General features: G+C 74.1%; 54 protein-coding genes, 1 tRNA gene and 1 pseudogene (1 of these 56 cut by a window edge). 33 read left to right on the top strand and 23 right to left on the bottom strand.

All coding sequences use genetic code 11. The features are described 5' to 3' along the window. Both ABZ885_RS00565 and ABZ885_RS00560 read left to right on the top strand, forming a co-directional pair. Positions 1-111, top strand: the final stretch of a protein-coding gene (locus ABZ885_RS00565) for a hypothetical protein (protein ID WP_360181388.1). It extends 435 nt beyond the left edge of the window; only the last 111 of its 546 coding nucleotides appear in the window; its start codon lies off the left edge, out of view; it ends in the stop codon at positions 109-111. A 186-nt stretch (positions 112-297) separates the two neighbouring features. Further along, positions 298-1,425 (top strand): NADH:flavin oxidoreductase, encoded by a 1,128-nt coding sequence (locus tag ABZ885_RS00560; protein WP_360181385.1) that lies wholly within the window; start codon positions 298-300, stop codon positions 1,423-1,425. Positions 1,426-1,485: 60 nt separating this feature from the next. Here the strand turns inward: ABZ885_RS00560 and ABZ885_RS00555 are convergent, their stop codons facing one another. Both ABZ885_RS00555 and ABZ885_RS00550 read right to left on the bottom strand, forming a co-directional pair. Next, positions 1,486-2,349 carry a PhzF family phenazine biosynthesis protein gene (locus tag ABZ885_RS00555; RefSeq protein ID WP_360181382.1) on the bottom strand — a complete coding sequence of 288 codons (864 nt, stop codon included), beginning with the start codon at positions 2,347-2,349 and terminating at the stop codon, positions 1,486-1,488. Then, the gene (locus tag ABZ885_RS00550; RefSeq protein ID WP_360181379.1) at positions 2,346-2,918 is read right to left on the bottom strand and encodes a carboxymuconolactone decarboxylase family protein; all 573 of its coding nucleotides are present in this window, start codon (positions 2,916-2,918) and stop codon (positions 2,346-2,348) included. The genes ABZ885_RS00555 and ABZ885_RS00550 overlap by 4 nt, the downstream gene beginning before the upstream one ends. 188 nt (positions 2,919-3,106) lie before the next feature. Between ABZ885_RS00550 and ABZ885_RS00545 the strand changes: the two genes are divergently transcribed. Beyond that, the gene (locus tag ABZ885_RS00545; RefSeq protein ID WP_360181435.1) at positions 3,107-3,394 is read left to right on the top strand and encodes a helix-turn-helix domain-containing protein; all 288 of its coding nucleotides are present in this window, start codon (positions 3,107-3,109) and stop codon (positions 3,392-3,394) included. Between the two features lie 68 nt (positions 3,395-3,462). Here ABZ885_RS00545 and ABZ885_RS00540 read toward each other — a convergent pair whose 3' ends face one another. Next, positions 3,463-4,884, bottom strand: coding sequence for a PLP-dependent aminotransferase family protein (locus tag ABZ885_RS00540; RefSeq protein ID WP_360181376.1), 1,422 nt, complete (start codon positions 4,882-4,884; stop codon positions 3,463-3,465). Between ABZ885_RS00540 and ABZ885_RS00535 the strand changes: the two genes are divergently transcribed. Next, positions 4,883-6,127, top strand: coding sequence for an aminotransferase class V-fold PLP-dependent enzyme (locus ABZ885_RS00535; RefSeq protein WP_360181373.1), 1,245 nt, complete (start codon positions 4,883-4,885; stop codon positions 6,125-6,127). The genes ABZ885_RS00540 and ABZ885_RS00535 overlap by 2 nt on opposite strands. After that, positions 6,124-7,413, top strand: a complete 1,290-nt coding sequence (locus ABZ885_RS00530; RefSeq protein ID WP_360181370.1) for an MFS transporter — start codon at positions 6,124-6,126, stop codon at positions 7,411-7,413. The genes ABZ885_RS00535 and ABZ885_RS00530 overlap by 4 nt, the downstream gene beginning before the upstream one ends. 68 nt (positions 7,414-7,481) lie before the next feature. Here ABZ885_RS00530 and ABZ885_RS00525 read toward each other — a convergent pair whose 3' ends face one another. The 3 genes from ABZ885_RS00525 to ABZ885_RS00515 all read right to left on the bottom strand — a co-directional run bounded on the left by ABZ885_RS00525 (position 7,482) and on the right by ABZ885_RS00515 (position 9,963). Next, the gene (locus tag ABZ885_RS00525) at positions 7,482-7,910 is read right to left on the bottom strand and encodes a DUF2871 domain-containing protein (protein WP_360181367.1); all 429 of its coding nucleotides are present in this window, start codon (positions 7,908-7,910) and stop codon (positions 7,482-7,484) included. 126 nt (positions 7,911-8,036) lie between these two features. After that, complete coding sequence (locus tag ABZ885_RS00520; protein WP_360181364.1) at positions 8,037-8,981, bottom strand: AraC family transcriptional regulator; 945 nt, start codon at positions 8,979-8,981, stop codon at positions 8,037-8,039. A 55-nt stretch (positions 8,982-9,036) separates the two neighbouring features. Beyond that, complete coding sequence (locus ABZ885_RS00515; protein WP_360181361.1) at positions 9,037-9,963, bottom strand: NADP-dependent oxidoreductase; 927 nt, start codon at positions 9,961-9,963, stop codon at positions 9,037-9,039. A gap of 251 nt (positions 9,964-10,214) precedes the next feature. Here ABZ885_RS00515 and ABZ885_RS00510 point away from each other — a divergent pair, with 251 nt between their 5' ends. Further along, the gene (locus ABZ885_RS00510) at positions 10,215-10,745 is read left to right on the top strand and encodes a carboxymuconolactone decarboxylase family protein (protein ID WP_360181358.1); all 531 of its coding nucleotides are present in this window, start codon (positions 10,215-10,217) and stop codon (positions 10,743-10,745) included. Between the two features lie 60 nt (positions 10,746-10,805). Here the strand turns inward: ABZ885_RS00510 and ABZ885_RS00505 are convergent, their stop codons facing one another. Together ABZ885_RS00505 and ABZ885_RS00500 are read right to left on the bottom strand one after the other, a co-directional pair. Further along, positions 10,806-11,792: a hypothetical protein gene (locus ABZ885_RS00505; protein WP_360181355.1), complete on the bottom strand. Its 987-nt coding sequence runs from the start codon at positions 11,790-11,792 to the stop codon at positions 10,806-10,808. Further along, positions 11,789-12,181 carry a PadR family transcriptional regulator gene (locus tag ABZ885_RS00500; protein ID WP_360181352.1) on the bottom strand — a complete coding sequence of 131 codons (393 nt, stop codon included), beginning with the start codon at positions 12,179-12,181 and terminating at the stop codon, positions 11,789-11,791. Before ABZ885_RS00500 ends, ABZ885_RS00505 begins: the two co-directional genes overlap by 4 nt. 204 nt (positions 12,182-12,385) lie before the next feature. On the opposite strand from ABZ885_RS00500, the gene ABZ885_RS00495 reads away from it, so the two are divergent. Continuing rightward, positions 12,386-13,081, top strand: a complete 696-nt coding sequence (locus ABZ885_RS00495) for a winged helix-turn-helix domain-containing protein (RefSeq protein WP_360181349.1) — start codon at positions 12,386-12,388, stop codon at positions 13,079-13,081. A gap of 83 nt (positions 13,082-13,164) precedes the next feature. On the opposite strand, the gene ABZ885_RS00490 is transcribed toward ABZ885_RS00495, so the two are convergent. The 4 genes from ABZ885_RS00490 to ABZ885_RS00475 all read right to left on the bottom strand — a co-directional run bounded on the left by ABZ885_RS00490 (position 13,165) and on the right by ABZ885_RS00475 (position 17,935). Further along, positions 13,165-13,671, bottom strand: a complete 507-nt coding sequence (locus tag ABZ885_RS00490) for a DinB family protein (protein ID WP_360181346.1) — start codon at positions 13,669-13,671, stop codon at positions 13,165-13,167. Next, positions 13,671-14,474: a VOC family protein gene (locus tag ABZ885_RS00485; protein ID WP_360181343.1), complete on the bottom strand. Its 804-nt coding sequence runs from the start codon at positions 14,472-14,474 to the stop codon at positions 13,671-13,673. The genes ABZ885_RS00490 and ABZ885_RS00485 overlap by 1 nt, the downstream gene beginning before the upstream one ends. Positions 14,475-14,673: 199 nt before the next feature. Then, positions 14,674-17,310 (bottom strand): terpene synthase family protein, encoded by a 2,637-nt coding sequence (locus tag ABZ885_RS00480; RefSeq protein WP_360181340.1) that lies wholly within the window; start codon positions 17,308-17,310, stop codon positions 14,674-14,676. Between the two features lie 283 nt (positions 17,311-17,593). Then, on the bottom strand, positions 17,594-17,935 hold the full coding sequence (locus ABZ885_RS00475) for a DoxX family protein (protein WP_360181337.1): 342 nt from the start codon (positions 17,933-17,935) through the stop codon (positions 17,594-17,596). Between the two features lie 318 nt (positions 17,936-18,253). On the opposite strand from ABZ885_RS00475, the gene ABZ885_RS00470 reads away from it, so the two are divergent. Further along, positions 18,254-18,844, top strand: a complete 591-nt coding sequence (locus ABZ885_RS00470) for an HhH-GPD-type base excision DNA repair protein (protein WP_360181334.1) — start codon at positions 18,254-18,256, stop codon at positions 18,842-18,844. A gap of 109 nt (positions 18,845-18,953) precedes the next feature. Here ABZ885_RS00470 and ABZ885_RS00465 read toward each other — a convergent pair whose 3' ends face one another. Further along, positions 18,954-19,343: a DUF4345 domain-containing protein gene (locus ABZ885_RS00465; protein ID WP_360181331.1), complete on the bottom strand. Its 390-nt coding sequence runs from the start codon at positions 19,341-19,343 to the stop codon at positions 18,954-18,956. Positions 19,344-19,427: 84 nt separating this feature from the next. Between ABZ885_RS00465 and ABZ885_RS00460 the strand changes: the two genes are divergently transcribed. Then, on the top strand, positions 19,428-20,036 hold the full coding sequence (locus ABZ885_RS00460) for a TetR/AcrR family transcriptional regulator (protein WP_360181328.1): 609 nt from the start codon (positions 19,428-19,430) through the stop codon (positions 20,034-20,036). Positions 20,037-20,040: 4 nt separating this feature from the next. Here the strand turns inward: ABZ885_RS00460 and ABZ885_RS00455 are convergent, their stop codons facing one another. Both ABZ885_RS00455 and ABZ885_RS00450 read right to left on the bottom strand, forming a co-directional pair. After that, positions 20,041-20,253 (bottom strand): KTSC domain-containing protein, encoded by a 213-nt coding sequence (locus tag ABZ885_RS00455; RefSeq protein ID WP_360181325.1) that lies wholly within the window; start codon positions 20,251-20,253, stop codon positions 20,041-20,043. Positions 20,254-20,339: 86 nt separating this feature from the next. Continuing rightward, a complete protein-coding gene (locus ABZ885_RS00450; RefSeq protein ID WP_360181322.1) occupies positions 20,340-21,833 on the bottom strand; it encodes an MFS transporter in 1,494 nt (497 codons plus the stop codon). Positions 21,834-21,926: 93 nt separating this feature from the next. On the opposite strand from ABZ885_RS00450, the gene ABZ885_RS00445 reads away from it, so the two are divergent. Both ABZ885_RS00445 and ABZ885_RS00440 read left to right on the top strand, forming a co-directional pair. Continuing rightward, complete coding sequence (locus tag ABZ885_RS00445) at positions 21,927-22,898, top strand: YafY family protein (RefSeq protein ID WP_360181319.1); 972 nt, start codon at positions 21,927-21,929, stop codon at positions 22,896-22,898. Between the two features lie 59 nt (positions 22,899-22,957). Continuing rightward, complete coding sequence (locus tag ABZ885_RS00440) at positions 22,958-23,389, top strand: GNAT family N-acetyltransferase (protein ID WP_360181316.1); 432 nt, start codon at positions 22,958-22,960, stop codon at positions 23,387-23,389. Positions 23,390-23,464: 75 nt separating this feature from the next. Here ABZ885_RS00440 and ABZ885_RS00435 read toward each other — a convergent pair whose 3' ends face one another. Next, positions 23,465-23,983, bottom strand: coding sequence for a YbhB/YbcL family Raf kinase inhibitor-like protein (locus ABZ885_RS00435; protein WP_360181313.1), 519 nt, complete (start codon positions 23,981-23,983; stop codon positions 23,465-23,467). A 106-nt stretch (positions 23,984-24,089) separates the two neighbouring features. On the opposite strand from ABZ885_RS00435, the gene ABZ885_RS00430 reads away from it, so the two are divergent. Together ABZ885_RS00430 and ABZ885_RS00425 are read left to right on the top strand one after the other, a co-directional pair. Beyond that, positions 24,090-24,812, top strand: a complete 723-nt coding sequence (locus ABZ885_RS00430; protein WP_360181309.1) for a rhomboid family intramembrane serine protease — start codon at positions 24,090-24,092, stop codon at positions 24,810-24,812. 120 nt (positions 24,813-24,932) lie between these two features. Then, positions 24,933-26,099, top strand: a complete 1,167-nt coding sequence (locus ABZ885_RS00425) for a hypothetical protein (RefSeq protein ID WP_360181306.1) — start codon at positions 24,933-24,935, stop codon at positions 26,097-26,099. A gap of 179 nt (positions 26,100-26,278) precedes the next feature. Here the strand turns inward: ABZ885_RS00425 and ABZ885_RS00420 are convergent, their stop codons facing one another. Then, on the bottom strand, positions 26,279-27,925 hold the full coding sequence (locus tag ABZ885_RS00420; RefSeq protein WP_360181303.1) for a helicase HerA-like domain-containing protein: 1,647 nt from the start codon (positions 27,923-27,925) through the stop codon (positions 26,279-26,281). Between the two features lie 156 nt (positions 27,926-28,081). Between ABZ885_RS00420 and ABZ885_RS00415 the strand changes: the two genes are divergently transcribed. Together ABZ885_RS00415 and ABZ885_RS00410 are read left to right on the top strand one after the other, a co-directional pair. Next, positions 28,082-28,378 carry a type II toxin-antitoxin system VapB family antitoxin gene (locus ABZ885_RS00415; RefSeq protein WP_030061387.1) on the top strand — a complete coding sequence of 99 codons (297 nt, stop codon included), beginning with the start codon at positions 28,082-28,084 and terminating at the stop codon, positions 28,376-28,378. Between the two features lie 251 nt (positions 28,379-28,629). Beyond that, positions 28,630-29,292 carry a LytR C-terminal domain-containing protein gene (locus tag ABZ885_RS00410; protein ID WP_360181432.1) on the top strand — a complete coding sequence of 221 codons (663 nt, stop codon included), beginning with the start codon at positions 28,630-28,632 and terminating at the stop codon, positions 29,290-29,292. Positions 29,293-29,373: 81 nt separating this feature from the next. On the opposite strand, the gene upp is transcribed toward ABZ885_RS00410, so the two are convergent. After that, the gene (gene upp, locus ABZ885_RS00405) at positions 29,374-30,009 is read right to left on the bottom strand and encodes a uracil phosphoribosyltransferase (protein WP_360181300.1); all 636 of its coding nucleotides are present in this window, start codon (positions 30,007-30,009) and stop codon (positions 29,374-29,376) included. Between the two features lie 162 nt (positions 30,010-30,171). Between upp and ABZ885_RS00400 the strand changes: the two genes are divergently transcribed. The 8 genes from ABZ885_RS00400 to ABZ885_RS00365 all read left to right on the top strand — a co-directional run bounded on the left by ABZ885_RS00400 (position 30,172) and on the right by ABZ885_RS00365 (position 35,197). After that, a complete protein-coding gene (locus tag ABZ885_RS00400; protein WP_360181297.1) occupies positions 30,172-30,408 on the top strand; it encodes a hypothetical protein in 237 nt (78 codons plus the stop codon). Between the two features lie 211 nt (positions 30,409-30,619). Next, a complete protein-coding gene (locus ABZ885_RS00395) occupies positions 30,620-31,168 on the top strand; it encodes a tRNA adenosine deaminase-associated protein (RefSeq protein ID WP_360181294.1) in 549 nt (182 codons plus the stop codon). Positions 31,169-31,344: 176 nt separating this feature from the next. Continuing rightward, a complete protein-coding gene (gene tadA, locus ABZ885_RS00390) occupies positions 31,345-31,776 on the top strand; it encodes a tRNA adenosine(34) deaminase TadA (RefSeq protein WP_360181429.1) in 432 nt (143 codons plus the stop codon). Positions 31,777-31,843: 67 nt separating this feature from the next. After that, a tRNA-Ser gene (locus tag ABZ885_RS00385) sits at positions 31,844-31,933 on the top strand. A gap of 453 nt (positions 31,934-32,386) precedes the next feature. Beyond that, positions 32,387-32,551 carry a hypothetical protein gene (locus ABZ885_RS00380; protein WP_360181291.1) on the top strand — a complete coding sequence of 55 codons (165 nt, stop codon included), beginning with the start codon at positions 32,387-32,389 and terminating at the stop codon, positions 32,549-32,551. Positions 32,552-32,613: 62 nt separating this feature from the next. Then, positions 32,614-32,907, top strand: coding sequence for a Dabb family protein (locus ABZ885_RS00375; protein ID WP_360181288.1), 294 nt, complete (start codon positions 32,614-32,616; stop codon positions 32,905-32,907). A 267-nt stretch (positions 32,908-33,174) separates the two neighbouring features. After that, the gene (locus ABZ885_RS00370) at positions 33,175-34,143 is read left to right on the top strand and encodes an RNA polymerase sigma factor SigF (protein ID WP_360181285.1); all 969 of its coding nucleotides are present in this window, start codon (positions 33,175-33,177) and stop codon (positions 34,141-34,143) included. 166 nt (positions 34,144-34,309) lie between these two features. After that, on the top strand, positions 34,310-35,197 hold the full coding sequence (locus ABZ885_RS00365) for an RNA polymerase sigma factor SigF (RefSeq protein WP_360181282.1): 888 nt from the start codon (positions 34,310-34,312) through the stop codon (positions 35,195-35,197). Between the two features lie 48 nt (positions 35,198-35,245). Here the strand turns inward: ABZ885_RS00365 and ABZ885_RS00360 are convergent, their stop codons facing one another. Further along, the gene (locus ABZ885_RS00360; RefSeq protein WP_360181279.1) at positions 35,246-36,235 is read right to left on the bottom strand and encodes a tyrosine-protein phosphatase; all 990 of its coding nucleotides are present in this window, start codon (positions 36,233-36,235) and stop codon (positions 35,246-35,248) included. Positions 36,236-36,648: 413 nt separating this feature from the next. Between ABZ885_RS00360 and ABZ885_RS00355 the strand changes: the two genes are divergently transcribed. The 8 genes and pseudogenes from ABZ885_RS00355 to ABZ885_RS00320 all read left to right on the top strand — a co-directional run bounded on the left by ABZ885_RS00355 (position 36,649) and on the right by ABZ885_RS00320 (position 46,841). Next, complete coding sequence (locus ABZ885_RS00355) at positions 36,649-39,009, top strand: hypothetical protein (protein WP_360181276.1); 2,361 nt, start codon at positions 36,649-36,651, stop codon at positions 39,007-39,009. Between the two features lie 109 nt (positions 39,010-39,118). After that, positions 39,119-40,624, top strand: coding sequence for a GT4 family glycosyltransferase PelF (gene pelF / locus ABZ885_RS00350; RefSeq protein ID WP_360181273.1), 1,506 nt, complete (start codon positions 39,119-39,121; stop codon positions 40,622-40,624). Further along, positions 40,621-42,150 carry a hypothetical protein gene (locus ABZ885_RS00345; RefSeq protein ID WP_360181270.1) on the top strand — a complete coding sequence of 510 codons (1,530 nt, stop codon included), beginning with the start codon at positions 40,621-40,623 and terminating at the stop codon, positions 42,148-42,150. Before pelF ends, ABZ885_RS00345 begins: the two co-directional genes overlap by 4 nt. A gap of 88 nt (positions 42,151-42,238) precedes the next feature. Further along, a complete protein-coding gene (locus ABZ885_RS00340; protein WP_360181267.1) occupies positions 42,239-43,231 on the top strand; it encodes an SDR family NAD(P)-dependent oxidoreductase in 993 nt (330 codons plus the stop codon). 80 nt (positions 43,232-43,311) lie between these two features. Continuing rightward, a pseudogene (locus ABZ885_RS00335) lies at positions 43,312-43,989 on the top strand (sugar phosphate nucleotidyltransferase); the annotation flags it as partial. A 173-nt stretch (positions 43,990-44,162) separates the two neighbouring features. Further along, the gene (locus tag ABZ885_RS00330; RefSeq protein ID WP_360181264.1) at positions 44,163-45,068 is read left to right on the top strand and encodes an NAD(P)-dependent oxidoreductase; all 906 of its coding nucleotides are present in this window, start codon (positions 44,163-44,165) and stop codon (positions 45,066-45,068) included. Then, positions 45,065-45,760 (top strand): spherulation-specific family 4 protein, encoded by a 696-nt coding sequence (locus ABZ885_RS00325; RefSeq protein ID WP_360181261.1) that lies wholly within the window; start codon positions 45,065-45,067, stop codon positions 45,758-45,760. The genes ABZ885_RS00330 and ABZ885_RS00325 overlap by 4 nt, the downstream gene beginning before the upstream one ends. Positions 45,761-45,959: 199 nt before the next feature. After that, positions 45,960-46,841, top strand: a complete 882-nt coding sequence (locus tag ABZ885_RS00320) for an endo alpha-1,4 polygalactosaminidase (RefSeq protein WP_360181426.1) — start codon at positions 45,960-45,962, stop codon at positions 46,839-46,841. 121 nt (positions 46,842-46,962) lie between these two features. On the opposite strand, the gene ABZ885_RS00315 is transcribed toward ABZ885_RS00320, so the two are convergent. From ABZ885_RS00315 to ABZ885_RS00300, 4 genes are all read right to left on the bottom strand, one after another. Further along, positions 46,963-47,163: a hypothetical protein gene (locus ABZ885_RS00315; RefSeq protein WP_360181258.1), complete on the bottom strand. Its 201-nt coding sequence runs from the start codon at positions 47,161-47,163 to the stop codon at positions 46,963-46,965. A 201-nt stretch (positions 47,164-47,364) separates the two neighbouring features. Then, complete coding sequence (locus ABZ885_RS00310) at positions 47,365-48,399, bottom strand: C40 family peptidase (protein ID WP_360181255.1); 1,035 nt, start codon at positions 48,397-48,399, stop codon at positions 47,365-47,367. Further along, a complete protein-coding gene (locus ABZ885_RS00305) occupies positions 48,396-49,673 on the bottom strand; it encodes an SPFH domain-containing protein (RefSeq protein WP_360181252.1) in 1,278 nt (425 codons plus the stop codon). Before ABZ885_RS00305 ends, ABZ885_RS00310 begins: the two co-directional genes overlap by 4 nt. A 186-nt stretch (positions 49,674-49,859) precedes the next feature. Further along, positions 49,860-52,892 (bottom strand): Ig-like domain-containing protein, encoded by a 3,033-nt coding sequence (locus tag ABZ885_RS00300; protein ID WP_360181249.1) that lies wholly within the window; start codon positions 52,890-52,892, stop codon positions 49,860-49,862. A gap of 329 nt (positions 52,893-53,221) precedes the next feature. Between ABZ885_RS00300 and ABZ885_RS00295 the strand changes: the two genes are divergently transcribed. Next, a complete protein-coding gene (locus ABZ885_RS00295) occupies positions 53,222-53,638 on the top strand; it encodes a globin domain-containing protein (protein ID WP_360181246.1) in 417 nt (138 codons plus the stop codon). Positions 53,639-53,647: 9 nt separating this feature from the next. Next, entirely contained in the window at positions 53,648-54,850 is a 1,203-nt protein-coding gene (locus ABZ885_RS00290) for a globin domain-containing protein (protein ID WP_360181243.1), read from the top strand. Positions 54,851-54,946 lie beyond the last annotated feature (96 nt).

Below are 54,946 nucleotides of genomic sequence, written 5' to 3'. Positions count from 1 at the left end.
CACGCCGGCAACGCCCACTCGACGCCCGCCACGCTCGTCCAGGTCGCCGGCTTCGCCGTCCCGATGCTGTTCACCGTCAAGTACGTGGCCGCCGTCCAGGCCAAGGCCTGACCGCAGGGCGCGCCGGATCCCCGGCGGACGAGGAAGGCCCCGACCGCGCGAACGGTCGGGGCCTCCTCGTGTCCGGGATCACAGTGCCGCCCGGCCCGGGAGTGAAATGCCGCGGCCGCCGGAACGGTTGACCCCTGCAGCGTTCGATGCATGTGCATGTACCGCCTGACACCCCGAGGAATACGCATGACCGTGAATGGATCCGCCACCTCCCGCGCCGCCGAGGTCCTCGCCCGGCCCGTCGCACTCAACGGCCTGACCGTCCCCAACCGCATCGTGATGGCGCCGATGACGCGGATGTTCTCCCCGGGCGGCGTCCCCGGCGAGGACGTGCAGTCGTACTACGCCCGCCGCGCCGCCGCGGGGGTGGGCCTGATCGTCACCGAGGGGACGTACGTCGGCCACGAGTCGGCCGGGCAGAGCGACCGGGTGCCGCGGTTCCACGGCGAGGAGCAGCTGGCGGGGTGGGCGAAGGTCGCCGAGGCCGTCCACACGGCGGGCGGCACCATCGTGCCGCAGCTGTGGCACATCGGCATGGTCCGGCAGCAGGGGCAGCCGCCCTACGCCGACGCCCCCGCCATGGGCCCCTCCGGCATCCGCGTCGACGGCACCGAGGGCACCGGCAGGGCGATGACCCGGCGCGACCTGGACGACGTCATCGGCGCCTTCGCCGAGGCCGCCGCCGCGGCCGAGCGGATCGGCTTCGACGGCATCGAGCTGCACGGCGCCCACGGCTACCTCGTCGACCAGTTCCTCTGGGCGGGCACCAACCGCCGCACCGACGCGTACGGCGGCGACGCCGTGGCCCGGACGAAGTTCGCGGCCGAGATCGTGGCCGCGGTCCGCGAGGCGGTCTCCCCCGAGTTCCCGGTGATCTTCCGCTACTCGCAGTGGAAGCAGGAGGCCTACGACGCCCGGCTCGCCGAGTCCCCGGAGGAGCTGGAGGCGATCCTGGCCCCGCTCGCCGCGGCCGGCGTCGACGCCTTCCACGCCTCCACCCGCCGCTACTGGCTCCCGGAGTTCGAGGACTCGGAGCTGAACCTGGCCGGCTGGACCAAGAAGCTCACCGGCAGGCCCACCATCACCGTCGGGTCGGTCGGCCTCGACGGCGACTTCCTCCACGCCTTCGCGGGCGAGGGCGCCCCGGTCCAGGGCCTCGACGACCTCCTCGACCGCCTGGAGCGCGACGAGTTCGACCTGGTGGCCGTCGGCCGCGCCCTGCTCCAGGACCCGGAGTGGGCGGCGAAGGTCCTCGGCAACCGGCTCGACGAGCTGAAGCCGTACGACGCGGCGGCCGTGAAGACCCTGAGCTAGGACCCGTGAAGACCCTGAGCTAGGACGCCGCTCCGAGGGCGCGCGGCCCGGGCCCGTCGTTCAGCGGGGCCCGGGCCGGACGCGCGCCGTGGCGGCGAGTTCGACCAGGAGGCCGGACGGCGCCGTCCGGGCCCGGGTGGTGATGGCGGACGGGGCGGCCAGCGCGTCGCCCAGGCCGACGGTGAGCCGGGCCGTGCCCTGCCGGGCGAACAGGTGGGCGGCCAGGCAGGCGGTGCCGTTGGCGTTGGCGATGTCCTCGGGGACGCCGATCGACGGGGCGAACATCCGGGCCGCGACCCGGCCGCCGTCCGTCGGCGGGGTGTGGACGTAGCAGCCGAGCAGGCCCAGGTGGTCGCAGGCGGCACGAAGGCGTTCCGGCGTCGGGGCCAGGGCGGCGAGAGCGGACGCGGTCGCAACCGGGACGAGCAGCCGCGGGCGCCCCAGGGTGGCCACGCGGGCCCCGGGGGCGGGCGCGGTGGCGGGGAGCCCCAGCACGGGCAGGAGCAGGGCGAGTTCGTCCGCCGCCGGCTCGCGCAGGCCGACCGGGCCGGTCGTGAAGGCGACGCGGAACAGGGACGACGCCCCGCGGACGGCACGGCCGGCGAGGTCGTGGCCCGCGGCCCGCAGGGTGGCCCGGTGCTCGCGGCCCCCGGCGCGTTCGGCGAGGTGGGCCAGGGCGGCCACGGTGCCGTGCCCGCACGCGGGCAGTTCGCCCGCCGCGGTGAAGAACCGCACGGCCGTCGCGGCCGGGCCGCCCGCGAGGAAGACCGCGTGGGAGGTGCCGGCCAGGGCGGGCACGGCCCGGCGCTCGTCGTCGGTCAGGGGCGCACCGGCCGCCTCGTCCACCACGGCGGTCGGACTGCCGCCCCCGCCCCCGCGCAGGCAGGCGTCCACCACGGTGAACGCCACCGTCCGGCGGCTCACCGGCGGCCGGGCAGCACGTCGGCGAAGCGCGGCGCACCGGGTTCGGGCGGCACCCGCGCGGCCCGGGCGGCGAAGCTGACCGCGTGGTACCAGCCGCAGAGCAGCAGCAGGTCGAGCAGCCGGGCCTCGTCGAACTCCGCCGCCAGCCGGTCCCACAGCGCGTCGTCCAGGTCGGAGTGCTCGTGCAGCGCGTCGACGGCGCGGATGAGCAGCCGCTCGCGCCCGGACGTCCAGCACGCGTCGTCGGGGCCGCCGTGGACGAGCGAGGCCGTCTGTTCGCGGGTGAGCCCGACCCGTTCGGCGAACACCAGCACGTGCACCCCCCACTCGTACTCGCAGCCGCACCGCGCGCACGTGCGGTCGATGACGATCTCGCGCTCCCGCATGGTCAGGCTCAGCTCTCCGCCCAGCTCGTAGCGGCCCCACCCGTGCATGGCCTCGGTCATCGGCAGGTTCTGGGCGAAGGTCCGGAACAGTGCGATCGGCGGTGCCCCCGCGGGCATCATGCGGGCGAGCAGGGCGGCGGCCCGATCGGTGTACGGCGGTTCCAGCGGCGCTATCCGCGACATCGGTCCTCCCGTTGCCGCTCCGGAGCCGCGGCTCCGGTGTGCCCGGAGCCGTGCTTCCGAAGCCTGCGTTTCTGAATCCGAAACAGTACTCGGATGCTAGTGTTTCGGATAACGAAACACAAGGGGAGACCATGCCGACACCGCGCCCTGGAACGCCGGTCCGCGGCTCGACCACCGGCCGGCCGCTGATGGCCGCCATGGACCTCTTCGGCCGCCGCTGGGCGCTGCGCATCCTCTGGGAGCTGCGCGCCGGGCCGCTCGGCGCGCGCGCCCTGCTCGCCCGCTGCGAAGGGCTGTCGTCCAGCGTCCTCTACCAGCGGCTCCGCGAGCTCACCGCGAACGGCATCGTCGTCTCCGCGGCCGACGGCTACGCGCTCACCCCGCTGGGTGCGTCCCTCGGCCAGGCCCTGCGCCCCTTCGACGCGTGGGCGACCACCTGGGCACGGGAGCTGGAGTCCGGGCAGCCGGAGGCGTGAGCACCGCGGCGGCCCGGGACCTCTCGCGGCCCGCCTCACGCGCCGGACGTCACCTCACGCGCCGGACGTCAGCCGAGGGAGCGCACCGCGGCGGCCAGGCGGCGCGCCGCATCCGGGAGGTCGCCGGGTTCGGCGGCCGCGGCGAAGCCGAGCCGCAGATGGGCACCCGGCGGCTCGGCCGGGAAGTAGCGGCGGCCGGGGTCGACGGCGACGCCCTGCGCCCGGGCGGCCTCGGCGACGGCGGTGTCGGCGAGGCCGGGCGGCAGCCGCAGCCAGAGGTGCAGCCCGCCGGCCGGGACGCGGGCGGGCGTCCACCCGGGGAGCTCGCGGGCCAGCGCGTCGGCCAGCACCGCGCAGCGGTCGCGCAGCGCGGCGGACAGGGCGCGCAGGTGGCGGTCCCAGGCGGGCGTGCTGAGCAGTTCGACGGCGGCCTCCTGGAGGGGCCGGGCGATGAAGAAGTCGTCCACCCGGCGCATCGCCTGGAGGCGCCGCATCACCGGGCCGCGGGCGACCACCGCGCCGATCCGCAGGCTGGGCGAGGCCGGCTTGGTCAGCGAGGTCAGGTGGACGACGGTGCCGTCGCGGTCGTCGGCCGCCAGCGGGCGCGGCACCGGGTGGCCGTGGCCGAGGTGGCGGGCGAAGTCGTCCTCGATCAGGAACGCCCCGGCGGCGCGGGTGACGTCGACGAGCTGGCGGCGGCGCTCGGGCGCGAGCACGGTGCCGGTGGGGTTCTGGAAGGTCGGCTGGCAGTAGAGGAGTCTGGCCCCGGTCATCGCGAAGGCGTCGGCGAGCAGTTCGGGCCGGATGCCGTCCTCGTCCACCGGGAGCGGCACCGGGCGCAGGCCGGCCGCGCGGGCGGCCGCCAGGGCCCCGGGGTAGGTCGGCGACTCCACCAGGACGGGACTGCCGGGGGCGGCGATCGCCCGGAACAGCAGCGACAGCGCGCCCTGGCCGCCACCGGTGACCAGCACGTCCTCCGGGCCGGCCCCGCCGCCGACCTGGCGGGCGAAGATCGCCCGCAGCGGCGCCAGGCCGGCCGCCGGGGCGCGGTGCCAGGCGTCGGGCCGGCGGGCGGCCCGGGCCAGCGCGGCGCCGAGCGCCCGGGTGGGCTGGAGGTTCTCGTGCAGGTAGCCGCCGGAGAGCGCGATCGCCCCGCCCGGCAGGGGCGTTGACGAACCCTCGGTTCCGTCGGCGTCGTCGGCGTCGACTCCCAGGTCGCGGCCGGCCAGGGCGACCGCCTGCCAGGAGGTGTCCGCCGCCTCGTCGGCACGGGCCGGCCGGCGAGTGGCCACGTACGTGCCGCTGCCGGGGCGGGTGACCACCACGCCCTCGGCGGCCAGCAGGGCGATCGCCCGGGAGACCGTCACCGGCCCGACCCCGTGCCGGGCGATCAGGTCCCGGCTGCTGGGGAGCCGGTCGCCGGGGACGAGCCCGGCGACCTCCGTGCGGAGGATCGCCACCAGCGCCTCAGTACTGCTACCGTCATACATGAAGACTCAGGATAGCGCTTCTGCGCCAGCACCGGAACCGCTCCTCGACCTCGCCGCCCTGCGGGCCGACACCCCCGGCTGTGCGTCGGTGATCCACTTCAACAACGCCGGCTGCGGCCTGCTCGCCCGCCCGGTCCTGCGCACGATGGTCAACCACCTCAACCTGGAGGCGGAGATCGGCGGTTACGAGGCCTCCGCGGCCCGGGCGGCCGAGGTCGCCGACTTCCACGCCGCGGTCGCCGAGCTGCTGAACACCCGGCCCGGCAACATCGCCTTCGCCGGCAGCGCCACCCACGCCTACTCCAAGGCCCTGTCCGCGATCGACTTCCGCCCCGGCGACGTCGTCCTGACCACCCGCAACGACTTCGTCTCCAACCAGATCGCCTTCCTCGCGCTCCGCCGCCGCCACGGCGTCGAGATCGTGCACGCCCCCGACCACGCGGACGGCAGCGGCGTCGACGTGGCCGCGATGGCCGCCCTGATGCGCGCCCGCCGCCCGCGCCTGGTCGCCGCGACCCATGTGCCGACCAACTCCGGCCTGGTCCAGCCGGTGGCCGAGATCGGCCGGCACTGCCGCGAGCTCGGCCTGCTCTACCTGGTCGACGCCTGCCAGTCGGTCGGCCAGTACGCGGTCGACGTCGAGGAGATCGGCTGCGACCTGCTCACCGCGACCTGCCGCAAGTTCCTGCGCGGACCGCGCGGTTCGGGCTTCCTCTACGTCTCCGACCGGGTCCTGCAAGGGGGTTACGAGCCGCTGTTCATCGACATGCACGGCGCCCGCTGGGTCGCGCCCGGCCACTACCGGCCGGTCGGCACCGCCGCCCGGTTCGAGGAGTGGGAGTTCCCGTACGCGACCGTGCTCGGCAGCGCGGCCGCCGTCCGCTACGCCCTGCGGGTCGGGATCCGGCCCGTCGCCCGGCGCACGCCCGCCCTGGCCGCGCGGCTGCGTGCCGGGCTGGCCGGACTGCCCGGCGTCCGGGTGCTGGACGGCGGCCCCGCCCCGGCCGCGCTGGTCACCGTCGCGGTCGACGGCTGGCAGCCGGAGCCGTTCAAGGCGGCGATGGACGCGCGCGGCATCAACTCGGCGCTAAGCTACCGGGAGTTCGCCCAGTTCGACTTCGCCGACAAGGAGGTGGAGTGGTGCCTGCGGCTGTCCCCGCACTACTACAACACCGAGGACGAGGTGGACACGGTCGCCGCCGCGGTCGCCGAGCTCTCCCGGAGCGCCCGGAGCGCCCGATGAGCCTCGCCCCGGCCGGGCCCGCCCCCGCAGCCCCGCCGCCCCCTCAGCCGGAGCCGGCCGAAAGCCTCTGGCACAACCGGGACTTCCTCGCCTTCTGGTTCGGCGAGACGGTCTCGCTGCTCGGCACCCAGGTCACCAACCTCGCCCTGCCGCTCACCGCGATCCGCGCCTTCCACGCCACCGACGAACAGGTCGGGCTGCTGCGCTTCCTGCAGCTCGTCCCGTACCTCGGGCTGGCACTGCTGATCGGCGTCTGGACCGACCGGGCCCGGCGCCGGCCGGTGATGCTGGGCGCCAATCTCGTCCGGCTCGCCCTGGTCGGCCTCGTCCCGCTGCTGTACTGGTGGGACGCCCTCGACCTGACCGTGCTGCTGGTGATCGCCTGCGCGGTCGGCACGGCCTCGGTGGTGTTCGACGTCAGCTGGATGTCCTACGTCCCGGTGCTGGTCCGCCGGCCCGAGCACTACGTCGAGGCGAGCGCCCGGATGGGCACCAGCTCCTCCGCCGCCGACGTCGCCGGGCCCGGCCTGGCGGGCCTCCTGGTGTCGGCGCTCACCGCACCGGTGGCCCTGGTCGTGGACGCCTGCTCGTACGCGGCCTCCGTCGTGTCGCTGCTGCTGATCCGCACGCCCGAGCCGCCTCCCGAACCGGCCGCGGACCGCCACCTGCTGCGCGAACTCCGGGACGGGCTGGGCTGGGTCCTGCGCGACGGGGTGCTGCGGGCGCTGGCGCTGACCGGCTTCTGCTGCAACTTCTCCATGATCACCGTCTGGACCATGTTCCTGCTCTACGGCAGCAACGACCTCCACCTGGGACCGACCGCGATCGGCGGGGTCTTCGCGACGGCCTCGGTGGGCGGGCTGCTCGGCGCGCTGGTCTCCCGCCGGGTCATCGCCCGGTTCCCGCTCGGCCGGGTCTACCTGGTCGCCCAGTCGGCGCTGCTGCTCGGCCCGTCCCTGATCCCGCTCGCCGCCGGGCCGCGCCCGGTCGTGCTCGCGCTGTTCGTGCTCTCCTTCTTCACCACCTACCTGGGCCTGGGCGTGGCGGGCGTCGTCATCGTCAGCCTGCGGCAGAGCCTGACCCCGCAGCCGATGATGGGCCGGATGACGGCGGCCTTCCGCACCCTGCTGTTCGGCGGCGGCGCGCTCGGCGGCCTGAGCGCCGGCCTGCTCGCGGGCCGCATCGGTGCCCACGGCGCGCTCGCCGTCGCCGCGGCCGGCTCCGCCGCCGTCGTCCTCGGCCTGCTCGTCTCGCCGGTCGTCCGTCTGAAGGCCCTGCCCGTCTGACGGCCCACCCCGCCGGAACCGGTCCGGCCGTGGCCCGGGCCGGCGGGGCCCCGGCCGCGGCCGGCGGGTCAGGACTTCGCGGTGTCGCCCGTCTGCGCCGCGGTGAGGCGCTTCCCGAGGAGGACGAACAGCAGGATGAGGCCGACGGTGAGCACGATGTGGCCGAGGCCGGCTATCCAGGAGACGGCCTCGGGGACGTGGTGGCCGAGCACGGTCTGGGTGCCGCGGAAGAGCATCGCCCCGACGGTGATCGCGATGCCCGCGTTGTAGAACCAGAAGAAGGAGGTGAACTGCCTCGACCCGGACAGGCCGAACTGCTTGTCGAGGGCGAGGACGATCAGGAAGCCCAGCATCCCGAGCGCGAGCAGGTGGGTGTGCACGACGGACAGCTGGGTCTCGCCGTGGAAGTCGTTGTGCTTGGTGAGCTCCCGGTAGTACAGGCCGGACACCACGCCCAGGATCATGTAGACGTGTGCCGCGTGGTAGGACTTGCGCATGCTCTTCACTCCCCGTTGTCCGAAGGCCGTTCGGCGCCGGGGATCACCGTAGGGCGTGAACGGCCGTACGGGATAGGGCTGTTCACCGGCCCCTGCCGGGCCTGACCGAGGCCGGCCCGGCTCCGGTCAGGCGGCTTGGCCCGCGCGGGTCCCGCGCCGGTAGCCGCCGGGCGCCTGGCCGTACTCGCGCTTGAAGGCCTTGGCGAAGGCGTACTCGGAGCCGTAGCCCGCCCGGGACGCGATCGCGGTCAGCGGGGCCTCCGACTCGCGCAGCAGGCGGGCGGCCGTGGTGAGCCGCCAGCGGGTCAGGTACGCCATCGGCGGTTCGCCGACCAGGGTGGTGAACCGGCGGGCGAAGGCCGCCCGGGAGAGGCCCACCCGCCCGGCCAGGGACTCCACCGTCCACGGGTCCGACGGGGCTCCGTGGATGGCCGCCAGCGCGGGGGCGACCGCGCAGTCGCCGAGTGCGGCGGCCCAGCCGACCGCGGCCGTCGCGGGCTGGTCCTCCAGCCACGCCCTCAGGATGTAGAGCAGCAGCGAGTCGATCAGCGCCGGGACGATGCCGGTCGAACCGAGCCGCGGGTTCTCCAGTTCGGCGCCGAGGAGTTGGACGGCCGCGGTGAGCTCGGGGTGCCGGCCCTGCCCGGTGGAGAGGTGGATGATCTCGGGCAGCTGCCGGACCAGCGGGTGCGGACGGCCCTGGTCCAGGTGGTAGTTGCCGCAGAGCAGGCTGGTCCGGGGGCCGTCGCCGCCCAGGGTGACCGTGCCGATCGGCGTGCTCGGCCGGTACTGGGAGGGCCGCTCCGGCTCGGCCGGGGTGCCGGGGTGGTCGGCGAGGATGTGGCCGCGGCCGTCCCGCAGGAAGATCACGTCGCCGGGGCTCAGGGCGATCGCCTCCTGCCTCGAGGCACCCTCCAGCGGGATCAGCCAGCACGTCCCGTGCAGCACCACGTGGAAGCCGGCCCCGGCGACCGGGGGGAGGCGCAGGCCCCAGGGGGCGCGGCCCTCGGTGCGGACGGACGTCGGATGCCCGGTCCGCATCGATCCCAGCGCCTCGGTCAGGATGTCCAACGCCTTCCCCCGTTCTCCGGATCCCGCCACCAGCTTAGGCACTTGACGCCGCCGCTCAGGCGACGGTGAGGACGACCTTGCCCTGCACCCGGCCGGACCCGAGCAGCTCGTGGGCCTTGCCGGCGTCGGCGAGCGGGAAGGTCCCGGCGATGTGCGGGCGGATCCGGCCGGCCTCGACCAGGGCCGCGATCGCCTCCAGCGAGGCGTAGTCGGGCTCGACCGAGACGCCCGCGAAGTGCCGCCCGGCCGCCTCGATCTCGGCGGCGAGCGCCGTGTTCCAGTGCTCCATGATGCTCACCAGGGTGCCGCCGGGCCGCAGCACCGACAGGGCGCGGGTGCCCTCGGAGGAGGAGTCGAAGACGACGTCCACGTCGCGCACCACCTCGGTGTAGTCGGTGGTCCGGTAGTCGATGAGCTCGTCGGCGCCCAGGTCGCGCAGGAACGCGTGCTTGGGCTCGCTGGCGAGGGCGGTCACGTGGGCGCCGCGCGCCTTCGCGATCTGCACCGCGAAGTGGCCGACGCCGCCCGCCGCGCGGTGGATCAGCACCCGCTGGCCCTCGGACAGCCGGGCCGCGTCCACCAGGCCCTGCCAGGCGGTGAGGGCGGCCAGCGGGATCGCGGCGGCCTCCACGTGGTCGAGCGTCGCGGGCTTCCGGGCCACCTGGCGGGACGGCACCGCGACGTAGTCGGCGTAGCCGGTGGCGGCGCGCGGGAAGAAGGGCATCCCGAACACCTCGTCGCCCGGCTTGAACCTGGCCCCCGGACCGGCCTCCTCGACCACGCCGGAGATGTCCCAGCCGACCCCGTACGGCGGCTCGCCGAGCAGCGGGTAGGCGCCCGAACGGACGGCCAGGTCGACCGGGTTGACGCCGCTGGCGTGTACCCGGACGAGCACCTCGCCGCCGCGCGGGGCGGGCCGCTCGGCCTCGACGACCTCGAGGACCTCGGGGCCGCCGAAGGACTTCTGGATGACTGCGCGCATGGGAGTTCGTTCCTTCCGGCTCGGCCGGCCCCCGGTCGGGGCGGCTCCTGATGTCCTCAACCCTAGGAAGGCCGGACGAGCCGATGAATATCCTCAAGTCTTCGGAAGATGTCCCATCGTCTCGCCGCTCGAGCGTCTCGGCCGGACCGCCGCCGGACGGCACACCACCATGCCCGGCAGGCCGAATTGACCCACGGAAACAGCCTGCAAGTGAACTACTTTGACGGTCTATCACCCCGTAGATTGGGGTCATGACGAACACCGCCGCAGTCACCGCGACCACCGCCACCGCGACCACCGCCACCGCCGGCCACAGCAGCCACGCCGCCCCGCGGATCAACTTCGCCAAGGCCGCCCCGAAGGCCTTCAAGGCGCTGATCGGCTTCGACGCCGCCGCGCGCGAGGGCCTCGACCCGGCCCTGGTCGAGCTGGTCCAGATCCGGGCCTCCCAGCTCAACGGCTGCGCGTACTGCCTGCACATGCACACCTCCGACGCCCGCAAGGCCGGCGAGAGCGAGGAGCGCCTGCACATGGTCGCCGTCTGGAAGGACGCCGGCCACTTCTTCACCGAGCAGGAACGCGCCGCGCTCGCCCTCACCGAGGCCGTCACCCTGATCGGGCAGGCCGGTGTCCCCGACGACGTCTACGCCCGTGCCGCCGCCCTGTTCCCGGACGAGGAGCTGGCCCGGCTGCTGGCCCTGATCTTCACCATCAACACCTGGAACCGCATCGCCCTCAGCACCGCGAAGGTCCCCGGCACGGACGAGCGCACGGCCCGGTGAACCGCCGTGCCCCGTCCGGCCGCCGGGATCCGGCGGCCGGACGGGTGTGATGACCGCCGGTCAGGCCGGCCCGGCCGGAGCGAGCCGGCGTCGGGCGACGCCCAGCACCGTGGCGAACGCCAGCAGGCCGAGCACGACCGCGAGGTTGCGCACCAGGTCGTGTCCGTCGAACGGCGGGCGCCAGTAGTACGGCGGGGCGAGCATCACGGTCCAGGGCAGGACGGCCAGCGCGATCCCGGCGGCGCGGACGCGGTCTGCGCCGGGCCGGCCGAGGTGGAGCAGGAGGGCGAGGCTCAGCACCACGGCCGGCCAGGCGGTGGACGCGTCCAGCAGGGTGCGGTTGGCGTCGGAGAAGACGTGGTCGACAGCCGGGCCGTCGTCCGGCCAGGGCCAGAGCACCGCGGTCGCCCCCATCGGCAGGGCGAGCGCGAGCGCCGTGGCCGCCGTCCCGGCGCGGCCGGACCGGGAGAGGTCGACGCCGTCCGGCGGCGCCAGCACCAGCGGGACGGCGAGCAGCAGCCAGAAGCCCGCCAGCGGCAGGTACTGGAAGAAGGCCCACCCGGGGTGGACGAAGAAGGCCGCGGCAGCACCGGTCCGGATCACCGCACCGAGCAGCACGAGCGCGCGGGCCGCGCCCCACCGGCCGAGGACGGCGCACAGCAGGGCGAGGATCCACGGGCCGGTCTGCGCCGCACCCACGACGGCCCGGACGGCGGGGTGACCCTCCTCGCCGAACTGGTCGGGCAGGAACAGCCCGAGCAGCAGGTGGACCGCGGCCAGGCCCGCCCCGCCCGCCAGCAGGAACGGCGCGGCGCCGGCCAGGAAGCGGCCGGCCGGATCACGCGAGCTGAGCCGGGTGCGCAGCCGGAGGGCGTGCGAGGCGAGCGAGGCCCACTCGCGCCGGACGGTCCGGCGGTCGGCGCCGTGCACGGACTCGGCGAACACCGCGACGATCTCCGCGCCGTGTGCGGCCCGGTACCCGGCGGGGTAGAGGCCGAGCAGCGGGAGCCGGGTGGACAGGGCGGCGGCCTGCGACGACGTGCTCACGCGACACCTCCGCCCAGCCCGAATCCGATCCTCGGCGCCCCGAGCGCCGGCCGGGCGCCCGGCTTGAACCCGCCGAGCGCGAGCCGGCGTTCGGCCTCGGTCACGCCGGCGCGCAGTCGCGCCGTCTCCTCGGCCAACGCGTCCCGCCCCTCGTCGGTGAGGGCGAAGGTGCGCCGCATGCGGCCGGCCACGACCTCCTCGTGGTCGATCCGGATCAGCCCCTGCTGGAGGAGGCGGTCGAGCGCCGTGTAGAGGGTGCCGGTGAGCAGCTTGGTCCGGCCGCCGGAGATGGCCAGGACCTCCTGGACGATCGCGTACCCGTGCCGCGGGGCGTCGGCCAGCGCGGTGAGCACGAGCCTTGTCGGCTCCTGTAGTTGACGGTTAGCCATGCCGCGAGCATAGGTCAACCGTGAACATATGTCGATGGTCAACCTATAGGGCCTGCCTGCGGGCCGGCGCCGCCTCGACGTCCTCGTAGTGCGCCGACGTCACCACGCCGCGCTCCCGGGCAACAGTGCTCATGCCGGTCGCGATCACGCTAGGCCCGGGACGCTTCGGTCCCGGCCGAACCATGGCCGGGCCACCATGGACGCATGTCACTCGCCCAGCTCGCCGGTCTGCTCGCCGACCCCACCCGTGCCGCCTTCTGCACCGCCCTGCTCGACGGCCGGGCCTGGACCGCCGGCGAGTTGGCCCGGCACGCGGGCGTCGCGCCGTCCACCACGAGCGAGCACCTCTCCCGGCTGATCGCCGGCGGCCTGCTGGCCGAGGAGCGGCAGGGGCGGCACCGGTACGTCCGGCTGGCCGGCCCGGCGGCCGCGGCCCTGATCGAGGACCTCGCCGCGTTCCCGGGGGCCGCCCAGCCCGCTGAGCCGCCCCGCAGCCTGCGCGAGTCCACCCGGATGAGCGCCGAGGCCCGTGCCCGGACCTGCTACGACCACCTGGCCGGCCGCCTGGGCGTGGCGGTCACCGACGCCGTCCTGGCCCGCGGCCTGGTCGCGGACCGGGCCGGGCTCGCCGTCACCGACGACGGGCTGGCGTGGCTGGCCGGGCTCGGCGTCGAGCTGCCGGCCGGGGCCGGGCGCGGCGGCGGGCGGCCGCTGGTGCGCAGCTGCCTGGACTGGACGGAGCGCCGCACCCACCTCGGCGGGGCGCTCGGCGCCGCACTCTGCCGGACGGCGCTGGACCGGGCCTGGGTGGAGCGGATCGGCTCCGGCCGCGCCCTGCGGGTGACGGCGGACGGCGACCGGGCGCTGTACGAGCTGCTCGGCGTGGAGCCGGCCGCCTGAGACCGGAGCACCACCGGCCCGCGCGAGGCCCCTGCCACCCGGCCACAGACGCCCCGCCCGGACGCCCGGCCACGCCGCGCCGCTCAGCCCATCGTCCTGGCCCCGTCCAGCGACTCCCGGATGATGTCCGCGTGCCCCGCGTGCTGCGCGGTCTCCGCGATGACGTGCAGCAGCACCCGCCGCACCGACCAGCTCGCACCCGGTTCGAACCACGGTGCCTGCGGCAGCGGGTGCGCCCGGTCGAGGTCCGGCAGGGTCGTGACCAGCTCGTCGGTCGCGCGCGCCACCCGCTCGTACGCGGTGAGCAGCGTGGCCAGCGTCTCGCCGTCCGCCATCCGGAACTGGCCCTCCCAGTCGTACGGCTCGCGCTCCATCGCCTCCGCGCCGCCGGCCGCGAACCGCATCCAGCGCGACTCGGTGCCGGTGACGTGCTTGATCAGGCCGCCCAGGCACAGTTCGCTCACGGTGGTGCGCCGGGCGGCCTGCTCGTCGGTGAGGTCGCGGACGGTGTAGCGCAGGAAGCCGCGGTGCTTGTCCAGCGTCTCCAGCAGGTCGGCCCGCTCCCGGCTCTCCCCGCTCTCCCCGCCCATCAGGCGTCCGTCATCACCGGCATGTCACCGGCGGTCGTCCCGAGGTCGATGACGCCGAAGGCCGCGCCCTGCGGGTCGCCGACGGCCGCGAACCGGCCGAACGGGCTGTCCATCGGGCCGAAGTACAGCTTGCCGCCGCGCTCGGCGACCTTGGCGACGGTCGCGTCGCAGTCGTCCACGGCGAAGTACACACTCAGGTAGGACGGCGCCTCGGGCGGCAGGTCCTCCGGGCCCATGCCCATCCGGCCGAGCACGGGCTGCCCGCCGGCCCGGAAGATCTTGTAGTCGACCTCGTCCGTCTCCATCTTCTGCGTGCTGTACGGGAAGACGGCGGGGAAGAAGGCGTCCGCCTTGCCGGGCTCCCGGGTGAGCACCTCGGCCCAGGTGTACGCGCCGGTCGCACCCTGCTTCTCGAAGCCCTCGTGGGCGTCCGCCTGCCAGACCCCGAAGGCGACCCCGCCCGGGTCCCTGGCCAGCACCATGGTGCCGAAGTCGCCGACCTTCGTCGGCCCCATCACCACCTCGCCGCCGTTGGCCCGGATCCGGTCGGCGGTGGCGGCGGCGTCCGGCGAGGCGAGGTACAGCCACCAGGAGGAGCGCTCCTCCTCGTCCTGGCCGGGCATCGACGGCACCACGGCCGCCACCGCCTTGCCGTCCGAGTACGCCTGGGTGTAGTTCCCGAACTCCGACGAGGCCTCGCCGAAGGTCCAGCCGAGCACGTCGCCGTAGAACGCCTTCGCGCCCTCCACGTCCCTGAACATCGCATCGGCCCAGCAGGGTGTGCCTTCGGGTAGCGCGGCCATGGTTCTGCCCTTTCGTGACGGTTTGCCCCGGTTTCCCACCCCGGTTCGCCACCCTAGCCAGTCCCGCACCCACCCGCGCCCCGAGCGGCCCGCCGGCCCCGGACAGGCCTGAGCCGACCCCGCCTGCCCGGCGGCCCCGGGCACGCGACGGCCCGCCGGCGGCTGCACCGGCGGGCCGTCGCAGGACCGGAACCGGCCGTCAGCCGGCCACCTCCGGCAGCGCCCCGGTGAACGGCGCCCGAGCGCCGGCCGTCCCCAGGCCGGTCGGCCCGGACGGCACCAGCCCCGGCCGCGGGGCCTCCTCCGCCGCGCCCGCGACCGCCCCCGCCGGGGCCGCCGCCACACCGATCCGCGCCGCCGACGTCCCCAGGCCGGTCGGGCCCCAGGACGCCGTCCCGGCCGGCGCCGTCCCCGCCGGTTCCCGGACCTCGACGGCCTCGCCCGCCGCCCTCTCCACGGACGCCGCCGAAACGCCGCTCTCCACCGGAACGCTCTCCATCGGAACACTCTCCTTCGCAACAGTCCCTGCCGAATGCGGAACGGCCCCCACCGAGAACTCCTCGAACCCGAAGTGCCGCTTCAGGTCCTCCTCGGTGTACCGCTTGCAGCCCCGGTGCCAGAGCAGGATCCCGGCGAGCCAGTTCTCCAGCTCCCCGACGTAGCCGTCCAGAATCGCCCGGCCCTCCGGGGCCAGCCCGAAGTCCTCGTACAGCACCGGAAACTCGTTCTGCGCGACGTGCCGGAACTGGCTCAGCCGCGAGTGCATCAGGTCGTCGACGATGCGGACCGCCGCCGGGTAGTCGCAGTTGAAGAAGTTCTGCACCACCAGCACCGCGTTGTGCACCTCGCCCTCGTACTCGATCTCCTTCTGGTACGAGAACAGGTCGTTCATCATGCACGCGTAGTCGGCGGCCGCGTTCTCCAGCGAGCGCATCGGCCCGCTCTCGTGGATCCCCTCCGGGACGGCCTCGCCGTGCGCCAGCCGGCAGAGGCTCATGGTGAGGTCGGAGCCGAAGGTCTGCCGGCGCATCTCGATGTAGTCGACGGGGTCGGGAATGCGGTGCTGCGCCTGGTTCTGGAGCTCCCACACCCAGCTCCGCGCCATGTCCTCGACGGCGGTGCGGAACCGCTGCCGGGCCTCGGCGGCCATCGGCCCGGCGGTCCGCTCCCAGAGGTCGGCCAGCCCGCGCTCCAGCGCGTTCTCCGGCTCCGGCGTCGCACCGCAGTCGAGCGGCATGAAGGCGGAGAACCGCGTGGTCAGGCGCTTGGCACCGGCGAGGTCCCTGGTCCGCCCGAACACCGCCGGGTAGTAGTCGTCCCCGTAGGTGCCCCAGGTCAACCAGTCCGAGGTGAGGTCGAGTTGACCGGCGTCGGCATCCGGGTGGATGCCGGCCGCGCAGAGCGGGAGGTCGTAGTCGTACGCCTTCTCCGCGGTCCACACCTGCGAGCCGGGCACCCCCGGCTGCGCGTCCAGGATGCCCATCCGCCCGGCCCACTCGACCGTGTTGCGCCGCGACACCTCCAGGTGCGGGCTCGGCTCGACCGAGAACGGGAGGTCGAACTCCGGCAGCCGGGACGGCCCGACGTGCTGGTGCGGCACGTGGCTGTGCGAGCGCGCCCGCCGCACGCCCGGCGACGTGCCGCCCGGGGAGCCGGCCGCCCCGTCCGCCACGGCAGAAGCCCCGTCCGCCGCGCGGCTCAGCGAGCCCAACTCGCCCAGGCCGCCGGGAAGTCCGCGACCCGAACCGGCCCGGAGCAGGTCCAGTGCCGACGTCCCGACGCCGCCGATCGCGTACGCGTCCCACCAGTCGACCGCGGCCGGCCCGGCCGGTTCCGCCGCCGCGCCGCCGCCGTTCATGTAGCGGCTGGACCGCAGGTGCCACTCGTGCCCGCCCGACTGCCAGTCCTGCAGCCCCTTCACGTACCCGAGGACCTTGGCGCAGCCCTGCGGGTCCAGCCCGGACTCGGCGAACAGCAGCGGGAGTTCGGCGAACACGGTGTTCTCGAACTGCTGCAGCCGTGAGGTGAGCAGGTCGTTGACGGCCTCCGCGGCCTCCTGCGTCGAGCAGCCGAGGAAGGTCTCCAGCACGAGGACGCCGTTGCTGAGCTCGCCCTCGTCCTCGACCTCCCGCTGGTAGGAGAAGAGGTCGTTCCGCAGGTGGACGCCGTCCGCGAAGGCGTCCATCAGCACCCGCAGCGGGCGCGAGCCCGAGACCTCCTTGGGCACCTCGGCGCCGGCCGCGTACTCGATCAGCCCGGCGGACCACGGCGCGCCGCCGACCTTGCGGCGCATCTCGATGTACTCGACCGGGTTGGCGATCCGGCCCGCGTTGATGTTGGCGAGCTCCCAGAGGGACTCGTTCAGCAGGTTCCGGGTGCTCTCGGCGAACCGGATCCGCCAGTCCTCGCCCATCGACGGGACGGTCCGCCGCCAGAGGTCGGCCAAGCCCGCCTCGACCGCGTTGACCGGCTCGGGCACCGGTGTGGACGGGTCCGCCGGCATGAACAGCGGCAGCCGGTCCAGGTAGGCCTTGCCGCCCTCGCGGTCGTTGGTGCGCTTGTAGACCTCCAGGAAGTGGTCGTCGAAGAAGAACACCCAGACGTACCAGTCGGTGACCAGCGACAGCGCCTCGGCGGAGGCGTCCGGGTGCGTGTAGGCGCACAGCAGTCCGTAGTCGTGGGCCTCCAGGTCGGCGGTGTCCCAGATGCCCGAGCCCTCCAGCATCCCCATCTCCCGCGCCCACCCGGTGGAGTGGGTGCGGGCCTCCTCCAGATGGGGGTTGAGGCGTGCCGGGTGCGGCACGTAGAAGGACGGCAGTTCGAACGGCTGGGTCACCGGGCGAGCCTTTCTGGACGCGTCGAGGAAGCCGACCGGCACAACGAGACAGGCGTCTGTCCCGCACGGCCCGCCACCCGGTCGGCTCAGCATTACCCCTCGCCGGCACCCCTCACCGGGGAACGGGAACAGTCATATGAAATAAGCCCATTGACTCGAATACCCGCCCGATTCGGCGCCCCGCACTGGATCACCTGTACGCCTCGCCGCCCCGCCACGCGCGGAACGCCGAAAGGGGGCGGGCGCATCAACCGCGCCCGCCCCCTTCCGCACCCTGCGCCCCTCAGGCGTGCAGCACCAGCGAGGCCGCGGCCGGCGCCAGGTAGATCAGCGGGAACGGGACGTGCGCGTAGGCGCGCGCCCGGAGGACGGTCACCGCGGCACCCGCGAAGTACAGCACCAGCCCGACCGCGGCCAGCACCCCGATCACCGGCACGAACAGCCCCACCAGCAGCCCGAGCGCCCCGGCGGCCTTTGCGGCGCCCAGCAGGTTCCACCACGGCTGCGGCACCCCGTACTCGGCCAGCGGCTGCACGACGTACGCGGCCCGGGCGAAGACCGACCAGCCCGAGAAGCCCGCCATGACAGCGGCCAGAACGGTGACGACGACGTGGGCGACGGACATGGGACGCTCCTCGGGTGGCGGGTCTCTCGTGCTCTTCCACCCCTCTGACCCGCCGCGCCGCCCACGTGTGACACGCCCGCGGAAAAACTTTCCGGCGGGTTCCGCCCCCGGCGGCCGGCGCCCCGGTCCGGCCGGCCCGACCACCACGCCCTGCCCCTCCGGGGGCGCGCAGAATCCGGCGGTCAAGAACTATGCCGACGAACCAACCAGTCACCCCAAGGAGCGACATCCCCCCGGGCGTGTTGCCCGCCTCCGCTCCACGCCCGTCCACCAGACTGGGCGGCGACCCGAGTCTCCAGCTCAGAGGAGGGCTTGCCCATGAACGTCACCGTCCGGCTCGCGCAGCAGCCTGAGGCCGACGAACTGCTCGGGCGCAGCGCGCTCGCCGCGCTCGTCGGGATGTTGCTCGACCAGCAGGTGCCCATGGAGTGGGCGTTCGCCGGACCGCTGACCATCGCGCAGCGGCTCGGGCGGGACGACCTGGACGCGCACGAGATCGCCACCTACAACCCCGAGGCCTTCGTCGCCCTGCTCTCCGAGAAGCCGGCCGTGCACCGCTACCCGGCCGCCATGGCGAAGCGGGTGCAGCAGCTCTGCCAGTTCCTGGTGGCCCAGTACGACGGCGACGCGGCCGGCCTCTGGCGGAACGTCAGCACCGGCAAGGAGCTGCTCAGCCGGCTCAACGCGCTGCCCGGCTTCGGGAAGCAGAAGTCGCAGATCTTCCTCGCCCTGCTCGGCAAGCAGTACGGCGTCCGGCCCGAGGGCTGGCGCGAGGCGGCGGGCGGCTACGGCGAGGAGGGTGCGTACCGCTCGGTCGCGGACATCACCGGCCCGGAGTCCCTCGACAAGGTGCGCGCCCACAAACAGGAGGTGAAGCGCGCCGCCAAGGAGGCCAAGGCGAAGGCCTGACGCGCCGCCCGCCACGCCACCCGCCCGGCGCCCCTCCCCGTGGGCGCCGGGCCTGCGCGCCGCGACCGCCCGCCGGTCCCTGCCCGCCGGCCCCTGCGCCCAGCCGGCGCTACGCCCGCCGCGCCGCCTTCTCGTCCGCCGCCGCGAGCCCGAAGAAGACCGGGGACAGGGCGAGTTCGAGCACCATCAGGAACAGCTGGAACCCGTGCGGCCGCCCCTCCACGACGATCGAGAGCACCCGTCCGAGCGCCCCGAGCAGGAACACCCCGGCGAGCACCCGGACCACCCGCGCCGGGACGGGCGACTGCCGGGCCGCCCACACCCACGCCAGCCCGTAGCCGGCGAAGACCGCACCGAAGAAGCGGCCCATGCTGTCCACCGTCGCGCCGGCCCCGGCCTCCCCCGGGACCGCCGCGTTGCCGCCCACCACGTGGAAGAGCCCGATCGCCACGCAGGCGACCCCCATCGTCCACGCGAGCACCCGTAACGCCCTGGCCATGACCGGCTCACCCCTCACTGCAAGTTGACACACGTCTACTTCAGTAGGCGGCACTGGTAGACACGTGTCAAGTAGTGTTCCCCCATGCCTCCCCGCCAGCGGCTCAGCCCCGCCGAACGCCGCGCCCAGCTCCTCTCCGTCGGCGCGCGGCTCTTCGCCGCGCGCCCGTACGAGGAAGTGCTGATGGAGGACGTGGCCGCCCAGGCGGGGGTGTCCCGCGCGCTGCTCTACCGGCACTTCCCGGGCAAGCACGACCTCTTCGCCGCGGTCTACAAGCAGGCGGCCGACCAGCTCCTCGCCGGGACCCGCCTCGACCCCGCCGACACCCTGGTCGATCAGCTGGCCCAGGGCCTGGACACCCACCTCGACTACTTCACCGCCAACCGCAACGCCGTCCTCGCGGCGAACCGGGTGCTGGCCGGCGACCCGGTGATCCAGACGATCATGACCGATGAGCTCGACGCCCTCCGCGCCCGCCTGCTGGGCGTCCTCCCACTCGCCGACGAGCACGCCCGCGAGGCGGTCTCCGGGGTGCTGAAGAGCTGGCTGGTCTTCGTCCGGGTGCTCTGCGTGGACTGGCTCACCGAGGAGACCTGCTCCCGCACCGAGCTGCGGGACGTCTGCATCGGCGCCGTCCTCGGCGCGATCCGCCCGCTCCTCGCCACCGACCCCGCCCCGGACTGGCCCCGCTAGGGCGTCACCCCAGCCGCCGGTACGCGTACCGCCCCCGGATCCGCCGGACGAAGTACCTCCCGAGGCTCTCCGCCGCCATCAGCTCGCGGTGCACCCGCCCGGGCACGGCGTCGTACGTGTAGACGCCCCCGTGGACGAACTCCAGCTCCAGCACGAGCAGCGCCGCGTCGTACCCGACCGAGCGCAGCGCCGAGGAGTCCACCGGCGTACGGTTCATGGCCCTCCCAGTGTGCGCACGCGGGCCCCGGCCGCGCACTCGCGACCGGGGCCCGCCACCCGCACACCGGCCGGGCCGGCACGGTGTCAGACCAGCACGGGCTCCTGCTCCCGCGGCTCCACGGCCTCCGCGCCCGCGGCGGCGACGACCGCCGCCCTGCGCCGCGGCAGCGCGAACATCAGCAGGAACACCAGCGCCAGCACCCCCGCGACCCACCACATCGCGTGCACGAACGCGTCGCTGAACGCCGTCCCGGCCTCCGCCGGCGTGACCACGTCGGGCATCGCGCCGAAGAACGCCACCGACACCAGGCCCAGCCCCAGCGCCATCCCGACCTGGCCGACCGTGTTGATCAGCCCGGACGCCGAACCGGCGTGCTCCCGCGGCACCTCCGCCAGGATCGCGTCCGTGATCGGCGAGACGATCAGGCCCATGCCCAGGCCCATGATCACCAGCGGCAGCGCCATCTGCCACGGCGCGATCGCCGTCCCGTACCGGCCGGCCTCCCAGATGTAGGTGAGCACGCCCGCCGCCATCACCAGCGCGCCCGCCTGGAGCACCTTCCGCCCGAACCGCGGCACCAGCTTCTGCACCGAGAGCCCGGCCGCCGTCGAGACCGCGAGCGAGAACGGGATGCCCGTCGTACCGGCCTTCAGCGGGCTCCAGCCCAGGCCCAGCTGCATGTAGAGCGTCCAGACCAGGAAGAAGATCCCGGTGACGACGCCGAAGGTCAGCTGCACCCCGATGCCGGCCGCGAAGCTCTTCACCCGGAACAGCGACAGCTCCACCAGCGGCGAACCGTCCCTGCGCGTCTTGATCCGCTCGTAGGCGACGAACAGCGCGAACACCGGCAGGCTCCCGGCCATCGACAGGTAGCCCCAGAGCGGCCAGCCGGCCTCCCGGCCGTGGGTCAGCGGGTAGATCAGCATCAGCAGGCCCGCGCTCGCCAGCAGCACGCCCACCAGGTCCAGCTTCAGCGCCCGCTCGGCCTTCGACTCACCGATGAACGCCCGGCCCAGCAGCAGCCCGGCGACGCCCACCGGCAGGTTGATCAGGAAGATCGGCCGCCAGGCCAGGCCGAAGAGGTCCCCCTCGGTCAGCAGCGCGCCGATCATCGGGCCGGAGACCGCGCCCAGGCCGACCACCGCGCCGAACAGGCCGAACACCTTGCCGCGCTCCTCCGCCGGGAAGGTCGCGTGGATGATCGACAGCACCTGCGGCACCATCAGCGCCGCCATCGCCCCCTGCAGCACCCGCATCGCGACCAGCATCTCGGCGCCGCCCGCCAGCCCGCAGAGCGCGGAGGCGACGGTGAAGCCGCCGATGCCGAGCAGGAACAGCCGCTTCCGCCCGTAGATGTCGCCCAGCCGGCCGCCGGTGATCAGCCCGATCGCGAACGCCAGCGCGTAGCCGCCGGTCACCCACTGGATGGCGCTGAACGAGGCGCCGGTGTCCGCCTGGATGCTCGGGACGGCGATGTTCACGATGGTGACGTCCACCAGATCCATGAAGGAGGCGGTCATCACGATCGCGAGTGCGATCCACCTCCGCCGGTCCGCCGTCGCGGTGTCCGTCGTCATCTCGTACTCCTCTACCTCGCTCTTCGGCACGTCTGCGACAGTACGGGGCATGTAGGTCAGATCCTGTCCGCCTTGTCCGGCATCCTGGACGCCATGACCGACACACCGGCACGACTGCTGAGCCTGCTGTCCCTGCTCCAGACGCCGCGCGAGTGGCCCGGCAGCGAGCTGGCCGAGCGCCTCCAGGTCAGCCCGCGGACGATCCGCCGCGACATCGACCGGCTGCGCGCCCTCGGTTACCCGGTCGAGGCGACGATGGGCGCCGTCGGCGGCTACCGGCTGGTGGCCGGGACGGCGATGCCGCCGCTGCTGCTGGACGACGAGGAGGCGGTGGCCATCGCGGTCGGCCTCCGGGCGGCCGCCGGACACGCGGTGGTCGGCATCGAGGAGGCCTCCGTCCGCGCCCTCGGCAAGCTCCTCCAGGTCCTGCCCGGCCGGCTGCGCCACCGGGTCGGCACGCTGAACGCGGCCACCGTGCCGCTGCTCACCGGCGACGGGCCGACCGTCGACCCCGAGGACCTCACCGTGCTCGCGGGCGCCGTCACCAACCGGGAGCGGCTCCGCTTCGACTACCGGGCCGGGAACGGCGCCGAGACCCGCCGCCTGATCGAGCCCGACCGGCTCGTCTCGGCCGGCCGCCGCTGGTACCTCGTCGGTTACGACCTGGACCGCGAGGACTGGCGGCTGTTCCGGGTGGACCGGGTCAGCCGGCCGTTCGCCACCGGGGCCCGCTTCACCCCGCGCCCGCTCCCCGCCGAGGACGCCGCCGCGTACGTGGCGAGCAAGCTCCGCCGCCTCACCCCGACGTACACCCTGGTCGCCACCCTGCACGCACCCGCCGACGAGGTCCGGCGCCGGGTGGGCGGCGACTCCGAGGTCGAGCCGGTCGACGAGCGGAGCTGCCGCTTCCGCTCCCGGGCGGACTCCCTGGAGTGGCTGGCCATGCGCCTGCTCATGCTCGGCTGCGAGTTCGAGGTGCACGAGCCGCCGGAGATGCACGCCCACCTGCGGGCACTCGCCGACCGGGCCGACCGGGCGGCCGGGAGCGGGGCGGAGCGGGCGTAGGCCGGCCCGCGGGCGATATCCGATGGTCCGCCGGCGGCCCGTTCTGTTTGGATCCCGGCATGAGCACCGACCCCGCGGACGACTACGAGATCTCCACCGACGCCGCGCGCCTCGACGCCGGGCTGATCCACGCATGGCTGTCGCAGGACGCCTACTGGGCACTCGGCCGTGCCCGCGAGAAGCAGGACGAGGCGATCGCCGGCTCCCTCAACTTCGGTGTCTACGAGCGCGCTTCGGGCGCCCAGGTGGGCTACGCCCGGGTGGTCACCGACCGGGCCACCTTCGCCTGGCTCTGCGACGTCTACATCGCGCCCGCCGTCCGCGGCAGGGGGCTGGGCACGGCCCTGGCCACCGCCGTCCGGGACCACCTCGCCCCCTTCGGCCTGCGCCGCATCCTGCTGGCCACCGCCGACGCCCACGGGGTCTACGCCAAGGCCGGGTTCGAACCGCTGGCGAACCCGGGGAAGTGGATGGCCCTCGGCGCGCAGTGAAGGGCCCGCAGCCGGGCCCGCGTCCGCGCCGGATGCCGGACGGACCCGCCGGGGGCCCGTCCGGGCCGGCCGGGATCAGACCCCGTACTCGGCCGTGATCACCGCGCGGGCCAGGGTGTGGAAGGTGACGTGGAAGCCGATCTGCGCCGCCGGGGTGTCGGCGGCGACGTCCAGCTCCGCCACGTCCAGCGCGTGCACCGCGAAGGCGTACCGGTGCGGGGCGCCGGGCGGCGGGGCGGCACCGTCGTACTTGTTGCCGGGGAAGTCGTTGGGGCCGTGGAACGAGCGCTCACCCGGCAGGTCCGCGTCCGAGGAACCGGCGCCGCGCGCCAGACCGGTGGTGCCGGCCGGCAGGTTGAGCGCGAGCCAGTGCCACCAGCCCGAGCCGGTCGGCGCGTCAGGGTCGAAGCAGGTCACGGCGATCGAGCGGGTGCCCTCGGGCAGCCCGGCCCAGGCCAGCTGCGGGGAGAGGTTCCCGCCCGCGTGGATGAACTCCTCGGCCAGCCCGCCCCCGTCGGTGAAGTCCTCGCTGGTCAGCTCGAAGGACGGCACCTGCGGGAGGAACTCGTACGGCAGCGGCGGACGAACGGTCATCAGTGGGTCACCTCTCGACGAACCGGGCAGCCCGGCTCCTGGCTGAACGACACGATTCACTGTAGTGGGGTGCACACCCGATCGAGGCGGCCCTAGAGTCGGCGTCATGTCCCTGAACGACCCGAGCGGTTCCTCGTCCGCCCTCGACCCGGCCCGGATGATCGCCGACGCCCGCCGGGCGCTCTTCACGATGACCGGCGTCATGGCCGTCATCTGGCTGCTGCAGCTGGTGAACTGGCTCGACGACTACGGCCTCAGCAAGGAGTACGGGCTGCGGGCGCAGGAGCTCGGCTCCCTGCCGAACATCGTCACCTCGCCGCTGCTGCACTGGAACTGGGCCCACCTGGAGGCCAACTCGGGCCCGCTGTTCGTCTTCGGCTTCCTCGCCGCCTTCCGCGGGGTGAAGAAGTTCCTGGGGCTGACCGCGCTGGTCGCGGTGGTCAGCGAGCTGACGGCCTGGGTCTTCGACAAGCCGAACTCCGTCGGCGTCGGCGCCAGCGGCATGGTGTTCGGCTACTTCGGCTACGTGGTGCTGCGCGGGATCTTCGACCGCAACCCGGTCGACACCCTGATCGGCGTCGTGCTGGGCGCCTCGTACGCCTACATGGTCACGTCGGCCCTGCCGGGCACGGCCCCGGGCATCAGCTGGGCCGCGCACCTCGGCGGCCTGGTCGGCGGCCTGGCGGGCGCCTGGATCTTCCGCAACCGGGGGCAGGGGGCGGCCGCCGCGAAGCCCGCGACGGCCCGCGACACCAAGACCGCCGGCACCGGCATCGTCCCCGGCTCGCGGGCCGACCTGCTCAAGGAGCTGGACGACTTCGGCCTCTGACTCCGCGCCGGCCCGCCGCCGGACGGCACCGGACACCCGACCGGCCCAGCGCGGTATAGACCAATCCTGCCGCTCCGGCTAGCGTGAGGGGCACCCGCCCACCTGCTCCGGAGCCGCACCGTGGAGTCGTCCGTCCTCGCCTTCGCCACCGACCTGCTGGACGAGGGCGCCGACACCTTCTTCGGCAACCTCACGGACCGGGCGGGCGTCGGCGGCGTCACCCTCGCCTCGGTCTACCACGAGGCCCGGGACGTCTTCCCGCACAACCCGCGCCGAGTGGTCCGCTACCTGGAGCCCGGCGCCGCCTACTTCCGGCCCGACCCGGCCCGCTGGGCGGGGCGGAGGCTGCGGCCCACCCCCTCCACCGCGATCGGCGACCGCGACCCCTTCGCCGAGGCCGCCGCCGAGGCGCAGCGCCGCGGGCTCGGCCTGCACGCCTGGACGGTCTTCTGCCACAACGACCGGCTCGGTTTCGAGCACCCCGACTGCGCGCCCGCCAACGCCTTCGGCGACCGCCACCTCACCGAGCTCTGCCCGGCCGCGCCGGAGGTCCGGGAGTACGCGGTGACGCTGGTCGGCGAGCTGGCCCGGTACGGGGTGCGCACGGTCCGCGCCGAGTCGCTGCACTTCCACGGCCTGCGCCACGGCTACCACCACGAGCGGTACTTCGAGGAGCTGGGCCCGGTCGCCGAGGCGCTGCTCGGGATCTGCTTCTGCGCGCACTGCCGCGCCGCCGCCACCCGAACGGGCGTACCGGCCGACGAGGTCGCCGCGGCCGTCCGGACCGAGCTGCGCCGCCGGCTGGCCGACGACGCGGCCGCCGCCGAGCCGGGTGCCCTGGACGAGCTGGCGGGCGGCGCGCTCGCCGCCTACGTGGACGCCTCCGCGGCGACGGTGACCTCGCTGGCCGCCGAGGTGACCGCGGAGGCGCAGCGGCACGGCATGCGGCTGAACTTCATGGACGGCGGCGGCCCGGGGAAGGGCTGGCTGGCCGGGATCGACCTGCCCGCGCTCACCGGGGCCACCCACCGGATCGAGACGCTCGGCTACGCCAGGACGCCGGAGGCCGTCCGCGAGAAGATCGCCGCGTTCGCCCTGCACGGCGTCCGCCCGCAGGAGCTGGCGGTGATCCTGCGCCCGATGGCCTCGGACTGCGACGGTCCGGCCAACCTCGCCGCCAAGATCGCCGTCCTGCGCGCGCTGGGCGTGCCGGAGGTCGGGTTCTACCACTACGGCCTGATGCGGCTCTCCTCGCTGGACCGGATCGGCGCCGCCCTGGCGGGCTGACCCGGCCGGCGGGTGGCCGAAACGGCCGGTGACCGACGCGGCGGGTGGCTGAAAATCGTCGCCCGTCTGCACGATTCATCCGGGCCATGCCAACATACGGACACGCGTTCCCCCTCGTCGTGGTCATCCGACGAGGGGGAGCCACCAGCACCGGCCCCGGCCGCCGCCGCCACCTCCGCCTACCTCCGCCGCCGGGACGTCCCGAACAGGCTGCGCGAGATCTCCCGCCCCAGCTGCGCCCCCGCCGAGCGGGCGAACGACTTGAGCGCCGGATTGCCCAGCAGCTGCCCGAGCAGCCCGCCGCCCTCCCTCTCCTGCTCCTCCTCCGGCGCCCGCCGCGGCTCCCCGCCGCCCGCCGGCCCGCCCGGGGCCGCGGGCACCGGCTCCGCCTCCGGCCGCGCCGCCCGGGCCGCGAGCTTCTCGTACGCCGACTCCCGGTCGACCGCGTCCCGGTAGCGGGCCGTCAGCGCGGAGCCGTCCACCGCCGCCTGCAGTGCGGCCGGCCCGACCGGGCCCATCAGCGACTCCGGGGCCCGCAGCCTGGTCGCCGCCACCGGCGTCGGGGCACCTTTTTCGGACAGCACCGTCACGACCGCCTCACCGGTGCCGAGCGAGGTCAGCACCTCGCCCAGGTCGTACGCGGACGACCGGGGGAAGGTGGAGACCGTCGCCTTGAGCGCCTTGGCGTCGTCCGGGGTGAAGGCGCGCAGTGCGTGCTGCACCCGGTTGCCCAACTGCGCCAGCACGTCCGGGGGGACGTCCTTCGGCGTCTGGGTGACGAAGAAGATCCCGACGCCCTTGGAGCGGATCAGCCGGACGGTCTGGGTGATCGCCTCCAGGAAGGCCTTGGACGCGCCCTTGAAGAGCAGGTGCGCCTCGTCGAAGAAGAAGACCAGCTTGGGCTTCTCCAGGTCCCCCACCTCGGGCAGCTCCTGGTAGAGGTCGGCCAGCAGCCACATCAGGAAGGTGGAGAAGAGCCGCGGCCGGTCCTGCACCGCGGGCAGCTCCAGCACCGAGACGACACCCGCGCCGTCCGCGGTGGTCCGCAGCAGCTCGGCGGTGTCGAACTCCGGCTCGCCGAAGAACGCGCCCGCACCCTCGTTCTCCAGCATGGTGAGCGAACGCAGGATCACCCCGGCGGTGGCCGCGGAGAGCCCGCCGACGCCCTTCAGCTCCTCCTTGCCCTCCGGCGAGGTGAGGAAGGTGATGACGGCGGTGAGGTCCTTGAGGTCGTAGAGCTCCAGGCCGTTCCGGTCGGCGTAGTGGAAGACCAGGCCGAGCGAGGACTCCTGGGTCTCGTTCAGGTCCAGCACCTTGGCGAGCAGCAGCGGGCCGAAGCTGGTGACGGTGGCCCGGAGCGGCACCCCGGTGCCCTGGCCGCCGAGCGCGTAGAACTCGGCCGGGCAGCCGCGGGGTGTCCAGGCCTGCCCGACCTCGGCGGCCCGGGCCGCCGTCCGCCCGCCCGGCGTGCCGGGTGCGGAGACGCCGGAGACGTCGCCCTTCACGTCGGCCAGGAACACCGGCACGCCCTGCGCGGAGAGCTGTTCGGCGATCAGCTGGAGGGTCTTGGTCTTGCCGGTGCCGGTGGCGCCCGCGACCAGCCCGTGCCGGTTGAGCACCCCGAGCGGGATCCGCACCGGGGCGGCGGGGTGGGCGGTGCCGTCCAGCAGCACCGCGCCGAGGTCGAGGGCGGGCCCGGTGAAGGCGTACCCGTCGGCGATCTCCCGCACGGCGGGCGGGAGCGCGGCGGCGGACGGCACCCCGGCGGCGGACGGGATTCCGGCGGCGGACGGGGGCCCGGCGGACGCCGGCTCGGCGGTGGACATCGGGTCACCTTCCGGTTTCCAGAGGAAGAGCTGAGGAACGACGTTCGCGACATTTCCCATGAAACAGCCGCATTCGTCCACCCGCAGTTCACCTCGGAGGGCGTGGCGGCGTCGCGGCTGCTGGGCCATCCGCCGCCCAAACGGTAGGCTTTCCGTGTGATCTTCAAGCGCATCGGCAACGGGCGGCCGTACCCGGATCACGGCCGGACCAGCACCCGCCAGTGGGCTGACGTCGCCCCGCGCCCGGTGCGGCTGGACCAGCTGGTGACCACCAAGGGCCAACTCGACCTGGAGACCCTCCTCGCGGAGGACTCCACCTTCTACGGCGACCTGTTCGCCCACGTCGTGAAGTGGCACGGCGACCTCTACCTGGAGGACGGGCTGCACCGCGCCGTGCGCGCCGCGCTGCAGCAGCGCCAGGTGCTGCACGCCCGCGTCCTCGAAATGGAGTGACGGGCCGCTCCGGCGCACCCCGCACCGCCTTCCGGTGACCTGCCGGGAGGCGGTCCGTTCGTATCCGGGTACGTCCATTCGGGTACCGGCGTACTCCAGATGATGATCATTTAGTACCTTCGCAGCCGTACCGCACTAGTCTGCTGACTACGGCCGCGACCACGGCGAACGCCCACCGGGCGGACCCGCCCGCCGCGGCCGAACCGTCACCCGATCCCCGCCCTGGCACGAGGGGGAGACAAACCGTGAGCATGTTGACTCCCCAAGGCCTGAAGGGGAAGCAGTACCGCATCACCGGCAACAGCTATCCACGGCTGGGTCGGCCGCCCAAGAAGAGCCGCAAGGTCTTCGCCCTGATCGGCTCCCTGCTCGCGCTGGCACTGATCGCCCTCGGCGGCGTCCAGCTCTACGACATCTTCACCGGCAAGGGCAGGAACTCCTCCGCCCAGGCCTGTGCGAGCCCGTCCGGCAAACCGCTGGCCGCGCCCACCCCCGGCCCGGACGCGTCCCCCTCCGCCCCCGCGGGCGACCCGCACGCCATCCCCCAGCCGGCCGCCTTCAAGGTGAACGTCTTCAACGCCACCACCAAGGCCGGGCTGGCCGGGCGGACGGCCGACGAGTTCACCAAGCGCGGCTTCACCGTGGACAAGAAGGGCAACGCCCCGGCCGAGCTGGACAAGAAGGTGCCCGGCACCGCCGTGGTGATCGCCGGCCCGGCCGGGGCCGGCGCCGCCACCCTGATCAGCTCGCAGATCGCCGGGGCCACCGTGTCCACGGACGCCCGCACCGACAACAGCGTGGACGTCGTCGTCGGCGACAGCTACAACACCCTGCTGGACGAGACCCAGGCCGCCGCGGCCCTGGCCCTGGCCACCAAGCCCTCGCCGACCCCCAGCACCACCGGCAGCTGCTGAACCCGGCACTCCGGCGCACGGAAAGAGCCCCCGGCGGTCACGCCGGGGGCTCTTCGCATCAGGTGCAGGTGGTGCCGGGACTCAGCCCGCGGTGCCGTAGAGGCGGTCGCCCGCGTCGCCGAGGCCGGGGACGATGTAGCCGTGCTCGTTCAGCCGCTGGTCGACCGCGGCGGTCACGACGGTGACCGGCAGGCCCTCCAGCTCCTTCTCCATCACCGCGACGCCCTCGGGCGCGGCCAGCAGCACCACGGCGGTGACGTCGTCGGCGCCGCGCTCGATCAGCATCCGGATCGCCGCGACCAGCGTGCCGCCGGTGGCCAGCATCGGGTCGAGCACGTACACCTGGCGGCCGGAGAGGTCGTCCGGCATCCGGGTGGCGTAGGTGGAGGCCTCCAGGGTCTCCTCGTTGCGCACCATGCCGAGGAAGCCCACCTCGGCGGTCGGCAGCAGCCGGGTCATCCCGTCCAGCATGCCGAGGCCGGCCCGGAGGATCGGCACCACCAGCGGGCGCGGGTAGCTCAGCCGGGTACCGGTGGTGACCGCCACGGGGGTGGTGATCTCCACCTCCTCGGTGCGGACGTCCCGGGTGGCCTCGTACGCGAGGAGGGTCACCAGCTCGTCGGTCAGGCGACGGAAGGTCGGCGAGTCGGTGCGCTCGTCGCGCAGGGTGGAGAGTTTGTGGGCGACCAGCGGGTGGTCGACGACGTGGATCCGCATGCATCGAGGTTAGCCCGGGCCCGGACGCCCGTACGACACGGCGCGGCCCCCGGGACCCGCCGCAGGATGACTCAGCCGTGACACGCCGTGACGCACCGCGAATGTCAGGACGGATCGGCCTCCTGTGGTATCAATCGGGCCGATCTGGGAAAGTCACGTCCTATGACGAGCAACCCGAGGACCGGGGACGGCTCGGCGGACGGGCTCGCGGGCCTGTCGGGCGGGCGCTCGGACCGACCCCCGGACCAGCCGGAGACCGAGGCGGAACGCCGCAAACGGCGGGCCGTCTTCCTGCGCGAGCTCGCCGAGGCGCGCGAACTGCGGGAGCGGGTGCAGCCGCGCCGGACCAAGGAGCGCCGCATGCGCGAAGCGATGCGGATGCGAACCTTCCGGATCTGACGGGACCGCCGGGCCTTCACCGGCCCCCGGCCAGTCCTTCCGACACGACCTGCAAAGACGCGCTGCCGAACACCCCCCGCAAAGGCGGGCTTTCTGTCACGATTCCGATGGGACGGTCCGAACAGCGGACCGCCTCTGGCGCGGGGGCGGCCAGATTCCGCGTTGCCCGAGCGCGCCGACAGCCGAGACCGAGATCTTGGGAGTGTCCCTGGTGGCGTACTTCGCTGCAGTGCTTGCTCGCACCGAGGACGGGTGGGATGTGAGCGAGACGGAGCTCGACAACGTCGAAACCCTGGCCGACCTGGCCGACCTGGCCCGCGAGGCGGCCCAGGACGACGACAGCGTCCTGGTCTTCATCGAACAGGAGGACGCCTGGTTCGCCATCGTCCGGGTGGACGGCGAGGAGGATCCGCGGATCTTCGTGTCGGACGGCGCCGCCGCCGCCCGCAGCTCGTACGGCTCCGTGCTCACCGACGAGCTGGTCGACCAGGCCGGCGAGAGCGAGTTCGGCGACCTCGACAACCTGGTCGCCGAACTGGAGGACGAGGAGGAGGCCACGGAGCAGGAGGACGACGACGACACCGGCACCCGCGGCGGCGTCCCGGTCGGCCCGCTCGGCGACTCCCACCTGCTCGGCGAGTTCGGGCTGCCCTCGGAGGAGCTGCTCGCCCTGAGCGGCGAGGGCGCGGTGCCGGGCGACGCCCTGGAGGAGATCGCCGAGGCCCTCGGCTGCGGCGAGGTCCTGGAGGCCGTCCGGTAGCGGCCCCGAGTCTCACGGGCCCACCGGTGCCCGCCACCGGATGCCGGACACTGGATGCCATGCAGTCCGCGTCCGCCCGCCAGGCACTCCCGCAGGCGGCCACCCGGGTTCCCCCGGTGGCCCCGCTCCCCGCCCCCGTCCGCCCCGACCCGGTCCGCGACCGCTGGGCGGCGCCGATGCGCCTCGCCATCGCCGAGGCCGCACTGGCGCCGGCCACCGGGGACGTCCCGGTCGGGGCGCTCGTCCTGGACCCGGACGGCGAGGTGCTCGGACGCGGCCACAACGAGCGCGAGGCGGTCGGCGACCCGACCGCCCACGCCGAGGTGGTCGCGATCCGCGAGGCGGCGGCGAAGCTCGGGGAGTGGCGGCTCAGCGGGTGCACCCTGGTCGTCACCCTGGAGCCCTGCACGATGTGCGCGGGCGCCATCGTGCTCTCCCGGATCGACCGGGTGGTCTACGGCGCCCTCGACGAGAAGGCCGGCGCCGCCGGCTCCCTCTTCGACGTGATGCGCGACCGGCGGCTCAACCACCGCCCCGAGGTGATCTGGGGCGTCCTCGCCGACGAGTGCGGCGAGCAGCTCCGCGCCTTCTTCGACACCCACCGCTGACCCCGCGCGGCAGCCCGTCCCGGTACGGATTTCGTGACCGCGCCACCCGTCCGGTAGAGTTCCCCTCGGTAGCGTGTCCGAGCGGCCAAAGGAGCACGCCTCGAAAGCGTGTGTGGGGGCAACTCCACCGTGGGTTCGAATCCCACCGCTACCGCCAGCAACACGAGGGCCCCGACTGTCTCCAGTCGGGGCCCTCGTCGTTTCCGCGCACCCTCATCCGCGGAAAGGGGGCTCCGCGCCGGGGCCGATGACCACCAACGCCCTTCGGGTACGGAGCCCTGACGGGGGGAGCGGCTCGGGGGACCAACCGCTCCCCCGGGCGGAGTCCCACAACCGGGGCCGCGTCGGGGGGAAGCCGCGGCACCGGTCCCACAGCGGGGAGCTCCGGATCCACGTACCGGGGTTCCTGCCAGACCCCCGGTACGTCATCCATCCTGCGCGACCGCGCGCGTCCGGGCACCCGGAGAAAGGCCCCACTCGCGGGGACCTTCGTCCCGCCGGGCGAACGCGTCGCACACTTGATAGCCCGTCCGGTGGATAAGCTGCCCAATGCAGAGGGCCGCTCGGGGACCGGATGGCGGCGGCCCACAGCAGGGAGGAAGGTCACCGGATGGCGCAGGCGAAGAAGATCGGCATGGTCCTCCTGCTCGTCTTCGTGCTCTACACGATCATCACCTCGCCGGCCCGGGCCGCCGAACTCGTCCAGCTGGGCTTCGAGGGCATCTCGACCGCCGCCAAGGCGATCGGCACCTTCATGACCGGGCTGGTGAAGTAGCCCGGCCGGCACCGGCTACGGTGGGGCCGACCCTCAACCCCCCGTCCGCGAGGAGCGGCATCGTGATCCGGCACCTGGTCCTGTTCAAGCTCAACGAAGGCGTCACCAAGGACGACGAGCGCGCGCTCGCCGGCGCCAAGGCCTTCGAGGCGCTCGGCCCCGAGATCCCCGAGCTGCGCGAGTGGGAGTGCGGCTGGAACACCACCGAGCGCGACATCGCGTACGACTACGCCATCAACAGCCTGGTCGACGACCGCGAGGCGCTGCAGTCCTACCTCACCCACCCGGCCCACCAGGCCGCGGCCGGCCAGTGGCGCGAGTTCGCCACCTGGGTGATCGCCGACATCGAGGTCTGATCCCGGGGCATCCCCCGGACGGACCGCGGCGCCCCGCCCGAGACCCGGGCGGGGCGCCGTTCGCTGTCCCGGCACGGCTCCCGGACGCCCGGCCGGAAGGGCCGGCCGCGCGCCAACACAGCACCAACACACCTCCGCGCGGTGCTTGCCCGACCAGCGCCCACCTTGTGATGCTATGACCGGTTTTGCCGGACATGGCGAGGTGGTGAACCGAGACGCGGCACCCGACCCGCAAGTCCCACCGTTGTCGACTTTGGGAGGGGTGACGTGTCCGTGCGGACACCAGGGAGCGCGCCGGGCACCGACACCGGGCCGTCCGCCGCGGAGAGCGGCCCGGCGGACGGCGCACCGCCGCCCGGGGCCGCCCCGGCCCCGCCGACGCAGTCCGGCACACCCCCCGAGGAGGTGCTGGCCGCCATCATCAGCCCGGCCGGCGAACTGCGCCCGGACGGCCTGCGCGGCCCCGGCGGCCGCCCCGCGGTGGACGTCCGGACCCTGACCCGGGTGCTGTTCGAGCGGCTCGCCGAGCTGCCCCCGGACGCCCCCGAGCGGGAGCGGGTCCGGGCCGCCCTGATCGAGGTCAACATCCCGCTGGTGCGCTACGCCGCCACCCGCTTCCGCAGCCGCAGCGAGCCGATGGAGGACGTGGTCCAGGTCGGCACGATCGGCCTGATCAACGCGATCGACCGGTTCGACCCGAGCCGCGGCGTCCAGTTCCCGACCTACGCGCTGCCCACCATCCTCGGCGAGATCAAGCGGTACTTCCGGGACAACGTCCGCACCATGCACGTCCCGCGCCGTCTCCAGGAGCTCTGGGTGCAGGTCAGCGGCGCGATGGAGGAGCTGACGGTGACCCACGGCCGGGCCCCCAAGGTGCCCGAGATCGCCGCCAGCCTGCGCATCCCGGAGGAGGACGTCCGGGCCTGCCTGGACGCCGGGCGGGCGTACAACGCGGCCTCGCTGGAGGCGGCGCAGGAGCACGAGGGCGGGCTCGCCCTGCTGGACCGGCTCGGCTACGAGGACTCGGCGCTGGCCGAGGTCGAGCACCGGGACATGGTCCGTCACCTGCTGGTGCAGCTGCCGGAGCGGGAGCGGCGGATCGTCATGCTGCGGTTCTTCGCCAACCTGACGCAGTCCCAGATCAGCACCGAGCTGGGGATGTCCCAGATGCACGTCTCCCGGCTGCTCTCGCGCATCCTGACCAGGCTCCGGACCGGGAACTCCTGGGAGGACTGACCGGCGCCGGCACCCCCGCCGGTATCGCTGCGCGTTACTGCCGCGTGACATCTTGCGACATCCGGGTTTGCCGGGGATCGTGAGCCGGTATGGAGGGGGAAGGCGCCGCACGGGAACGTCGCCGGGGCGGCGCCCGTCGAACCGTCAGTCACAAGGGGGTGGGTGCATGTCCGGAGAGCTGGGCACGGCGGAGATCCACGGTGGTCAGGCCCGCGGCACGACGGTCGCCGTCGACCGGATCCCGCTCCAGCGGGGCGGGGCCGCCACGCCGGCCGCCCCGGAGGCCCCGCCCGGCGCCGGCCTGGACACCCGGACGCTCTCCCGCTCACTCTTCCTGCGCCTGGCCGTCCTGGAGCCCGGCAGCGCGGAGCACACCTACGTCCGCGACACCCTGATCGAGCTCAACCTGCCGCTGGTCCGGTACGCCTCGGGCCGGTTCCGCAGCCGCAACGAGCCGATGGAGGACATCGTCCAGGTCGGCACGATCGGCCTGATCAAGGCGATCGACCGGTTCGACCCGGAGCGCGGGGTGGAGTTCCCGACCTTCGCGATGCCGACCGTGGTCGGCGAGATCAAGCGCTTCTTCCGGGACACCAGCTGGTCGGTCCGGGTGCCGCGGCGGCTGCAGGAGCTGCGGCTGGCGCTCACCAAGGCCGGCGACGAGCTGGCCCAGCGGCTGGACCGCTCGCCGACCGTGCCCGAGCTGGCCGCCTGCCTGGGCGTCAGCGAGGAGGACGTGGTCGAGGGCCTGGCGGTGGGCAACGCGTACACCGCCAGCTCGCTGGACTCCAGCCCCGGCGAGGAGGACGGCGACGGCCCGCTGGCCGAGCGGCTCGGCTACGAGGACCTCGCGCTGGAGGGCGTCGAGTACCGCGAGTCGCTGAAGCCGCTGCTGGCCAAGCTGCCGCCGCGGGAGCGCCGGATCATCATGCTGCGGTTCTTCGGCAACCTCACCCAGTCCCAGATCGGCGAGGAGATCGGCATCTCCCAGATGCACGTCTCCCGGCTGCTGACCAAGACCCTCACGCAGCTGCGCGAGGGCCTGATCAGCTAGCGCCGGTCCCGGGGGCCGACGAGGGCCCGGCAGGCGGCGGAAGGGCCGTTACCGGGCCTCCAGCAGGTTGCCGCGCAGGCCGGCCAGCACCTCGTCGTCCAGCCCGAGCCCGTCCTGCCAGAACTTCTCGAACGTCACCCAGCCGGCCGTGACCTCCTCGAAGGCCGCCTCCAGGTAGCCGCGCTCCGCCCGGAAGACCGGGAGCAGCAGCTCGGGCTCCTGCATCAGCCCGCGGGTGCCGAAGCTGTCGACCACGTTCTCGACGATCGCGGCGGAGCGCTCGTTGGTGAGCAGGTAGTCGGCGAAGACGGTCTCGCGGTCCACCCCGAGGGCGGTCAGCAGGATCGCGGCCGTCCAGCCGGTGCGGTCCTTGCCGGCCGAGCAGTGGAACAGCAGCGGCGGGCCGTCCGGCGCGGCCAGCAGGCGCAGCACCGTGGCGAAGCGCTCGCGGGCGACCGGGTCGGTGACGAACCACCGGTAGAGGCCGGTCATCATCGCGGCGGCCCGGCCGTCGCCGAGCAGGGCGCGCTGCTTCTCCGGGCTGCGGTCGGCCAGGGCGTCGCGCAGCGCGACGTAGATGTCGAAGTCCGCGGCGAAGACCGGCAGGTGGTGCAGGGTCATGCCGTCCGGGGTGGCGCGCTCCACGGTGATCGGCGAGGCCGACAGCTCGGCGGCCGCGATCGCGGCGACCGGCAGGCCGGGGACCCGGTCCGGGCCGGCCTCGCGGACCTCGTCGAGGCTGCGCAGGTCGACGACCTGGCGCAGCCCGAGCGCGCCGAGCAGCCCGAGGTCCTCGTCGGTGAGCCGGTTGAGGCCGTCGCTGCGCAGCACGACGCCGTGCCGCAGCACCCGGCCGTCGGCGGTCCGGTAGCCGCCGAGGTCGCGGGCGTTGACGGCACCGCGCAGGCCGAGACTCCGGGCCGCGCGCCCGTCGGCCTCCCCCACGGCCCCCCCGCCCTTCCCGGTGGCCTCCGCCGGCGCCTGCGCGGCTTTCCGGAGGGCCTGGATAGCGGCGGTCTCGGTCTGCTGCTCGGTCACGCGGTGGCCTCCATTGGATATTCGGACGGTGACATGGCACAACCCTGCGCGATATTGCATGAACCTGCCCGACAGAACAGACGGACATGCAAGGGTGTCATGCGCAACGCCGCCAGTGTAGGGCGCGTGACGCCCGCTCCGGCTGTACGGTCGGTGACCAGCGGTAACGCTCGGGGGTCCGATTTTAATTTTCAATTCATTATTTGCGTATCGGGTCCACTTCCCGCCAGAATCAGCGCCTTCATGGCATCACCATGAACGTTGGTAACAGATTCGCTGCACTCCCGCCCATTTGGTCCCAGTCGGTGCGGAGTCTCCACCAGGATGGGCGCCGGGCAGCCTGCTGCCCGCGAACAGCGACAGGGCAGGAAAGCGCCGAGCAGCGGAGCGCCCTGCCCAGGGGAGGAACACACATGGGTCGAGCGACCCGAAGAGTTGCCGCCTGCGCGGCAGCAGTCCTGCTGGCCGGCGGCCTGCAGTCGTCCCTCGCACACGGTGCCGCCACGGCTCCCAGGATCGACCTGACGGTCCTGGTGATCAGCGACGGCGGCCCCGCGACGGCGGCCGTCGCCGCCGAGCTGAAGAGCCAGGGCACCCCGTACAAGATCGTCGACCTCAACGACGCCAACCGCCCGGTCATCGACGCCGCCTTCCTCAGCGACACCGTCAACGGGCAGCCGCGGGGCAAGTTCCAGGGCATCGTGATGCCCAACAACAACCCGTTCACCGCGGGCTCCGCCGAGATGACGGCCCTCGCCACCTACGAGGCCGCGTTCGGCGTCCGCCAGGTCGACGCGTACACCTACGCCCAGCCGGACGTCGGTCTGAACTGGGCCGCCAACCCCGGGTACATGGGCAAGCTGGACGGCGTCCAGGGCCAGGTCACCGGTGCCGGCCTGGCCGGCCCGTTCGGCTACCTCAAGGGCTCCGTCCCGTTCGAGGACAACGACCCGGCCGTGGACGAGAGCTACGGCTACCTGGCCACCCCGCTGGCCTCACTGCCGGCCGGCGCCTCGTTCACGCCGCTGGTGGAGGCCCCGATACCGGGCTCCACCGCGAAGGGCTCGCTGGTCGGCGAGTACAGCCACGACGGCCGCAAGGAACTGGTCGTCACCTTCGTCTACAACCAGTACCAGCAGCAGTACCGGCTGCTGGCGCGCGGCATCGTCGACTGGGTCACCCAGGGCGTCCACCTCGGTTACGACCGGAACTACTTCGCGGCGCACGTCGACGACGTCTTCCTGGCCGACGACCGCTGGGACACCACGCTGAAGTGCACCCCCGGCGACGTCACCTGCCCGCCCGGCACCCCCGAGACGGCCAACCCGATCCGGATGACCACCGCCGACGCGCAGTACGCCAAGCAGTGGCAGGCCGCCAACAACTTCACCATGGACATGGTGTTCAACGGCGGCGGCAGCGAGGACTGGAAGGCCGACCACTCGGTCACCGCCGACCCGGTGGTGGACCAGATGGTCGCCGACCAGAACAGCTACCGGTGGGTCAACCACACCTACACGCACCCGTACCTGGGCTGCCTGCAGGACGTCTCGGTGGTGCCGTGGAAGTGCACCAAGGACGGCGCCGGCAACACCGTCTGGGTCGACCAGGCCACCATCACGTCCCAGATCAAGAACAACATCGACTGGGCCGCGGCGCACGGGCTGGCCATCGACAAGACCGAGCTGGTCACCGGCGAGCACTCCGGCCTGCTGACCGCGCCGCAGGAGACCAGCGACAACCCGTACCTGGCGCCCTCGCTGGTGACCAACGGGGTCAAGTGGCTGGCCAGCGACGCCTCCCGGGAGACCGGGCAGCGGTCCGTCGGCTCGTCCACGCTGACCGTCCCGCGGTACCCGATGAACGTCTTCTACAACGCCGGCACGGCGAAGGAGGAGGCCGACGAGTACAACTGGATCTACACCGGCGTGGCCAACGGCGGAAGCGGCGTCTGCGAGAACAACGCCAACTCCACCTGCCTGCCGGCGCCGCTGGACGTCAACACCGGCTACCAGTCGTACATCGTGCCGCTGGAGGCCCGGATCGACCTCGGCCACGTGCTGAGCAACGACCCGCGGCCGCACTTCATCCACCAGTCGAACCTGTCCGAGGACCGGATCGTCTACCCGGTGCTGGAGAAGGTCCTCTCCACCTACCGGGGGCTGCACGCCGACAACGCCCCGATCGTGAACCTGCCGCAGAAGGAGATCGGCGCCGAGTTCCAGCGCCGCGCGGCCTGGAACGCGGCCCTGGCCTCCGGTCAGGTCACCGCCTACCGGGTCGGCGACACCGTGACGGTGTCCGCCCCGGCCGGTGTTCAGATCCAGGCCACCATGCCGACCGGTACCACTCAGAAGCTGTCCATCGGTTCCACCGCCTTCGGTACCGCTTACGCCGGTACGCTGTCGGGCTGGGTGAAGCCGGCGCAGCTGCAGAGCAGCGTCACGCTGAAGCTGTCCGCGGCCGCCACCCCGGCGATCGCGACGGTGGCGCCGAACGTCGCCGCCAACTCGGTGACCGCCCCGGCGCCGGCCGACAAGAAGGTCGTCCCGCAGGGCACCGCCGACGCCGTCCCGGCCGGTCCGGGCGACACCGCGCGCACCGACGCGCCGGTGCTCGTCCCCGGCAGCGGGGCTCCGGTGGCCGGCAAGGGCGCCACCACCGGGAAGGGCAACACCCCGGGCAACGCCAAGGGCGGCGCCCAGGCCGGCAAGGCTTCCGGGGGGAAGGCCGACCCGGCCAAGAAGACCGCCGGACCGACCGGCACCCGCTAGACAGGTGACCCCGGTGGCGGGGACGGGCCGTCCCCCGGCCCCGCCACCGGGCACCCGGCCCGGCCATCCAGGCCGGGACGCTTGACGCAAGGACAGGAGGGGGGAAGCGATGCGCGTCACCCTGCTCACCGAGGGGACGTACCCGCACCAGCACGGCGGTGTGAGCGTCTGGTGCGACCAGCTCGTCCAGGGCATGCCCGACGTCGACTTCGACATCATCGCCGTCACCGGTACGGGCCACGAACCGCTGGCCTGGGAGCTGCCCGCCAACGTGCGCTCGGTCACCACCGCGCCGCTCTGGGGGCCGGCCACCGAGGGCAGAGCCCCGCGCGGCAAGGAGATGCGCCGGTTCCTCAACGCGTACGAGCGCTTCCTGCACTCCATCCTGGACCCGGTCTACACCACCCACTTCGGCACCGAGCTGTACGGCTTCGCCGACCTCGCCCGGCGCGGGCTGCTCAGCCCGGCGCTGCGCAGTGAACGCGCCCTGCGCACCCTCCAGCACGTCTGGACCCGCGACTACCTCTCCACCGCCGCCTCCCGGCCCACCCTGCACGACGCGCTCAACGCCACCGACCTGCTGGAGCACGCGCTGCGCCCGCTGGCGGCCGAGCCGCCCAAGGACGGGGTCGCGCACGCCGCGAGCGGCGGCCTGGCCACCCTCCCCGGGCTGATCGCCTCGCAGCAGTACGGCGTGCCGTTCCTGCTCACCGAGCACGGCATCTACCTGCGCGAGCGCTACCTCGGCTACCGCACCGGCCCGTACCGCTGGCCGGTCAAGGCGCTGCTGCTGGGCTTCTACCGGATGCTCGCCGAGGAGAGCTACCGGCGGGCCGCCCTCGTCACCCCCGGCAACCGGTACAACCGGCGCTGGGAGGAGCGCGGCGGCACCCCGTCCGCACACATCCGGACCGTCTACAACGGCGTGGACCCGGCGGCCTTCCCGCCCGCCGGGCCGGAGCCGGAGACCCCGACGCTCAGCTGGGCCGGCCGGGTCGACCCGATCAAGGACCTGGAGACGCTGATCCGCGCCTTCGCGATCGTGCAGCGCGAGATACCCGAGGCCAGGCTGCGGCTGTTCGGCGGCACGCCCAAGGGCGGCGAGGCCTACCGGGACGGCTGCATAGCCCTGGCCGCCGAGCTCGGCGTCGCCGACTCGGTGGCCTTCGAGGGCCGCGTCGCCGACATCACCGACGCGTACGCGGCCGGGAACGTGGTCATGCTCTCCAGCATCAGCGAGGGCTTCCCGTTCACCCTGATCGAGGCGATGTCCTGCGGCCGCTCCACCGTCTCGACCGACGTGGGCGGCGTGCGCGAGGCCGTCGGTGACACCGGCCTGGTCGTCCCGCCCCGCGAACCCGAACCGATGGCCGCCGCCGCCATCGAGCTGCTGCGCGACCCGGAGCGCCGCGCCCGGCTGGGCGAGCAGGCCCGGCTGCGGGTGATCGAGCAGTTCACGCTCCGCCAGAACATCGACGGCTTCCGCGGCATCTACACCGAGCTGCTGGGCACCTCCCGCTGGCTGCCGAACGGCGTGGTCGCCGTCCAGGGCGGCGCCCCGACCGGCTGGGACGAACCGCTGGCCGTGGGCGAGCGTGACGAGGTGACGGCGTGAGCGGGCCTCTGCGTCTCGTCCCGGACGAGGCCGGCCCCGAGTGGGCCGACCAGACCGTGCAGCTCCGCACCCTCCCGCGCAAGCGGCGCCGGCCGGTGCTGCCCACGCAGGCGCCGGTGCCCGCGGAGGAGCAGCTCGACCTCTCCCCCGACCCGCTGGACGAGCTCGCCGAGCGGCTCGCCGACGTCTGCGCCGACGCGGTCCACCCGTACGAGATCGCGGCCTTCCTGGAATCCGACGGCCTCTCCGACGAGCAGGCCGCACTGCTGTACGGCCGCCCCGACGCGTTCACCGTCGCCGAGGAGCTGTTCGAGAAGGTCGACCGCCGCTACCCCGGCCCGAGTGCCGAGTTCGCCAACCCCTGGCGGGCCGACCCCTGGCGCTGCGTGGTGCGCGGCCTGGTCTTCGCCCTGCCCGGCCTCGGCTACCTGCTGGGCGCCAACCTGTTCGCGGCCACGCGGATGCGCTTCGGCCTCCCTTCGGGGATGCTCGCGCTCTCCGTGGCCACGCTGGTCAGCTGGTCGTGGAACCAGGCGCTGGCGCACCGCTCGTACGCCTGGCTGGGCCGCGGCCGGCGCCGCGCGGCCGGGCGCTGCCTGGCCGTCGGCGCACCCGTCGGGGCGCTGGTCGCGGCCACCGCCGGGTACGTGATCGGCGGCCCGCTCGGCGCGCTCTGCTTCGCCGCCGGGCAGTCCGGCTACCTGGGGGCGGCCACCGTGCTGCTGGTGCTCGGCCGGGAGAAGTTCCTGCTGCTCGCGCTGGCGCCGTCCGCGGTCGGTGCGGGCGTGGTGCTCGCCGTGGACGTGCCGCAAGCGGTCCGGACCATCGTCCTGCTGGCCTCGCTCGGGCTGGCGGTGGGGCTGGCCGTCCGGGAGATCGTCCGCTGCCTGCGCAGCGAACAGGACTCCACCGTGCTGAAGCTGCCGCTCGGGCACGAGCTGCCGCACCTGCTGTTCGGACTGGCGGTCGGCACCCTCACCCTGATCGCCGGCCTCGGCACCACCGTCCACCAGGCGGTCCGCACCGGGGCCGCGGAAGGCGTGTCCGCCAGCCCGACGGGGCCGGCCATGATCGCGCTGACGCTCAGTCTCGGCCTCGCCGAGTGGCTGCTCTTCCGCTACCGGGCGATGGCCGTGGCCGGGCTGCGGACCAGCCACACCCCGGGCGCGTTCGCCCGCCGCACCGGCGGCGTGCTGCTCGGCTGCCTGTTCATCTACCTCACCACCGTGGCCGCGCTGGACGCCGCCGCCACCGTGCTCTGGCCCGGCGCCCCGGCGCTCGGCGTCCCCGAGCTCGGTGCGCTGCTGCTGCTGGGCGGCTCGCTCTGGCTGGCGCTGCTGCTGAACGCCTTCGGGCTCAGCTGGAGCACCGCCCTCATCTGTCTGGCAGCCGCGGGCGCCGAGTGCGCCGGGCTGCTGGCCGGTGCGGACCCGACCGTCCTGCAGCTGATCGGCTGCGGGGCCGCGGCCGCCGTCCTCACCGCCGTGGCCGGGCCCGTGCTCGGCCGCACCACCAAGCACCGCTGAGCCGCTCGGCGCTGTCGCACCACCCGTACCGGGCCGGGCCACCACTCACCGTCCACACCCGGCCGTCCCCTACAGAAAGCGAGTCACCATGAGCAGCGTCGCCGTCACCGGAGCCGAGGGCTTCATCGGCTCCCACCTCGTCGAGACCCTGGTCGCCGACGGCCACCAGGTCCGCGCCATGGTCCAGTACAACTCCTTCTCGTCCTTCGGCTGGCTGGAGACCCTCCCCAAGGAGGTGCTGGACTCGGTCGAGATCGTCCTCGGCGACGTCCGGGACCCGGGCTCGGTCAACGGCCTGGTCAAGGGCACCGAGGCGGTCTACCACCTGGCCGCCCTGATCGCGATCCCGTACTCCTACCGGGCCCCGCACTCGTACGTCGACACCAACGTCACCGGCACCCTCAACGTGCTGGAGGCCGTGCGCCACCTGGAGATCCCCCGCCTGGTGCACACCTCCACCAGCGAGACCTACGGCACCGCGCAGACCGTGCCGATCACCGAGGACCACCCGATCAACACCCAGTCCCCCTACGCGGCCTCCAAGGCCGGCGGGGACCGGCTGGCCGACAGCTACCACGCCAGCTTCGAGACCCCGGTCGTCACGCTGCGCCCGTTCAACACCTTCGGCCCGCGCCAGTCGATGCGCGCCGTCATCCCGACCGTGATCGCCCAGCTGGCGGCCGGCGAGACCGAGATCACCCTCGGCGACCTGCGCCCCACCCGCGACTTCACCTTCGTCAAGGACACCGCCAACGCCTTCCGCACGGTCGGCACCGCCCCGGCCGAGACCGTGGTCGGCAAGACCTTCAACGCCGGCACCGGCGGCGAGATCTCGGTCGGCGACCTGGTCACCCTGGTCGGCAAGCTGATGGGCGTGGACGTCGTGGTGAAGGAGGACGAGCAGCGCATCCGTCCCACCAACTCCGAGGTCATGCGCCTGGTCGCCGACGCGACCCGGCTGCGCACCGCCACCGGCTGGGCCCCGCAGTTCTCCCTGGAGGAGGGCCTGGAGCAGACCATCGAGTTCTTCCGCGACCCGGCCAACCTGGCGCGCTACAAGACGGACATCTACAACGTCTGATCCCGCCGTGCCTTCCGGGCACCACTGCTCCACCGAGTACCAAAGGCTCCTGTAGCACCATCTTCCGTGGGGGAAACACCATGCACGCAGTGATCCTGGCCGGTGGTAAGGGCGTACGCCTTCGTCCCTACACCACCGCGCTCCCCAAGCCGCTCGTCCCGATCGGCGACCAGCACGCGATCCTGGAGATCGTGATGCGCCAGCTCGCCGCCGCGGGCTTCAAGACCGTCACCCTCGCCATCGGCCACCTCGGCCACATCATCCGCGCCTACGTCGGCAACGGCTCCCAGTGGGGGCTGCGCGTCGGCTACGCCGTCGAGGACACCCCGCTCGGCACCATGGGCCCGCTGCTCACCATGCAGGACCGCCTGCCCGAGCACTTCCTGGTGATGAACGGCGACATCCTCACCGACCTGGACTTCGCCGGGGTGCTCAAGCACCACGAGGCCTCCGGGGCGCCGCTCACCATCGCGACCTACGCCCGCCAGGTGAAGATCGACTTCGGTGTGCTGACCACCGAGTCCGGCTCCATCACCGGCTTCCAGGAGAAGCCGAGCATCGACTACCGGGTCTCGATGGGCGTCTACGGCGTCTCGCGCTCGGCGCTCGCCACGTACACCCCCGGCCTGCCGCTCGGCTTCGACGAGCTGGTGCTGGACCTGCTGGCCGCCCGGACCCCGCCGTCCGCCTACGAGTTCGGCGGCTACTGGCTGGACATCGGCCGCCCGGACGACTACGACCGGGCCAACGCCGAGTTCGCGCTGATCCGCTCGCAGCTGATGCCCGGCGGGTCCGAGGGCGGCCTGTACGCCGTCCCGGACGGGCAGGACCTGCCGATCCCGGCCGCCCGCACCGAGGCCGACGCGGAGGGGCAGCACGCCCCGGCCGCCGTGGCCGCGGCCGGCGGCCCCGACAACGACGGACGGGCCGCGTGAGGATCCTGCTGCTCGGCGCGGACGGCTTCCTCGGCCGCCACGCCGCCACCGTCCTGCGGGACCTGCCCGGCGCGACCGTGCTGACCGCCGGACGCCGGCCCGACCACGACCTTGCGCTGGACCTGGCCACCGCCCAGGCCGGCCCGCTCGGCGAGGAGCTCGCGGCGCTCGCGCCCGACGCGGTGGTCAACTTCGCCGGCGCGGTCTCCGGCAGCGCGGTCAAGCTCGCCGAGGTCAACGCCCGCGGCCCGGCCGTGCTCTGCGAGGCGCTCGGCCAGGGCACCCCGAAGGCCCGGCTGGTGCACATCGGCTCGGCCGGCGAGTACGGCGTCTGCGAGGCGGGCTCCTCGCTCGCCGAGGACGCCGACGCCCGCCCGGTCGGCGTCTACGGCGCCACCAAGCTGGCCGGCTCCCTCGCGGTGGCCGGCTCGCCGCTGGACGCCGTGGTGCTGCGGGTGTTCAACCCGGTCGGCCCGGGCGCGCCGGCCGGCTCGCTGCCCGGCCGGCTCGCCGCCGAGCTGCGCCGGGCCCTGCCGGAGGGCGCCGACGGCGTGGTGGAGGTCGGGGACCTCTCGGCCCACCGCGACTTCGTGGACGCCCGCGACATCGCCCGCGCGGTCGGCCTGGCCGTCGCCGCCGAGCGCCCGCTGCCGCGGGTGCTCAACCTCGCCTCCGGACGGGCCCGGCCCGTCCGGGCGATCGCCGACGGCCTGGTCGCGGCGGCCGGCTTCACCGGCCGGATCGACGAGAGCGGGGCCGGCTCCGAGCGCTCGGCCGCCGTCTCCTGGCAGCAGGCCGACGTCTCGGCCGCGGCCCGGGAGCTCGGCTGGCACCCGGAGACCGGTCTCGCCGACACCCTGCGCGACCTCTGGCTCAGCACCGAACCGCTGGTCACCGGATGACCGGCGCGAGCCACCCCGACGGCCGCCTGCTGGTGCCGCTGTACGTCCACCCCGCGGTGGACCCGGCGGCCTGGCGGGCGGTCGCCGCCGCCGACCCGGACCGGATCGCCGCCGTCGTGCTCAACCTGGCCGACGGCCCCGGCGACACCCCCGACCACGTCTTCGCCGATGCCGCCGAAGAACTGCGCAAGGCCGGCCTCCCGCTGCTCGGCTACGCCGACACCGCGTACGGCCGGCGGCCGCACGCCGCCGTGGTCAACGACATCCTGACCTACCGTCAGCGCCACGGCATCACCGGCGTCTACCTCGACCAGGTCGCCACCCAGCCGGGCGCCCTGGCGCACTACCGGCGGCTCGCCACCGCGGCCCGCGCCGCCGGCTGCACCACCGTGGTGTTCGGCCACGGCGACCACCCCGACCCGGGGTACGCCGAGGTCGGCCTGGCCGACCTGCTGGTCACCTTCGAGGGCGACTGGACGGCCTACCGCGGGATGACCCTGCCCCTCTGGACCGGCCGGCACGCCGCCGCCCGGTTCTGCCACCTGGTGTACGACGTGCCCGCCGACGAGGCCCGGGACGCCGCCGCCCTGATCACCGCCCGCCGCGCCGGGGTCGGCTGCGCCGTCCCGGGTGCCGGGGAGAACCCCTGGACCACCCTTCCGTACGACCTGGCCGTCGCCGAACCGACCTGACCCGACCCGGAGTTCGAGTACCGTGACCCGCCGTACCGTGACCCGCCGCACCCGGCCGCTGCCGGCCGCTCTCGCCCTGGGCCTCGCCCTGTCCACCGCCCTGCTGGCGACCTCGTGCAGCAGCTCGGGCGCGGACGACGAGGACGACCCCTCGGCCGACGCCACCGGCGCGCAGCCGCCCGCGGCCACCGCCGCCCCCGTGCCGGGCACCCCGTCCGCGCCCACGACGTCCGACCCGGGCACCCCCGGTACGCCGACCGATCCCGGCACCACGCCCGCGGCTCCGGGCACGCCCGTCACCCCGGGCACCCCCGGCACTCCGGGTACTCCGGGTACTCCGGGTACTCCCGGCACCCCGGGCGCGCCGAAGCAGCCGTCCGGCACCCGCTGGCAGCCCACCCCCGGCCTCGCCTGGCAGTGGCAACTCGGCGGCGGGGTGGACCAGTCGGTGGACGTCCCGGTCTACGACGTCGACGGCTTCGAGACCGACGCCGCGACCGTCGCCGCGCTGCACGCCAAGGGCCGCAAGGTGATCTGCTACATCAACGCCGGTTCCTGGGAGGACTTCCGCCCCGACTCCGCCGCCTTCGCCCAGGCCCTCCAGGGCTCCGGCAACGGCTGGAAGGGCGAGAAGTGGTTCGACATCCGCAAGCTCGACCAGCTCAAGCCGCTGATGGCCGCCCGCTTCGACATGTGCCGGCAGAAGGGCTTCGACGCGGTCGAGCCCGACACCATCGAGGCCTACAACCAGAACAGCGGGTTCCCGCTGACCGCCGACGACCAGCTCCGCTACAACCGCATGCTGGCCTCGCTCGCGCACGAGCGCGGCATGGCGATCGGCCTGAAGAACGACCTGGACCAGATCCCCGCCCTGCTGCCCGACTTCGACTTCGCCGTGAACGAGGAGTGCGCGCAGTTCAACGAGTGCGCCCGGCTCTCGCCGTTCATCCAGGCGGGCAAGGCGGTCTTCCACGTCGAGTACAAACTCGGCACGGAGAAGTTCTGCGACAAGACCAAGCCGCTCGGCTTCAGCTCGATGCAGAAGAAGCTCGAACTGGACGCCTGGCGGAAGCCCTGCTGAACCGGCGGTCAGCGGGGTGGTCGGTCCGCCAGGCACTCCGTCGAGCGGGTTGCTTGGCCCGGGAGGTCACCTGCCCCCGGGAGGATCGTGCGCCCGGGGACGGTTTCCGGTCCGGGGAGGGTTACTTGACCGCCAGCCAGATGACGGCGCCCAGCACGGCCAGCGCGACCACGGCGATCACCGCGATCATGCCGGTCCGGTTGCCGCTGCTGCTGCTGCCGTAGGTGGAGACGGAGCCCGGTGCCTGAGGTGCCGGGCTCTCGTCGACGAACGCCCGGAACATCTGGGTGCTGCCGGCGGTGTCGTAGTCGTTGTCAGCCATGGCAGGGACTCTAACGAATCCGTGGCCTCGGCCGACACCCCGGACCCTCCCCCACCACGCTCTCCCCACCCCCGGACGGCGAAATCCTTACGCCGGCGGCTCCCCCGCCGCCGCCGTCCGGGCGCCGTCCGGCGCCGTCCGGTCCGGGAAGCCGCGGGCCCCCGGTGGGATCGCTCCCGCCGGGGGCCCGCGCAGGCTCCGCTACGGACGGCCGAAGTGGGTCGGGCGGAAGCCGCTGCTGACGGCCGAGACCCGCACCGTCTTCCCCGGCCGGGGCGCCTCGACGAACGTGCCGTCACCCAGGTAGATCCCCACGTGGTGGATGCCGGAGGCGCGGCCGTTGTCCGACCAGAACAGCAGGTCACCGCGGCGCAGCTGCCCCGCGCCGATCGGTGTGGTGGCCGCGTACTGGTCGTCGGCCACCCGCGGCAGGTCGATCCCGGCGCGCCGGTACGCCTGTTGGACCAGCCCCGAGCAGTCGTAGCCGGACGGGCCGTTGCCGCCCCAGACGTAGGGCTTGCCGAGCTGGGCGAGTGCGTAGTCGACCGCCGCCTCGACGCTGCCGGAGTCCGGCGCGCTCGCCTGGACGGGACGGCTCGCGGCGGCCTGGCCACCGCCGGTGCGGGCGAGGTAGACGTCGTAGTGGCCGGTGTACCGCCACTCGCCCTTCGCGTTCTGGAACCAGTACTTGGAGCCGTCCCAGCCCTGCCGCATCCCGGCGGACGCGGCCGGGCCGTTGGACGCGGTCTGCCCGGCACCGGCGGACCCGCCGGAACCACCGGCCTGGCCGGACTTGCCCGGCTGCGCGGACTGGCCGGTGCGGGCGAGGTAGACGTCGTAGTGGCCGGTGTACCGCCACTCGCCCTTCGCGTTCTGGAACCAGTACTTGGAACCGTCCCAGCCCTGCCGGCCGGCCGCGGCGTGCGCCGGTCCGGCCCCGGCCGTCAGGCCGACCACGCCGGCTCCGGCCAGCACAGTGGTCGCCAGGCAGGTGTTCCGCACGGCGCGGTGTATTCGGCCGCCACCGGACGCCGCGGCGGGGCGGGCGGTCCGCGGCCGGGCCGCGCAGTGCGGGCAGCGGCAGCCCGCGACCGCGGGAATGCTGCCGAGGCTCTCCTCGAAGCCGATCAGCGCGGCGCCGGCATCGAAGCCGTCGAGCTCGGCCTCGATGTCGGGGTCAAGGCCGGGATCGAGGCCGGGATCGAGGCCGGCTTCCGTGCCGGTGGCTATCTTCATACCGGTCGTCCTTCCTTCCGCCCGGCCCGGGCGGCCGGGGGCGGTACCGAGGCGGCCACTCCGGCCGGGGCGACGAAGGCGACCAGCAACTGCTCCATCAGCGCGCTGCGCGCCGCCTCGTCCAGTTCGTGCGCGGTGGCGCGCTCCAGCCGGCGGACGGCCAGCGCCGCCGCCTCCACCGCGTCGTCCACCAGCACCGTGCGCAGGCCCGCGTCCAGCTCGGCCAGCCGGCGGCGGCGCATCGACTCGGCGACCTCGGGCGCGTAGTCCAGCGCCAGCGGCTGCACCGAGTACACCTCCAGGCCGGCCGGGGCGACCTCGGCCGCCAGCGACCGGGTCAGCTCGTCGGCGAACCACTCGCCGTCGCGCAGCGCCGGACCGGGCGCCGCGTTGCTGTCGCACGGCAGCGTGGACGCGGTGCGGGTCAGCACCGCCTGCACCTGCTCGCGCAGGTAGCTCTCGTGGTCCTCGATCGCCAGCAGCGCCCGGGCGGAGTCCTTGACCCGCCAGACGATCAGCAGCCGCACGACGATGGGCGTGCCCGTCCGGTCGACCACCTTGACCGGTTCGCTGCGCCAGTGCCGCAGCCGGACGTCCACCCGGCGGCGGCGCAGCAGCGGGTTGACCCAGACCAGGCCGGTGCGCCGGACGGTGCCGCGGTAGCGGCCCCAGCGGGTGAGCACCCGGGTCTCGCCGCCCGCGTTGGCCAGCAGCCCGGCCAGCGAGACGACGGCCAACAGGCCGGCGGCGGCGACCGCGGCGATCGACCGGGCGTCCGCCTCGGCCACGCCGCTCGCCCGCGCGGCGGGTCCGCGCAGGTCCGGCAACCCCTCCCAGGACGGGACGACACCGGCGTGCAGCAGCACCAGCAGCAAGCCCGCCAGGCCGGTCAGCAGCGCCAGCAGGGCGATCCAGCCGGGCAGCACGGCGGCGGCGTGCTCGCGCACCGCCTGGTCGGCGCGCGGGGGGCGGCGGGCGGTGGAGGCGGCGACCGCGCCGGCCGGGGTGACCTCCGGGAGCTCGACGGTCTCCGGCCCGGCCGTCTCCAACGGGTCGCGCAGGTCGACGGGTGCGGCCGCCGGGCCCGGGAGCACCGCCGACGGGGTGATGGCCGGGCCGCCGTCGGCCGGTTTGGCGGCCCTGGGTGGGGCCGCGGCCGGCCGGGACTTCCGGACCAGCGGGCTGGAGCCGGAGGGGGAGCGTTCCGGCAGGGCCGGAGGCGCCGCCTCGGGCAGGTTGTCGGGTCGCTGCGACGAATCGCGGGTGACGTCCATGCACGGATCCTCGGGTTCGGTGTGTCGCGCAACGGGCGGCCCGGATCTGACGGGCAGTGCCAGAGCCAGGCTAAGTTCATACGTCATCAAATGCGACATTTGCGATAGAGCGTATCGACATTTCCTGACGAATCATCCGAAGCCCGAACCTGATGCGCAGGCACATGAGCGGATGGTCGGGTTGGTTCAGCGCCGCCTTGCCCCGGGGCCCCGGGCGAAGACCCGGCGGGTGATCAGCCCGGCCCCGGTGATCAGCAGCAGGACACCGGCGAGGCCGCCGCGCCAGCCCTCGGACCGCGACCGGTCGGCCGCCGCCTGCGAGGCCTCCGCCCCGGCGGTCGCCCCGGCGGCCGGATCGGCCGGCGGCGCGGCCAGCGCCCGGGCGGCCTCGCCGGACGGCCGTCCCGCGGACGCGGGCGGGGACGGGGACGGCCGGGGGGTGAGCGAGGTCCGGGACGACGGCGCGGCGGCCGCGGAGGCGGAGACGGACCGGGACGGGGACGGCGACGAGGACGGGGTGACGGTCACGCCCGGGCTCGTCCTGGCCCGGCCCGGGGATGCGGCCGGGGCCGATGGTGCCGACGACGGGTGGACGGCAGGCTCGGCAGGATCGGCAGCCACCGGGACGGTGATCGGGAAGAGGCCCGGCCGGACGGGTTCCAGCACGGGTTCGGGGGCGGGGACGGAAGCGGACGACCCTGACGGGGCCGGCGAAGGCACGTCCGGCGCCGGCGAGGGGGACGTCGCGGCCGGTGTCGGAGCGGCCGGGGAGGACGAGGCCGGTGTCGGCGCGGCAGGTGACGACGAAGCAGCTCCCGTGGGCGATGCCACCGCCGAGGCCGGAGCAGCCGGAGCCGCCGGCGTTGCCGGTTCCGTGGAAGCCGTGGGCGACACCGAGGCCGACGCCGTCGGAGCCACGGGCGACGCCGGCACCGCCGGGCTCGCCGCCGGAGTCGTGGGCGCCGCCGGGCTCGGCGCCACGGCTGCCGCGACCCGGACGGCGACCGCGTCCGCCGACGTCCCGTTGCCCGCCTGGTCGGTCGCCGTGACGACCAGCCACTGCTCGCCGTCCACGAGGTCCCGGTTGGCCGTGCAGGTCCAGCTGCCGTCGAAGGCCGCGGTGGCCCCGCAGGCGATGATCCGCTCGGCGGAGGCCGCGCTGCCCGACCGGGCGGTGACGATCACCCTGGCCCCCGGCTCCGCCCGTCCGGCCAGCTTCGGGCGGGCCACCCGGACGGTCTCCCCGGCGGCCGGCACGGTCAGCACCGGCCGGTCCGGCGCGACGGTGTCGACGACCAGCGCGACGGCCTGCCCCGGCGTCCGGTTCCCCGCCGCGTCGACCGCCGTCGGGGTCAGCTGGTGCCGCCCGTCCGGCAGGTTCTCCACCGGCAGGCAGGACCAGCCGCCGTCGGGCCGCACCGCGGTGCTGCACAGCTCCGCCGCGGCGCCGCCGCGGGGCCCGGCGAACCGGTCGTCGACCGAGACGGTGCTGCCCGGTTCGCCGGTGCCGGTCAGCTGGAGGCCCGGGTCGTTGGTGTACTCGGGGAGGGTGAGCACGGGGGCGGCGGGGGGCGTGCTCTTCACGGTGATCCGGACCGGCTCGCCGCGCAGCACCATGCCGCCGGGCGTCGTCTCGACCGGGGTGAGGCTGTGCGCGCCGGCGCCGAGCGCGCTGTTCGGCCGGCAGGACCAGTCGCCGTTCTGCTCGGCCCGGGCCCTGCAGAGCGTCGTGTCCCCCTCGCGGACCTCGACCGTCGCATCGGCCAGCGCCCCCTCGCCCCGCACCTGCGGGCGGGCGTCGGAAAGCACGGTGCCGTCGACCGGGGCCACGATCTCGGGCCGGGCGGCGCCGACGGTCAGCCGGATCCGCTGGTCGGAGACCTGGCCGGAGTCGGCGAAGCCGCCGGGCGGCACCAGCTGGGCCGGGTCCCGGCCGATCCGCAGCCGGGCCCAGGTCTCCCCGGAGGCGGCGCTTCCGGGGACGGTCCACTCCAGGGTGGCGGTGTCGGAGCCGGCCCGGACCTCGCTCTGCACCCGCTCGGTGGGGTCGAAGCGCCCGTTGCGGTCGAAGTCGATCCAGCCGGCCAGGGTGGCCGGCGCCCCGCCCACCGCGACCGGGACGGTGAGCCGGTAGTCGCGGCCGATCGCGGCCTCCGCCGGGTAGCTGACGGACGGGTCGGCCCCGAGGTACTCGCCGCGCCCGGGCTGGAGCTGCGGCGGCGCGGGGTTGGCCCGGACGCCGGGCCACGCGGCGCCGCGGTCGAGCCGGACCGGCGGCCCGGCGGCCGCGGCCGCGCTCCGGCCGGCCGGGCCGGCGCCGGACGCCCGCCCGGGGCGGCGGGCCTGATTACCGGCGTCGGCGCCGAGGAAGAGGTCGGAGACCAGGTGGGAGGCGTTGCCGTAGTTCTGCGGGGCGGTGCCGACGCCCTCGTCCAGGGTGACGGTGTAGGCCTGGGTGAGCGGTTCCGGCGGGGTGGTGGAGCCGGCCCGGGCGGTGGAGCGCTGCTCCACCCGGAAGACGGCGGTGCGGAAGGTACCGGCCAGCTCCAGGGTGCCCTCGGCGGCGGACCCGGCCACGGGATCGGCGCCGCCGTCCGCCGCGGCGGGGGCGAGGGTGTTGTCGTCGACCGTCCAGCCGGGCCAGTCGGTGCGGTTGACCAGGGTGGGAGCGCTCGGCGAACCGCCGGTCAGGGTCAGCCGGGTTTCGGTGGCGGTGCTGCCGGTTTTCGCGGTGGCCGTTCCGGCGAGCCCGCCGAGATGCAGCCGGGGATTCCGGACCGGACGGGAAAAGTCGGCCTGGAGAGTTCCGACGGTCCGCCAGGAACCGTCCGTCTGCGGACGTTCCGCGGAGACCAGGAAGGTCTGGGCGGAATCCCCGGGCTGTACCCCGTCGGTATAGAGGGCGGCCGCCCGCCCCCCTCCGGCCCGGTCCGGCAATTCGCCCGGTGCGGCCACGACGGCGAAACCCGGGGCGGCGGAGAAATCGAGCCGGACGGTGAGACCGGAGGGCAGCACCGCGCGGTGGTCGCCCGACCAGGTGTCGGGGGACTGCTGGGCGAGGGAGAGCGGCGGGTTCCAGCCGATCAGCAGTCCCGCCGCCAGGGCCGCCGATGCGCCGGCGGCCGCCGCGCGCAGGCGGCGCACCCCGGTGTCCCGGGCGCTGCGCCGGTGCCGGGCCGGAGCGGACAGGGCGGCATCGCGGAACATCTGTCGGCTCATCCGGCTCTCCTTCGGTGTCGGCTGCCCGGGTGGCCCGTGGGCGGAGCCGCAGACCGACGGCCGGGCAATCTGGGCACAAGATCCGACAAAACGGAATCACGATCCTGGGCCGGTCATACTGCGACACCTGCACGCACGGCCGCGTCCCACCCGATCGGCGGTCATCCGGCCGGCAGGCCCGGAAGTACCCGATAGGGCTTCATTTCCTCCATCAGGCCGCATGTCATGGTGAATGCCGATGAATCCGGACGGGACCCACTGTCCGGTACCTGACCATTCATCGGGCCGCCCTGTTCGAATTCGCCGGCCGCTCAGTAGAGTCGGGGCCCGTGACTATTGACCCCGTACTCGTCAAGAGCAGTTTCGCGGTCGTCGAACCTCACGGCCCCGCCGTCGCCGGATACTTCTACCGGCACCTGTTCGAGCACAATCCCGAGGTCCGCGGCCTCTTCGCCGAACACCTGGACGAACAGCAGGACCGGCTCTGGGCCGCCCTCGGCGCGCTGGTCACCCACCTGGAGGACAGCGGGACGCTGGCCGGCATCCTGACCGGCCTCGGCGAACGGCACGCCGGCTACGGCGCGCTCACCGACCACTTCCCCGCCGTCGGCGCGAGCCTGCTGGCCACCCTGGCCCACTTCGCGGGCGACGCGTGGACCCCGGAGACCGAGGCCTCCTGGACCGCCGTCTACGGCGTGGTCGCCGACACCATGGGCCGGTCGCTCACCGCCGCGCAGTCCGCCTAGCGAGTCGCGGTGGCCTTCGACCCCGCGGTGCTCCGCGACAGCTTCGCCGTCGTCGAACGCCGCGCCGACCACCTCGCCACGTACTTCTACGCCCACCTGTTCGCCCACAACCCCGGGCTGCGGGCGCTCTTCCCCGACGAGATGGCCGAGCAGCGGGACCGGCTCTTCGCCGCGCTCACCCGGATCGTGCTGCGGCTGGACGACCCCGCGCAGCTCACCGGGTACCTCCGGGCGCTCGGGCGCGACCACCGCAAGTTCCGGGCCGCGCCCGAGCACTACCCCGCCGTCGGAGCGAGCCTGATCGCCGCCCTGCGGCACTTCTCCGGCCACTCCTGGACGCCCGAGATCGAGAAGACCTGGACCGAGGCCTACACCGTGATCGCGCAGGTGATGACCGAGGCCGCCGACGCCGTGCCGGACGGCACCCCCGCCTGGTGGGAGGCCGAGGTGGCCGGCCGGCGCCGCGCCGCCGCCGACATCACCGTGCTCACCCTCGCGCCGGCGCACCCGTACCCGTTCGTCCCCGGCCAGTACCTCACGCTCAGCAGCCCCCGGCTGCCGCAGGTGTGGCGCCCGTACTCGATCGCCAACGCCCCGCGGCCGGACCGGACCCTGGACGTGCACGTCCGCCGGGTGCCCGGCGGGCTGCTCAGCACCGCCCTGGTCGACGACGTCGCGCCCGGCGAATCGCTGCGGCTCGGCCCCGCGCTCGGCGACGCCGTCCTCGACCCCGGCTCTCACCGGCCGCTGCTCGCGGTGGCCGGCGGCACCGGATGGGGCCAGACCAAGGCCCTGCTGGAGCAGCTCGCCGCCGAACTCGCCACCCGCGAGGTGACCCTGCTGCTGGCCGCCCGCTCGGACGCCGAGCAGTACGACCTGGCCGCCGTCGAACGGCTGCTCGCCCACTGCGGCCGGCTCCGGGTGCTCCTGGCCGCCCCCCGGCCGGGCGGCGGCCGGGACGCCGCCGTCGGGCTCGTCCGGGACGCACTGCTCCGGCACGGCGACTGGTCCGGCTGGGACGTCCACCTCAGCGGGCCGCCCGGCCTCGCCCCGGCGCTGGCCGGGCTGCTGGCCGGTCTGGGCGCCGACCCCGCCCGGATCCGGCACGACCCGGTGCCCGCGACCTTCAACCGGACCAGGCCGCTGACCTCCTCCGACTGGTTCCTCGACCAGCGGGACGTCCCCTGGATCAACCGCACCGAACTGGGGTGAGCCGAGGGCACCCCGGAAGACGGAGAAGCCCCCGGCCACTGGCCGGGGGCTTCTCGCTGGTGCGCTCAGCAGGATTCGAACCTGCAACCTCTTGAT

Source organism: Kitasatospora sp. NPDC047058, from assembly GCF_040643935.1.
Lineage (GTDB): Bacteria > Actinomycetota > Actinomycetes > Streptomycetales > Streptomycetaceae > Kitasatospora.
The sequence above is the reverse complement of the archived record's forward strand: the minus strand, read 5'-3'. Positions and strand labels throughout refer to the sequence as shown.

What these genes read in the sequence shown, in the direction of transcription:
- ABZ885_RS00470 (WP_360181334.1), top strand. Translation starts at nt 18,254, where the DNA reads ATGAACGTCACCGTCCGGCTCGCGCAGCAGCCTGAGGCCGACGAACTG.
- ABZ885_RS00495 (WP_360181349.1), top strand. Translation starts at nt 12,386, where the DNA reads ATGTCACTCGCCCAGCTCGCCGGTCTGCTCGCCGACCCCACCCGTGCC.
- ABZ885_RS00435 (WP_360181313.1), bottom strand. Translation starts at nt 23,983, where the DNA reads ATGACCGTTCGTCCGCCGCTGCCGTACGAGTTCCTCCCGCAGGTGCCG.
- ABZ885_RS00455 (WP_360181325.1), bottom strand. Translation starts at nt 20,253, where the DNA reads ATGAACCGTACGCCGGTGGACTCCTCGGCGCTGCGCTCGGTCGGGTAC.
- ABZ885_RS00490 (WP_360181346.1), bottom strand. Translation starts at nt 13,671, where the DNA reads ATGGGCGGGGAGAGCGGGGAGAGCCGGGAGCGGGCCGACCTGCTGGAG.
- ABZ885_RS00310 (WP_360181255.1), bottom strand. Translation starts at nt 48,399, where the DNA reads ATGAAGATAGCCACCGGCACGGAAGCCGGCCTCGATCCCGGCCTCGAT.
- ABZ885_RS00525 (WP_360181367.1), bottom strand. Translation starts at nt 7,910, where the DNA reads ATGCGCAAGTCCTACCACGCGGCACACGTCTACATGATCCTGGGCGTG.
- ABZ885_RS00430 (WP_360181309.1), top strand. Translation starts at nt 24,090, where the DNA reads ATGTCCCTGAACGACCCGAGCGGTTCCTCGTCCGCCCTCGACCCGGCC.
- ABZ885_RS00380 (WP_360181291.1), top strand. Translation starts at nt 32,387, where the DNA reads ATGGCGCAGGCGAAGAAGATCGGCATGGTCCTCCTGCTCGTCTTCGTG.
- ABZ885_RS00550 (WP_360181379.1), bottom strand. Translation starts at nt 2,918, where the DNA reads ATGTCGCGGATAGCGCCGCTGGAACCGCCGTACACCGATCGGGCCGCC.
- ABZ885_RS00440 (WP_360181316.1), top strand. Translation starts at nt 22,958, where the DNA reads ATGAGCACCGACCCCGCGGACGACTACGAGATCTCCACCGACGCCGCG.
- ABZ885_RS00450 (WP_360181322.1), bottom strand. Translation starts at nt 21,833, where the DNA reads ATGACGACGGACACCGCGACGGCGGACCGGCGGAGGTGGATCGCACTC.
- ABZ885_RS00420 (WP_360181303.1), bottom strand. Translation starts at nt 27,925, where the DNA reads ATGTCCACCGCCGAGCCGGCGTCCGCCGGGCCCCCGTCCGCCGCCGGA.
- ABZ885_RS00560 (WP_360181385.1), top strand. Translation starts at nt 298, where the DNA reads ATGACCGTGAATGGATCCGCCACCTCCCGCGCCGCCGAGGTCCTCGCC.
- ABZ885_RS00515 (WP_360181361.1), bottom strand. Translation starts at nt 9,963, where the DNA reads ATGCGCGCAGTCATCCAGAAGTCCTTCGGCGGCCCCGAGGTCCTCGAG.
- ABZ885_RS00535 (WP_360181373.1), top strand. Translation starts at nt 4,883, where the DNA reads ATGAAGACTCAGGATAGCGCTTCTGCGCCAGCACCGGAACCGCTCCTC.
- ABZ885_RS00545 (WP_360181435.1), top strand. Translation starts at nt 3,107, where the DNA reads ATGGCCGCCATGGACCTCTTCGGCCGCCGCTGGGCGCTGCGCATCCTC.
- ABZ885_RS00410 (WP_360181432.1), top strand. Translation starts at nt 28,630, where the DNA reads ATGTTGACTCCCCAAGGCCTGAAGGGGAAGCAGTACCGCATCACCGGC.
- ABZ885_RS00475 (WP_360181337.1), bottom strand. Translation starts at nt 17,935, where the DNA reads ATGTCCGTCGCCCACGTCGTCGTCACCGTTCTGGCCGCTGTCATGGCG.
- ABZ885_RS00340 (WP_360181267.1), top strand. Translation starts at nt 42,239, where the DNA reads ATGAGCAGCGTCGCCGTCACCGGAGCCGAGGGCTTCATCGGCTCCCAC.
- ABZ885_RS00500 (WP_360181352.1), bottom strand. Translation starts at nt 12,181, where the DNA reads ATGGCTAACCGTCAACTACAGGAGCCGACAAGGCTCGTGCTCACCGCG.
- ABZ885_RS00400 (WP_360181297.1), top strand. Translation starts at nt 30,172, where the DNA reads ATGACGAGCAACCCGAGGACCGGGGACGGCTCGGCGGACGGGCTCGCG.
- ABZ885_RS00485 (WP_360181343.1), bottom strand. Translation starts at nt 14,474, where the DNA reads ATGGCCGCGCTACCCGAAGGCACACCCTGCTGGGCCGATGCGATGTTC.
- ABZ885_RS00305 (WP_360181252.1), bottom strand. Translation starts at nt 49,673, where the DNA reads ATGGACGTCACCCGCGATTCGTCGCAGCGACCCGACAACCTGCCCGAG.
- pelF (WP_360181273.1), top strand. Translation starts at nt 39,119, where the DNA reads ATGCGCGTCACCCTGCTCACCGAGGGGACGTACCCGCACCAGCACGGC.
- upp (WP_360181300.1), bottom strand. Translation starts at nt 30,009, where the DNA reads ATGCGGATCCACGTCGTCGACCACCCGCTGGTCGCCCACAAACTCTCC.
- ABZ885_RS00540 (WP_360181376.1), bottom strand. Translation starts at nt 4,884, where the DNA reads ATGTATGACGGTAGCAGTACTGAGGCGCTGGTGGCGATCCTCCGCACG.
- ABZ885_RS00315 (WP_360181258.1), bottom strand. Translation starts at nt 47,163, where the DNA reads ATGGCTGACAACGACTACGACACCGCCGGCAGCACCCAGATGTTCCGG.
- ABZ885_RS00445 (WP_360181319.1), top strand. Translation starts at nt 21,927, where the DNA reads ATGACCGACACACCGGCACGACTGCTGAGCCTGCTGTCCCTGCTCCAG.
- ABZ885_RS00365 (WP_360181282.1), top strand. Translation starts at nt 34,310, where the DNA reads ATGTCCGGAGAGCTGGGCACGGCGGAGATCCACGGTGGTCAGGCCCGC.
- ABZ885_RS00460 (WP_360181328.1), top strand. Translation starts at nt 19,428, where the DNA reads ATGCCTCCCCGCCAGCGGCTCAGCCCCGCCGAACGCCGCGCCCAGCTC.
- ABZ885_RS00300 (WP_360181249.1), bottom strand. Translation starts at nt 52,892, where the DNA reads ATGAGCCGACAGATGTTCCGCGATGCCGCCCTGTCCGCTCCGGCCCGG.
- ABZ885_RS00530 (WP_360181370.1), top strand. Translation starts at nt 6,124, where the DNA reads ATGAGCCTCGCCCCGGCCGGGCCCGCCCCCGCAGCCCCGCCGCCCCCT.
- ABZ885_RS00510 (WP_360181358.1), top strand. Translation starts at nt 10,215, where the DNA reads ATGACGAACACCGCCGCAGTCACCGCGACCACCGCCACCGCGACCACC.
- ABZ885_RS00465 (WP_360181331.1), bottom strand. Translation starts at nt 19,343, where the DNA reads ATGGCCAGGGCGTTACGGGTGCTCGCGTGGACGATGGGGGTCGCCTGC.
- tadA (WP_360181429.1), top strand. Translation starts at nt 31,345, where the DNA reads ATGCGCCTCGCCATCGCCGAGGCCGCACTGGCGCCGGCCACCGGGGAC.
- ABZ885_RS00325 (WP_360181261.1), top strand. Translation starts at nt 45,065, where the DNA reads ATGACCGGCGCGAGCCACCCCGACGGCCGCCTGCTGGTGCCGCTGTAC.
- ABZ885_RS00355 (WP_360181276.1), top strand. Translation starts at nt 36,649, where the DNA reads ATGGGTCGAGCGACCCGAAGAGTTGCCGCCTGCGCGGCAGCAGTCCTG.